The following is a 56,987-nucleotide window of genomic DNA, read 5'->3' on the forward strand; positions in this document are numbered from 1 at the left end:
CGATCACTTCGAACGTCACCAGGCGATGCTGCGGCTGAACGCGCACTTCTGAACACTTAGCTCGTGATCAGGCGCGCGCGGTCGGTCACCATAATCTGGTCCAACTCCATAACTAACAGTCGCAGGTGAAACGCGGGGGCGTTGGCCGTGCGCAGCATGCGCACATTGTGGATGTCCAGATGCCCGAAGCCGCTCCTCCGGCCGCAAGTTCCCCCTCGCTCTCGTCCTCTTCACCTGCATCATCTCTCGTCCCCGCATCGCTGTTGCTGTCGCGGGGCGTAGTCCGGCTCGAAGTGATGCTGAAGCTAACCACTGCGATCCTGGCTCTGGCCGCCGGCGTCTACACCTATCTCGGGGTGCGCGACCTGTTGAACGGCAGTGCCACCACGGTGTTCTTCGCCGCGCTGATCTATTCGGTCGCAGTGTCGGTCGGCATCTACGCCTTCTGGGTGTTCCTGATGCAGTTCATGCCGCACGTCGTCGATCGCGCCGGTCGCTGGCTGATGTTCGGCTGCATGCTGCTCGGCTCGCTGATGATCGTGGCGATGTCGTCTTGGCTGAATGCGTCGGCGCTGGCCGGCGCTGCGGCGATCCGGCAGCATCTGGCGATCACCGTGCAGGACTACACCCGCGATCTCGATGCCGCCAACACCAATGCCATCGCTGCGCAAGGGCTGCTGCCCGATATCCAGATCGCCGCATCGCGCTTCGCCAAGCTGGCGGAAGCCGAGCGCACCGGATCGCTCACCGGGACCTCCGGCTCCGGCACTGTGGTGCAGTTAATGACCCAGATGTCGAGCCAGCTCGACAGTCTCGGCAAGGAGGTTGAAGCTTCCGGCAAGCGCGTCTCGACGCTGTTCGAAGAGGGCGGCAAGCACCTCGCCAAGATGCGAGAGCTGGTGTCCGACCGCGGCCCGATTGGCGAGCGCAGCGATGGCTTCGCGACCGAGTCCCTGGCTTTGATGGGCGTGATCGCCAATCTGCAGCAGACCTCGGTGGCGCCGGCGGTGAAGCGCGCTGCGACCTCGCTGTCGTCATCGTTCATCGCCCCGGCCGCGAGCGGCCGTAGCCTCGATCTTGCCGATCGGCAGACGGCGGTGGTCGGCAAGGTGGAAGGCGCCGTGGCGGCGCAGGCCACGTCACTCGCGGCGGCAGCCGATGCGATCCTCGACCGACCCAAGATCGAGCCGGCACGATTCCAGGCGATGTCGCCGGCCGAGGCGGTGTTGCGCTATGCTGGCGACTTCATCCCGAGCTGGGCCGGCGCGATCTCGATCGACCTGATGCCGGCCGTGCTGGTGTTGATCCTCTGCGTCGTGCACAGCGCGATCCGCCGGGACGGGCTGCCCGCCTCGCACGCCTCCACCATGACAGCGGCCGAACTGATGGCAGCGCTGAGGATGGCGCGCGAAGTGGAGCAGGCGAGCCGTGCGGCTGCTGATCCGGCCACGCCGATCGTAACGGATCAGCCTGCGCCAGTCATCGAACCTGCGGCTGCGACCGACGAGAATGTCACCGCGCTGGCCTCGGCGCGTCACGTCAAGTAGCCGTATGGCCACGCTGTCACAGCGCGTTCACCTCTGGCTGTCCGGCAATCCGGAAGATGCGGTGCTGCGCCTGATCTTTCGGCTGCTGATCATCGCCACCATTGCGGCGCTCGGCTACGATCTCGCCGGCACGCAAGCCGGCCGAGACGGCGACACGAGCCAGGAGACCGCGCCGTTCAGCCTGCCGTCACTGCCTGCGGTGCTGTCGCCATGGCTGCCCGACGGCGACCGGTTGACGCCGTTGCCGCAACCTGGCGGCGTGCTTGGTCGGCCGATGACGTTCGAACTCGGCAGCGGTGGCCGCCTCCAGGCCAGCGGCACGATTACGCCTGGCAGCGCCGAGGCGTTCGGCAAAGAGCTCGCCCGCTACGGCGAGTACATCAAGACCGTGGTGCTGAATTCGCCCGGCGGCTCGGTGTCCGATGCGCTGGCGATGGGCCGTCTGATCCGCGACCGCAAGCTCGCCACCGAGGTCGAAGCCGGCAAGACGTGCGCTTCCTCCTGTCCGCTGGTGCTGTTCGGCGGCACCGAGCGCCGCGTTGGCGCCAAGGCGGCGGTCGGCGTTCATCAGGTGTTCGCGGTGAAAAGCACCGAGGTTGCTGCGCCGCGCGACCAGATGAGTGACGCACAGCGCATCTCGGCGCGCTGCCTGCGCTATCTGCGCGACATGGGCATCGACCTCGAAGTCTGGACCCGTGCGATGGAAACGCCGAAGGATCGGTTGTTCGTGTTCAAGCCGGACGAACTGGCCAAATACGGCATCGTCACGGCCGCCGCAGCGCCCACCAAGTCATAGCCTCGGACCTTAGCCACTGCGACTTTTCGTCGGGTTCCGGTCTCCGCTTCCTGGCGTACATAGATTCTGCGTGTGCTGGGGCTTCGGAGGGCAGGGTTCCCGCAACTTTTGCAAAACGCTGCGGTTATCCGCCACGTCAACGGCTCAGAGGATGTGCTCCATGACAAAGACTGCGTTGGTTCTAGGTACCGTCGCCACCCTTGCCGCCGCGACCGTCGCGGCGCCGGCTCCGGCTGAAGCGCGTGGCGGCATCGGTCCGTTCATCGGTGGTCTCGCCGCCGGCGCGCTGATCGCAGGCGTGGCGACCAATGCCTACGCTTATGGTCCGGGCTACGGCTACTATGGCGGCGGTCCGTACTACGGCGGCTATGGTTACGGCCCGCGTTATGTCGGCTACTACGGCGGTCCGGCCTATTACGGCGGCGGCTGGGGTTGGGGCGGCCCACGCTACTATTACCGGCCGCGTCCGGTGTATTACGGCTACCGCTCTTACTACCGGCCATATCGCGCCTATGGCGCCTACGGCGGGCCCGTGATCCGCGCCGGTTTCGGTCCCGGCTGGGGCGGCCATCGCCACTGGCATCACCACCGTCATTGGTGAGCGTGCATTTTGAGCTGCGCGGGGTGATTGGCTCCGCGCAGCGGCGGGTTCACACAGGTGCCGTGCCCGGGATGCCTTGCAGCGCCTGGGCCAGCGCCGCTCGCATGTCCTTTAGCGTGTAAGGCTTTTGCAGCAGGGCAAAACCTTCGCTCAGAGCCGATGCCGAACGGTCGCTGTAGCCCGACGCCAGCACGACCGGCGTCTCGGGATGATGCTCACGGATCAGCCGCGCGAGCTCGAGCCCGCTCATGCCGGGCATCACGATATCGCTGAACACCAGATCGATGTCGCGTCGGCGATTGAGCACCTCGATCGCGGCCTCGGCACAGTTCGCCGGCACCACCGTAAAGCCGCATTGCGCGGCGTAGTCCGCTGCCACCGACGCCACGTCGGGGTGATCTTCCACCAGCAATAAAGTCTTAGGCTTGCCGGATCGCGGCACGGCCAGCGTCGGCAGCGGCTCGTCGCTACCGACGGCCTCCGTCGAGAGCGGCAGGAATAGATCGAACCGCGTGCCGCGACCGAGTTCGCTGTCGACCGTGATCGCGCCGCTCGATTGCTGCACGAAGCCGTAGATCTGGCTGAGGCCGAGACCGGTGCCGCGGTCGACCGGCTTGGTGGTGAAGAATGGCTCGAAGATCCGCTCGCGAATGTCGTCCGGGATGCCGACGCCGGTGTCGGCAAACGACAGGATGGCGTAGTTGCCGCTGAGCCGGCGTGGACCGAAGTTCTTTAGCGTCTCGGTACGGATCGAGATGGTAATCCGGCCGCCGTCGGGCATCGCGTCGCGCGCGTTCAGCGCGAGATTGAGCAGCGCGATCTCGAACTCGTTGGGGTCGATCATCACCACCACCGGCTCGTGCGGAGGATCGATCACGATGCCGATGTCGCTGCGCACCGATTGCCGCAGCACATCGGCGAACTTGGTCACCGCGTCGCCGAGGTCGACCGCTTTGGCGGCGACGTTGTGGCGGCGCGAGAACGACAGCAATTGCCGGGTCAGGGCGGTGCCTTTGGCGACCGCCGAGTCGATCATGTCGAAGCTGCGGATGTCCTGCAGATCGCTATGCCGTCGCCGCAGCTTCTGTACCGAGCCGCCGACCACCATCAGCAGGTTGTTGAAGTCGTGCGCGACGCCGCCGGTGAGGCGGCCGAGCGACTCCAGCCGCTGCGACTGCTTCAGTGCATTCTCGGCGATATGGCGACGATCCGCCTCTTCGTACAGCTTCTGCGTTCGCCGCATCGCCAGGAGCACGATCGCGATCAGCGCTGCGGTGGCCGGCAGGCCGACCAGCAGATAGGCGCCCATCTGTGCCTGCCACGCCGCGCGGATCGCGCTCGTCTCCAGGCCGGCGAACACATAGACCGGCAGATTGGGCAGCTTGCGGAATGCGACGCGTCGCTCGACGCCGTCGAGCGCCGACACCGTGGTCATCCGGCCCTCGCTGTGGCCTTCGCGGATCGCCTGGCCGACGATGCCGTCCGGCTTCACGGCTGTGTCGGTGCCGTCGATTTCGGGCATCCGAGCGAGGATCGCGCCATCGTCGCGCACCAGCGACGCAAAGCTGCCTTCGTCGCGGCCGACCTTGGCGTAAAAGCCTTCGAAATAATCCGGCAGCACCGAGGTCTGAATCACGCCGGCGAAGCTGCCATCCGGCGCGTTGCGTCGGCGGCTGACGCTGAAGAACGGTGCGCCGTCGAAAGGAGGCCGCGGCTGCAGCACGCGTCCGACATAAAGGCCGATGTCTTTGTCGATATGCACCCGGAAATAATCGCGGTCGGACAGGTCCGACCTCGGCGACGGGAACTGCATGGTGTTGATCAGCGGCCGTCCGGTCTTGTCGAAGATCCACATGGATTTGATCTGCTCGGAACCGCCGATCAGACGATTCAAGCGGGCGTGCAGTGTGGCTTCGTTCGCACGGATCTCATCGTCCGACATGCCGCGCACGATCTCCGACGTCTCGGCGATCGAACGCTGCACCGACTCGAAGATCTTCAGCGCATGTTCGGTGATGATGTCGCGCGTCTTGTCGATCTGGCGATCGGCATTGGCTTCGTTGGTGCGATACGACAGCCAGGAGGCGTAGCTGAACAGCGCGATCGGCAGCACAACGGATGCGACCAGGATCGCGCGGAGCAACCGCAGCGAATCACGTTGTGCGGTCAGCATGGGCAGGGGAGGTCCGAAGCAGGGCCATGAGCGCTGGATTATGCACCTTTCGGGACCAAGGGATACTGCCGCAATGACCGGCGATGCGGGAACTTTCAGGATACCCGCCGATCGGCCATCTATCGCCCCACCGCCGCTTGAAGTAAACAGCGGAACTTTCTGATTTGCCTCGGCGGCGCCGCCGCCTGGCAGAACACAAGGGATTTCCGATGCGCGCTGTCACTTGGGGCCTGTCGTTGCTGCTGATCGCCGGCGCCGGACGCGCGCTTGCGGCCGATGCCGAAAATGGTGAGACGCTGGCCAAGCGCTGGTGCACCAGCTGCCACGTCGTCTCCGACCAGCAGCGGAAGGGCACCGACATGGCGCCGTCGTTTGCGGCGATCGCCTCGCAGGCCAACTTCAACGAAGAGAAGCTGGCGTTCTTCCTGCTCGAACCGCATCCGAAGATGTCCAACATGGCGCTGAGCCGCGACGAGACCAAGGATCTGGCGGCCTATATCGCGCAGCAAAAGCACCACCACTGATCCGCCGTTCGCCGCGCGCAGCGGTCAGCGCCTCGACGCAAGGCGGTTCCGGGCTTTCCCGGCATCCTCGCCGTCAGCATAGGCTGACCGCGGGTGCGAGGATTGACCAACTCACCATTCTACAATGCCGACCACATCGCGTTTCGCGACGTGATCCGGCGTTTCGTCCAGAATGAAATCGAACCGTTTGCGACCGAGTGGGACGAGGCCGGCGGCTTCCCTCGCGAACTGTACGAGAAGGCCGCGGCGATCGGGCTGCTCGGTCTCGGCTTTCCGGAAGAATACGGCGGCACGCCGTGCGATCAGTTCATGTGGATCGTTGCCACCCAGGAATTAGCGCGGGCGGCGGCCGGCGGCGTCAGCGCCAGCCTCAACAGCCATTCGATCGGCGCGCCGCCGATCGCGCGCGCAGGTTCTGCTGAATTGAAGGAGCGGGTGCTGCCGGAGATTCTCTCCGGCAAGAAGATCTCGGCGCTGGCGATCACCGAACCCTCCGGCGGCTCCGACGTCGCCAACCTGCGGACCCGCGCGGTGCGTGACGGCGATCATTACGTCGTCAATGGCGAGAAGACCTTCATCACCTCCGGCATGCGTGCCGACTACATCACCACCGCGGTGCGCACCGGCGGCGACGGGCCGGGCGGAGTCAGTCTGCTGCTGATCCCCGGCGATACGCCCGGGCTGACGCGGACGCCGCTGAAGAAGATGGGGTGGTGGGCGTCCGACACCGCGACGCTGCACTTCGACAATTGCCGCGTGCCGGCCGCCAATCTGCTCGGTACCGAGGGCGCCGGCTTCATGATCATCATGATGAACTTCAACAGTGAGCGGCTGACGATGGCGGCGGGCTGCATCGCCGCCTCAAAGGTCTGCCTCGACGAGGCGACGGAATACGCCAAGCAACGCGTCACCTTCGGCAAGCCGCTGGTGAAGCATCAGGTGATCCGCCACAAGCTGGTCGATATGGCCCAGAAGATCGCCGCCTCGCAGGCGATGCTCGAACTGCTCACCTGGCGCGTCGATCAGGGCGAGAGCCCGATCGCCGAAATCTGCATGCTGAAGAACCAGGCGACGCAGACGATGGCGTTCTGTGCCTCGGAAGCGGTGCAGATCTTCGGCGGCGCCGGCTACATGCGCGGCGTCAAGGTCGAACGGATCTATCGCGACGTCAAAGTCAACGCCATCGGCGGCGGCACCGAGGAAATCATGAAGGACCTCGCCAGCCGGCAGATGGGGCTTTAGCCTCACATCGTCGTTCCGGGGCGCGCGCAGCGCGAACCCGGAATCCCGAGGTGACAACGATAAACGAAAATAACGAGCGAGATTCCGGGTTCGCCCGCCTGCGGCGTGCGCCCCGGAATGACCAGGGAAGAAACCAGATGCTGTTCACTGCCGACCACGACGAACCGCGCCGCATTCTGCAGAAGTTTATTCAGAGCGATATCAATCCGCACGTCGACGAGTGGGAAAACGCCGGCATCTTCCCGGCGCACGAGTTGTTCAAGAAGCTCGGCGATCTCGGCTTCCTCGGGCTCAACAAGCCGGTGGAATATGGCGGGCAGGGGCTCGATTACTCTTACGCACTGATGATGGCGGAGGAGCTCGGCGCAATCAATTGCGGCGGCGTTCCGATGGCGATCGGCGTGCAGACCGACATGGCGACGCCGGCGCTGGCGCGGTTCGGCTCCGACGAACTGCGCAAGGAATTTCTGGCGCCGTCGATCGCCGGCGACTACGTCGCCTGCATCGGCGTGTCGGAGCCGGGCGCGGGGTCGGACGTCGCCTCGATCAAGACCACGGCGAAATCCGACGGCGACGACTACGTGATTTCCGGCGGCAAGATGTGGATTACCAACGGCACCCAGGCCGACTGGATTTGCCTCTTGTGCAACACCGGCGAGGGCCCGGTGCATCGCAACAAGTCGCTGATCTGCGTGCCGATGAAGACCAAGGGCGTCACGATCGCGCGCAAGCTTGACAAGCTCGGCATGCGCTCGTCCGACACCGCGCAGATTTACTTCGACGAGGTGCGGGTGCCAAAGCGCAACCGGATCGGCGAAGAGGGCAAGGGCTTTACCTATCAGATGGTACAGTTCCAGGAGGAGCGGCTGTGGGGCGCGGCGGCGTGCCTCAAGGCGCACGAGAAGACGATCCAGAACACCATCGAATACACTCGCGGCCGCAAGGCGTTCGGCAAGCCGCTGCTGGACAACCAGGTGATCCACTTCCGTCTCGCCGAGCTGCAGACCGAGGTCGAGCTGCTGCGCTCGCTGGTGTATCGCGCCGCCGAAGCGCTGGTCGCCGGCGAAGACGTCACCCAGCTCGCCACGATGGCCAAGCTCAAGGCCGGCCGTTTGGGCCGCGAAGTGCCCGACGCCTGCCTGCAGTTCTGGGGCGGCATGGGCTTCATGAACGAAACCCTGGTAAGCCGCTCATATCGCGACAGCCGCCTCACCGCGATCGGCGGAGGCGCCGATGAGGTGATGCTCGGCATTCTGTGCAAGATGAACGGGACGCTGCCGGGGAAGGCTTAGACTAGGTCGAGATCAGACCGTCGTCATTGCGAGCGAAGCGAAGCAATCCAGCCTCGTGCACTGAAGTGGATTGCTTCGTCGCTTTGCTCCTCGCAATGACGCTGAAAAGGGAGCGAACACCATGATCACGCTGTATCACTGCCATGGCGCGCGGTCGTTTCGGCCGTTGTGGATGCTGGAGGAGATGGGGCTCGCATACGAGCTGAAGATGCTGCCGTTTCCGCCGCGGGTGTTCGCCAAGGAATATCTGGCGATCAATCCGCTCGGCACCATCCCGTTCATGATCGACGGCGACACCAAGATGACGGAGTCCTCCGGCATCTGTCAGTATCTCGGCACGCGCCACGGCCCAACGCCACTGGTCGTCGGAGTCGATGATCCGGCCTATGGCGCGTACCTCAATTGGATGTTCTTCTCCGACGCGACGTTGACCTTCCCGCAGACGCTGGTGCTGCGCTACGGCACGCTGGAGCCGAACGAGCGGCGTCAGCCGCAGGTGGTCGAGGACTACGCCAAATGGTTCTTGGGCCGGCTGCGGGCGGTCGAGGCTGCGGCGGGGCAGGGCGATTATCTCTGCGCCGGCCGTTTTACCGCCGCCGACGTGGTCAACGGCTATGCCCTGCGTCTCGCCAGCAATCTCGGCTTGGCCAAGGATTTCGGCCCGAACGTCACCGCCTATTGGGCCCGGCTGCAGCAGCGCGATGGCTATCAGCGGGCTTTGGAGGCCGAAACCCGCGCCGGCGAGGCCCAGCAGGTGCCGAAACGGGCCTGAAATCATTCACTTAAGCTCCGGCGCAGTTTCCCGCCGGAGCTGGAACTCCGCGTCATCTCGCCCGGTGACAACGTCCCGGGTTGCTGTATTGTCTGGGTGCTCCGCGAAGAGGGCACCCGCAGAACCATGCGGCAACGGGCGACAACCCGCCCCGGGAGGAACGATGACGAACGACGCCTGTCCGGAATCCGGGCATCTGATGCTGATCAGCCCGGAACGGGTGTTTTATGCCGGCCTGCTGGGCCGCCCGCGACGCCGCACCAGCGGCGGTTACGCGATCTATGTTTCGATGCAGGGCACCTTGCGGGTGACGATCGAAGGCCGCCCCGAACAGGTCGGCGCGGTGGCGTTCGTGCCGCCTTATCTGCCGCACAATGTCGAATCGGATTCGCGCTGCATCATCAGCCTGATCATCGAGCCCGAGACGGTGCTGCCGGGGCCGATGGCGGCGCTCGGCGTGCGGATCGGCGGAGCGGGCGCGATGGCACTGGCGAGCCGGATCAGGCAGGCCTACGGAGCGCTGATTGCGGTCGGGCGCCGCGACGGCTTCACCACCACCGAATTCGACAATCTGTTCTTCGGCGAGCCGCTGCCGGCCCGCGCGATTGATCGCCGCGTTGCTCGCGCGATTGCCCGCCTCAACGACGTCGGCACCGACACGGTCACGGCTGAGGATTGCGCCAGCGCTGCCAACCTGTCGCAGTCGCGCTTCCTGCATCTGTTCAAGGACGAGACCGGGGTGTCGTTCCGCGCTTTCCGGGCCTGGAAGAGGGCGCGGCATCTGCTGCACTTCGTCAACTCCGACATCAACCTGGCGCATCTGGCGCAGGACATCGGCTATCCGGACTCGACGCACTTCAGCCATTCGATCCGGCGGTTCTATGGTTTGCAGCCGCGCGCGATCTTCTCCGGCTCGCGCGATCTGGCGATCTGGCGCAGCGATCCGCAGAGCATGCGCGTCGCCGAACTGCGGCACGGCCGCACCTGATCACCGCACTCAGCGCGTCGGCGCAAGATACGCCGACGCGCGCTCAGCATCATTCTGCCCAACATGGTTCGCGTCGCAATCGCAGGCGGCGCTACAGCAACCTGAAAGGGCTGGAAACGAATGAGCGACAAGGCGGTGATCACCTGCTCGCTGAACGGCGTGCTGACCGATCCGAAGCAGCACCATGTGCCGGTGACGCCGGAACAGATGGCCCGCGAGGCCAAGGCGGCTTACGACGCCGGCGCCGCGATCGTGCACATCCATCTGCGCGATCAGCGCCCCGACAAGGGCCATCTGCCGAGCTGGGACGTCAACGTCTCGCGCGAGATCCAACAGGCAATCCGCGAGGCCTGCCCGGGTATCATCATCAACCACACCTCCGGCACCTCGGGCCCGAACTACCAGGGCCCGCTCGCCTGTATCCGCGAGACCAAGCCGGAGATCGCCGCCTGCAACGCCGGTTCGCTGAACTATCTCAAGGTCAAGGCCGACAACAGCTGGGCCTGGCCGCCGATGATGTTCGATAACGCGGTCGAGAAGGTGCAGGACTTCCTCGATGCGATGAAGGACGCCGGCACCATCCCGGAATTCGAGTGCTTCGACGTCGGCATCGTGCGCTGCGTCGGCATGTATGTGCAGACCGGGATGTATTCCGGCCCGCTCGAATACAACTTCGTGATGGGCGTTGCCTCGGGCATGCCGGCCGATCCCGAATTGCTGCCGATCCTCTTGAAGCTCAAGCGCCCCGAAGCGCATTGGCAGGTCACCGCGATCGGCCGTGCCGAAATCTGGCCGCTGCATCAGGCCTGCGCCGATCTCGGCGGCCATTTGCGCACCGGACTCGAAGACACGTTCTATCTGGCCAACGGCGAGAAGGTGACTTCGAACGGCCAGCTGATCGAAGAGATCGCCGGCTGCGCCCGCCGCGCCGGGCGTGAGATTGCCTCGCCCGAAGAGGCGCGCAAGATTTTCGGCGTACTGCACTAACAACGCTGCCGTCATTGTGAGCGAAGCGAAGCAATCCAGAAGGTCACGCAGCAAGCCTGGATTGCTTCGTCGCTTCGCTCCTCGCAATGACGAGACGGACCTTAAGACCAAGCAGCCGGAAGAGCTGCCTCACCTCGAGGGAGTGAACCATGACCAGTCTTGAAGCGACCGGCGGCGTGCCGGGACCGGGGCGGATCGGCCGCGTGGCGATCGGCGACATCTTGCGTAAATCGGCGAAGCGGTTTCCGAACCGCATCGCACTGACCGACGGCGCCCGTCAGGTCAGCTATGGCGAACTCGAACGCGACGCCAACCGCTTCGCCAATGCTCTGGTCGCGCGCGGGCTGCAGCCGGGCGCCAAGATCTCGACGATCTGCAACAACTCGGTCGAGTTCGTCAAAGCGCTGTTCGGCATTCATCGTGCTGGCCTCGTCTGGGTGCCGATCAACACCATGCTCGGCCCCGACGACATGAGCTACATCCTCGACCACGCCGGCGTGAAGGTCGCGGTGATCGACGACAATCTGTTCGGCCAGCCGGAGCGCCGCGCCGCGCTGGAAGAGCGCGGCATCGACCTCGTCACGATCGATTTGGCCGGCAAGGCCGCCGAAACCGGACTGCCGACCTTCGATCAATTGCTAGACGGCCAGTCCGAGATAGAGCCTGAAGTGGCGTTCGACGATCGCGATCTGGCGATGATCATCTACACCTCGGGCACCACCTCGCGGCCGAAGGGGGCGATGCACGGCCACCTTGCGGTGACGATGGCGGCGATGAGCAATGCGATCGAGATGCAGCTCTCGCGCACTGACGGCATCACCGGACAATTTCCGCTGTTCCACTGCGCCGCTCACGTCGTGCTGCTGAGCTATCTGATCGTCGGCGGCAAGATGGCGCTGATGCGCGGCTTCGATCCGGTCGCCTGCATGGAGGCGATCCAGCGCGACAAGCTCACCGTCTTCATCGGCCTGCCGCTGATGTATCAGGTGATCCTCGACCATCCGCGGCGCAAGGAGTTCGATCTCTCGACCCTGCGTTGCTGCATCTACACCATGGCGCCGATGCCGCGGCCGCTGCTGGAGCGCGCGATCGCCGAGCTCTGCCCGACCTTTGTCCAGCCGTCGGGGCAGACCGAGATGTATCCGGCGACGACGATGTCGCAGCCGGACCGCCAGCTCGCTCGCTTCGGCAATTACTGGGGCGAGTCGACGCTGGTCAACGAGACCGCGATCATGGATGACGCCGGCAACCTTCTCGGCGTCGGTCAGGTGGGGGAGATCGTGCATCGGGGCCCCAACGTGATGCTCGGTTATTACAAGGATCCCGAAGCCACCGAGGCCGCGCGAAAATTCGGCTGGCACCACACCGGCGACCTGGCGCTGATCGACGAGCACGGCGAGGTGCTGTTCCTCGACCGCAAGAAGGACATGATCAAGTCCGGCGGTGAGAACGTCGCCTCGGTCAAGATCGAGGAGACGCTGCTGGCGCATCCGGCGGTGATGAATGCCGCGGTTGTCGGCCTGCCGCATCCGCAATGGGGCGAGGCGGTGTCCGGCTTCGTCAAGCTCAAGCCCGGCGCGGCTGCGACCGAGGCCGAGATCATCGAGCACTGCAAGAAGCATCTCGGCGGCTTCCAGGTGCCGAAGCTGCTGCGCATCGTCGACGACATGCCGATGACCGCCACCGGCAAGCTGCGCAAGGTCGAGCTGCGCAGCGCCTTCACCGATCACTTCATGCTCGGGCAGACGGGGTGATTCACCGTCATTCCGGGGCACGCCGCGACGCGGCGTGAACCCGGAATCCCGAGGTTCAGAACACATCGAGATTCCGGGCTCGCGACCTGCGGTCGCGCCCCGGAATGACGGAAACGACTAAGGGAAGCGTGAATGGCAATCATCGAATCCACCGTAGCGCCGGGGAGTGAGGGCTTCAGGGCCAATCGCGACGGCATGCTGGCGCTGATCGAGCGGATGCGGATGCTGGAGGCGAGGGCGCGGACGCTGTCCTCCGCCTCCGCCGAGCGCTTCCACAAGCGCGGGCAATTGCTGCCACGCGAGCGCGTCGCGCTGGTACTCGATCCCGGTACACCGTTCCTCGAACTGTCGACGCTCGCCGGCTACATGTTCGACACCGCCAACGCCGACAAGAGCGTGCCGGGCGGCGGTGTGATCGGCGGCATCGGCTATGTGGCCGGCATCCGCTGCATGATCAGCGCCAACGATTCCGGCATCGACGCCGGTGCGCTGCAGCCGTTCGGTCTCGACAAGACGCTGCGGATTCAGGAGCTGGCGCTGGAGAACAGGCTGCCGTTCGTGCAGCTGGTCGAGAGCGCGGGCGCCAATCTGCTGCGCTACCGCGTCGAGGACTTCGTCCGCGGCGGCAACATCTTCCGTAACCTGGCGCGAATGTCCGCCGCCGGACTGCCGGTGGTGACGGTGACGCACGGCTCATCCACCGCGGGCGGCGCGTATCAGACCGGCCTGTCCGACTACATCGTGATGGTGCGCGGCCGGACCCGGGCGTTTCTCGCAGGGCCGCCATTGCTCAAGGCTGCGACAGGTGAGATCGCCACCGAGGAAGAACTCGGCGGCGCCGAGATGCACACCTCGATTTCCGGTCTCGGCGATTACCTCGCCGAAGACGACCGCGACGCGCTGCGGATCGCGCGCGACATCATGGCCGGGCTGCCATGGGACCGCTCCGGTCCGGGGCCGGATCCCGCGACCTATCACCCGCCGCTGTACGATCCGGAAGAACTGCTCGGCATCATGCCGATGGATCACAAGCGTCCGGTCGACATGCGCCAGGTAATCGCGCGGATCGTCGACGACTCCGACTTCACCGAGATGTCGCCGAACTACGGCCCGGCCACGGTGGTCGGTCAGGCGCGGATCGCCGGCATGGCGATCGGCATCATCACCAATAACGGCCCGCTCGATCCGGCCGGCGCCAACAAGGCGACGCACTTCATCCAGGCCTGCTGCCAGTCGCGCACCCCGATCCTGTATCTCAACAACACCACCGGCTACATCGTCGGCCGCGCCTACGAAGAAGCCGGCATGATCAAGCACGGCTCCAAGATGATCCAGGCGGTGACCTCGGCCACCGTGCCGCAGATCACGATCTATTGCGGCGCTTCGTTCGGCGCCGGCAATTACGGCATGTGCGGCCGCGGCTTCCATCCGCGGTTCTGCTTCTCCTGGCCCAACGCCAAGACCGCCGTAATGGGCGGCGAGCAGGCCGCCGAGACCATGGCGATCGTCGCCGAAGCCGGCGCGGCGCGGAAGGGCGTGCCGGTCGACCGCGACAAGCTCGATCAGATGAAGGCCGGCATCACCGCGGTGTTCAACGGCCAGATGGACGTGTTCGCGACCTCGGCGCGGATGCTCGACGACGGCGTGATCGACCCCCGCGACACTCGCGCCATGCTCTCCGAAGTATTGGCGATCTGTCGTGAGAGCGAAGCGCGCGAGCCGCAGCGCATGCAGTTCGCGGTGTCCCGGCCATGAGTGTGACCCGTATGTTGAAGCTGACGCCGTTCTCCAAGATCCTGATCGCCAACCGCGGCGAGATCGCGCTGCGGGTGATGCGCAGTGCCCGCCGGCTCGGTTATGGTGTGGTCGCGGTGTATTCCGACGCGGATCGCGACGCCGCCCACGTTCGCGCCGCCGATGAGGCCGTGGCGATCGGCGGTGCGCAGCCGTCGCAGTCGTACCTGAACATCCCGGCGATCATCCAGGCAGCGAAGACTGCCGGCGCCGACGCGGTGCATCCCGGCTACGGATTCCTCGCCGAGAACGAAGACTTCGCCGCTGCCTGCCGCGATGCGGGGCTGGTCTTTATCGGACCGTCGCCCGAGTCGATCGCCGCGATGGGCAACAAGGCCGGCGCCAAAGAGATCATGCTGAAGGCCGGCGTGCCGTGCGTGCCGGGCTATCAGGGCGAAGATCAAAGCGACGCTGCGATGATCCGCGAAGCCGAGCGGATAGGCTTTCCGATCATGATCAAGGCGGTGGCCGGTGGTGGTGGCCGCGGCATGCGGCTGGTGCAGGACGCTGCGGCGCTGCCCGACGCGCTGCGCAGCGCCCGCTCGGAAGCGCAAAGCGCGTTCGGCGATCCGACCGTCATCCTGGAGCGCGCGATCCTCGAGCCGCGGCACATCGAGATCCAGGTGTTCGGCGATCGCTATGGCGCCGCCATCCATCTCGGCGAACGCGACTGCTCGGTGCAGCGCCGGCACCAGAAGCTGATCGAGGAGGCACCGTCGCCCGCGGTGTCGGAAGCCCTGCGTGAGCAGATGGGCACCGTGGCGGTGAATGCCGTCAGGGCGATCGGCTACGAAGGCGCCGGCACGCTGGAGTTCCTGCTCGACGCCGAAGGCAACTTCTACTTCATGGAGATGAACACCCGGCTGCAGGTCGAGCATCCGGTGACCGAAGCGATCACCGGACTCGATCTGGTCGAGCTGCAGCTTCGGATCGCCGCCGGCGAACCGCTGCCGCTGCGCCAGGACGATGTGACCTTCAAGGGCCACGCCATTGAAGTGCGGCTGTGCTCGGAGGATGCCGACCACGACTTCATGCCGCAGTCGGGCCGGATGGCGCTGTGGCGGATGCCGGGCGAACTGCGTGTCGAGCACGCGCTGCAATCGGGTGCGGAGATTCCACCGTATTACGACTCGATGATCGCCAAGGTGATCGCGGTCGGCGCCAGCCGGGATGAGGCGCGGCGCAAGCTGATCCATGGCCTCGACGGCACCATCGCCTTCGGCGTCACGACCAATCGCGGCTTCCTCGCCGCCTGTCTGCGCCACCAAGTGTTCGCGGCCGGGGAGGCGACCACGGCCTTCATCGCGCAGCATCGCGACGAGTTAGTACGGTCGCTGCCGGACGATGCGGTGCCGGCACCCGCGGTCGCGGCGCTGCTGCTCTACGTCACCGACCGCCACGCGCCGCCGCATCGGCCCGGCCGGTCGCTCGCGGCGGTGTTTCCGACCCGGCTCAAGTTCGAACTCGACGGCGCGGAGCAGGCTTGCGAGGTGGTGCGTGAGCGCGACGGCAGCTACGTCGTGAGCCAGGAGGGGCAATCGATCAGCTTTGTGATCGAGGAGCTGTCCGCTGGCGGCATCCGCTTCCAGGCCAAGGGCCTCGGCGAGTCTGCGGTGTTCCACCGCGATGGCGACCGGCTGTTCGTGCAGCGACTCGGCGTTCAGAACAGCATCGTCGACCTGACCCGCGCGGCGCCGCAAAGTGCCGCGCGTGGCGGCGGCGACGGCAAGTTGCGCGCGGCGCTCAACGGCCGCGTCGTCGCGGTGCTGGTCAAAGCCGGCGACCGTGTCGAGGCCGGCCAACCGGTGCTGACGCTGGAAGCGATGAAGATGGAGCACGTGCACACGGCGCCTGGCTCTGGCATCATCACCATCGATGTCGCTGAAGGCGAGCAGGTCACCGCCGGCCGCATCGTCGCCGAGATCGAAGCGGCGACGTAGAGTTCTGGAGCACTAACTATCCCCGTCATTGCGAGCGAAGCGAAGCAATCCAGAGCGCAGTGCACGGAGCTGGATTGTTTCGTCGCTCCGCTCCTCGCAATGACGAAGACGAAGGGCATTTGACATGAGCAACGACGCCGTGATCATCGAGAAGCGCGAAAGCGCGCTGTGGATCACCATCAACCGTCCCGACAAGCGCAACGCCATCAACGCCGGCGTGGTCGAGGGCATCACAAGCGGCTGGAAGCAGGCGCATGACGACGCCGAGGTGCGGGTGATCGTGCTCACCGGCGCCGGTGACAAGGCGTTCTGCGCCGGCGCAGATCTGCAATCGACCGGGGCGGCGTTCTCGTTCGATTTTTCCAAGCCGAATGTCGACTATGCCGATCTGTTGCGATTGGCGCAGAACGCGACCAAGCCCTCGATCGCCCGCGTCAACGGCACCTGCATGGCGGGCGGCATGGGCCTGCTGTGCATGACCGACATGGCGGTGGCGGCCGACAACGTCGTGTTCGGGCTGCCGGAGGTGAAGGTCGGCGTGTTCCCGATGCAGGTCATGAGCCTGCTGCAGGACATCGCGCCGCGGCGCCTGATTGCCGAATGGTCGCTGACCGGCGAGCCGTTCGATGCGGCGACGGCGCGAGAGGCCGGATTGCTGAACTACGTGGTGCCGGCCGCCGAACTCGACGCCAAGGTTGAGTGGCTGGCGAAGCGGCTGACCGACAAGTCGCCGACCGCGATCCGCCGCGGCAAATATGCGATGCGCGCGATCGCCTCGATGTCATTCGACGAGAGCATCGCCTACACCGAAAGCCAGATCGCGCTGCTGGCGATGACCGAAGATGCCAAGGAAGGCCTGAAGGCGTTTGCCGAGAAGCGCAAGCCGGTGTGGCCGGGGAAGTGACCGCCGCAGGCGGTCATTCCGGGGCGCGCGGAGCGCGAACCCGGAATCCCGAGGTTGTGGCGGCGAGATTCCGGGTTCGCTCACTTCGTGAGCGCCCCGGAATGACTCGTTGAGAGGACGAAGACCTAACAGCCACGCCGCAGCAAGCGGCGGGCACAGACAGGGAGGGACCACGATGCTGGCATCCGAGATGATCCGGCGCGGCGCGGTGTATCACGGGCCGAAGACGGCGGTGATGTTCGGCGATCAGCGCATGACCTTCACCGAGGTCGATCTGCTGTCGAACCGCATCGCCAACGTCTTCATCGACACCTTCAAGCTCGATGTCGGCAGCCGGGTCGGGATGCTGCTGAACAATTCGATCTACACGCTGCCGATCGATTTCGGCTTCGTCAAATCGCGGCTGTCGCGGGTGCCGCTGAATTCCCGCCTGTCGCTCGTCGAACAGCAACAGATGCTCGAAGGCGCCGGCGTCGATATCCTGATCCACGGCACCGACCTGACCGACCGCGCCCGCGAGTTGGCGCAGGCAATGCAGGGCCTCAAGCTGATCAGCATCGGCAGCGCGGATGCGGACGATCTGCTGCAGCTCGCCAAGGCGCAGTCCGATGCCCCGCTGGCGCGGCGCTGCGAGCCGGACGACATCGTCATCACCATCTTCACCTCGGGCACGACAGGCAAGCTCAAGGCGGTGGAGCACACCCAGGCGAGCTGGGCGGCGATGGCCACCAATGTGCTGATCAATATGGAGGTCGGCGAGGGCGACGTGATGCTGCACGCCGCCTCGATGATCCACGCCTCGGGCTGCTTCATCGTGCCGTATTGGCTGCGCGGCGGCGTCGCCGCGGTGCTGCCCGGCTTCACGCCCGCAAGCTATCTGGAGGCGGTCGAGCGCTGGAAGCCGACTGCGCTCAATCTGGTGCCGACCATGATCGGCATGCTGCTGGATCATCCGGGCATCGAGCAGGCCGACTTTTCGAGCGTCAAACGCATCATCTACGGCGCCTCGCCGATGCCGCGGCCGGTGATGCAGCGGGCGCTGAAGCTGTGGGGCCCGCGGTTCGCGCAGTATTACGGCCAATCCGAAGCGCCGATCTTCATCACCCATCTGACCCAGCAGGATCACGTCGGCCCGAAGGCCGAGCAGCGGCTCGCCTCCTGCGGCCGGCCGTCGATCGATTGCGAGGTCAAACTGGTCGATGAAGCCGGCGAGGAGGTCGCGCCGGGCGAGGCCGGTGAGATTGCGCTGCGCACGCCGTTTGCGATGAAGGGCTATTACAACGCGCCCGAATTGAACGCGCAGATGTTCCTGCCCGATGGTTGGCTGCGCACCCGCGACGTCGGCCGGTTCGACGAGGACGGCTATCTGTATCTGGTCGACCGCACCTCCGACATGATCGTGTCGGGCGGCTACAACGTGTATCCGCGCGAGGTCGAAGACGCGCTTGCGGCGCATCCGGCGGTGCGCGAGGTGGTGGTGGTCGGGTTGCCCGACGATAAATGGGGCGAGAGCGTCGCGGCCTTCGTGGCACTGCGCGCCGGCGCTAGCGCCGAGGAAGCCGAGCTGATCGCTTTCGCGCGCGAGCGAGTGGCGAGCTACAAAGTGCCGAAGCAGGTGCGGTTCATCGACGAGGTACCGAAGAGCCCGGTCGGCAAGCTGCTGCGCCGCGCGGTGCGCGATCCGTTCTGGCAGGGCCGCGACCGCAAGATCTGAGGGTTAACAAGATCTGAACGCCGGGGCCTGTAGCTTTACCGGATATTATCGGCGGGTGTGGTTCGATTTCCGGAACGTTGCTTCCGATCGGAAAGAGCCGCTCCTTGACCGTTCCGGCGATCCATTTGACCGAGACCGCCGGCGCGCGCAGCTTCGTGTTGCCGCTGCTGGTCGGCACCGGCGTGCTCGTCTTCCTGCTGCTGTTCGGCGACAGCCTGCTGCAGGATTCCGACAGCTACTGGCAGATCGAAACCGGCCGCTGGATTCTGGCGCACGGCACGGTGCCGACGGTCGACAGCTTCTCGTTCAGCAAGGCCGGCGAGCCCTGGCAGTCGAGCTCGTGGCTGGCGCAGGTGATATTGGCGCTGGCGATGCAGGCCGGTTGGGCCGGGCCGGTGATCGTCACCGCGGTCGCGGTCGCGGTGGCGCTGGCGATGTTCACCGCTTACCTCGAGCGCTACGCCTCCGCGCTGGTGACGTCGGCGCTGGCGCTCGCCGTGATGGTGCTGATCATGCCGCACGTGCTGGCACGGCCGCACATGTTGACGCTTCCCGTCATGGTGGCCTGGTTCATCGGCCTGATCGATGCAGCCGATCGGAAAGCTGCGCCGCCCTGGGCGCTGCTGCTGGTGATGGTGCTGTGGGCCAATCTGCACGGCGGCTTCGTGTTCGGGCTGATGCTGATCGGCCCGTTGGGAGTGGAGGCGCTGCGCCAGGCCGAGCCGCAGCGCCGAGCGGCGCTGGCGCTGCGCTGGGCCGCGTTCGGCCTCGCCGCCGTCGCCGCCTGTTGCGCCACGCCTTACGGCTGGGGCACGCTGCTGGCAGCCACCAGGATCCTCAGCCTCGGCGAAGTGTTGTCGACGCTCGGCGAATGGGCGTCGTCGGACTTTTCCAAATTCGGCACCTTCGAAGCCAGCCTGCTGGCGCTGCTCGGCATTGTCCTGGCGCGCGGGCTGACGTTGCCGTGGCCGCGGCTGCTGTTGGTGCTCGGGCTGGTGCATATGGCGCTTGCCCATGTCCGCAGCATCGAACACTACGCGCTCCTGGTCCCGATGATCGCGGCGCGGCCGTGGGCGCTGCAGCTCGGGCTTGGGCGCAAGTCGCCCGAGGCGAAGCCTGATCTCACCCCGCCGGCTTGGGCCGGCGTCGTCGCCGTGATCGCAATCATCGCGGCCACGATCGCTGCGGCGCCGCGGCTGCATTATCGCTTCGACGAGCCCCAGGTGCCGGAGCGGGCACTGGCCGCCGTGCAGGCACACGGCGCCAAGCGGATCTTCAACGCGTACATCTTCGGCGGCTATCTGATCTCGCGCCACGTGCCGGTGTTCATCGACGGCCGTGCCGAGCTGTACGGCGAGGCGCGGGTGATGGACATGATCCGCGCCACCGCAGGGCGTGATTCCGCCGCGCTCGACCGCATGCTGACCGACAACGACATCGATGCGACGATGCTGCCGCCAAGCGCGCCTGCCGTCCGGCAGATGGACGAACGGCCGGGCTGGCGCCGGCTCTACGCCGACGACATCGCCGTCGTGCATGTGCGCGATTAGCTCGGTCATTCCGAGCGAAGCAATCCAGTTTCGAGCAGAGCGGGATTGCTTCGTCGCTTCGCTTCTCTGAATGACGAGAGGACAGGCTGCGATCTAAAGATTGCTCTCGGTGATCGCGCTGTACACCAGAGTGCGCAACTCGCGGCGGACCGGGTAGGCGCTGGAGGGGATGAGCTGGGTCATGAAGATGGTGATCAGCTCTTCGGCCGGGTCGACCCAGAACGCCGTCGAGGCGGCGCCGCCCCAATAGAATTCGCCGGCCGACCCCGGCAGCAGCGTCAGCGCCGGGTTCATGTTGACGGCGAAGCCGAGGCCGAAGCCGATGCCGGCATTGGTCGCCTCGGAGAACATCGACAGCGACATCTGGGTGAGGTCGCGGTTGCCGGGCAAATGATTGCTGGTCATCAGCTTCAGCGTCTTCGGCCCGAGCAGCCGGACGCCGCCGAGTTCACCGCCGTTGAGCAGCGCGCGGCAGAAGGTGAGATAGTCGGCGGTGGTCGAGACCAGCCCGCCGCCGCCGGAGATCAGCGCGGGCGGCGCGAGGAAGCTCGAGGCTGCCGGATCGTCCGACAGCGTCATGCCGCCCTTGCCGTCGGCGGTGTAGCAGGCGGCGAGCCGCTGCGCTTTGGCAGCCGGCACGTAGAAGTCAGTGTCGGTCATGCCGAGCGGATCAAGGATGCGCTGCTTGACGAACTGCTCGAACGGCATGCCGCTGATCTTCTGCACGATGTAGCCGACGATGTCGGTCGACACCGAGTAATTCCAGGCGTCCCCAGGCGAGAACTCCAGCGGGATCTGCGCCAGATCGGCGATCCAGGAATCCAACGTGCCGGCCTTCTCGAAGGCGCCGATGCCTTTGTCGCGATAGGCGGCGTCGATATTGGTGCGATTCTGGAAGCCATAGGTCAGGCCGGAGGTGTGGCGCAGCAGGTCGACCACCTGCATCGGCCGCGCCGGCGGTTTGGTCAGGAAATACGGCGCGATGCCGGCCTGGAACACGCCGAGATTGGCCCATTGCGGAATGTACTTCACCACCGGATCGTCGAGCTGCACCCGGCCTTCCTCGAACAGCATCATCAATGCCACCGAGGTGATCGGCTTGGTCATCGAATAGATGCGGAAGATGGTGTCGTCGCGCACCGCGACTTTGCGTTCGACGTCGGCGTAGCCGAGCGAGGACTGGTACACAATCTGGCCGCGACGATACACCAGTGTCTGGGTGCCGGGCAGCTTGCCGGAATCGAGATACAGTCGCCGCAGATGATCGTCGATCCGGCGCAGCGCGGCCTCGGACATGCCGGCGCTGGCGGCCGATCCGATTGTCGGCGTCGAGGATTGGGCTACGGCGGCTTGGCTCGGCATCGCTTCACTCCTTAAAGATCGTGGATCGTCCGGTTGACGGTCCCGGATTCTGAGATGGTTCGCGCGGGCGCCCTTGATATCGGAAAACCGCGACGCGTTCTATCGGCGCCATGCGGCGCGCGATGCGCCGACGTCTGTGCTTCCATGCATGCCCGCCTTCCGTGGCGGCGCTTACCACGGCCGGAAGCATGGTGTACCGTCGCCGCCTCTCCAACGACCATTGAGCGGGACATGCCTCAATTCGACGAGACCGACCTCACCGAGGCGGTCGTCAAGAGCTTCGACGAAACCCCCGATCCGCGCATGAAGCTGCTGATGCGCGAGCTGGTGCGCTCGCTGCACGACTACGTCCGCCGCACCGGCCTGACCTTCGAGGAATGGGAGAAGGCAATCGATTTCCTCACCCGCACGGGGCAGAAATGCACGCCGAGCCGGCAGGAGTTCATCCTGCTGTCGGACGTGCTCGGGGTCTCGATGCTGGTCGATGCCGTCAATCACCGCGATCGCGCCGGCGCGACGCAGACGACGGTGCTCGGCCCGTTCTATGTCGGCGAGCACAAGCCGATGCCGCGCGGCGCCGACATTGCCGAAGGCGTTGACGGCGAACCGATGTATGTGGCGGCCCGCGTCACCGATCTCGACGGCGCGCCGATCGTCAATGCGGCGGTCGATGTCTGGCACGCCGACGATGACGGCTTTTATGACTCCCAGAAACCTGGATATGCCGAGCAGGGCGCGTCGCTGCGGGCGCGGTTCGCGACCGATGTGGACGGCCGGGTGGCCTTCCGCACCATCCTGCCGTGCAGCTATCCGATCCCGATCGACGGCCCGGTCGGTGACCTGATCCTGGCGGCTCGCCGGCACCCGATGCGGCCGGCCCATGTGCATTTTCTGGTCAGCGCCCCTGGCTTCGAGCCGCTGGTCACCCATGTTTTCATCGAAGGTGATAAATATCTGGAGTCCGACGTCGTCTTCGGGGTCAAGGACGAGCTGATTTCGAACGTTGAATTGCGCAACGATGCGGTGATGCCCGACGGTCGCGAAGCCTCGGGGCCGTGGCATTTGATGACCTACGAGTTCCGGCTGAAGCCGGGCCAAGGCGCCGCGCCGCGGCCGATGATGGCCAGCACGGCGTGATCGTGATGGGAGTGGATGGTGACTGGGGACATGCGCAGATTCGGCCGGATGGGGCCGAAGCTTGCGCCGATCGGGCAGGGCACCTGGTATATCGACCAGGGTGACCGCGCGTCGGCGCTCGCCGCGCTGCGGCGCGGCCTCGATCTCGGCCTGACGCACATCGACACTGCCGAGATGTATGGTGACGCCGAGCCTCTGGTCGCCGAGGCGATCGCCGGCCGGCGTGACGAGGTGTTCTTGGTTTCGAAAGTGTTACCGAGCAACGCCTCCCGCCGCGGCACCGTCGCGGCCTGCGAGCGCTCGCTGGCGCGGCTCCGGACTGACCGGCTCGACTGCTACCTGCTGCATTGGCGTGGGCATTATCAGCTCAGCGAGACGGTAGCCGCGTTCGAGGAGCTGGTCGCCGCCGGCAAGATCCTGTCCTGGGGCGTCAGCAATTTCGACGCCGGCGACCTGCGCGAGCTGCACAGGCTCGCCGGAGACGGCAAGATCGCCTGCAATCAGGTGCTGTATCATCTGCTAGAACGGGTGATCGAGCACACCATTATTCCGTGGTGCGAGGCTCATGGCGTCGCAGTGACGGCCTATTCGCCGTTCGGTCACGACGAATTTCCGGCGCCGCGTAGCGCGGCGGGCCGGCTGCTGCAGAGCATCGCCGACGCCCATGGCGCGACGCCGCGGCAAGTGGCGCTGGCGTTTCTGACGCGCAGGCCGTCGGTGTTTGCGATCCCGAAGGCCGGCAATCCGGCCCACGCCGCGGACAATGCGGCGGCCCTCGCGCTGCGGCTCAGCGACGAGGAGATCGATGCGATCGATCAGGCCTGTCCGCTCGGCCCGGAGCCCGCCAGCCTGCCGATGCTGTAAGCGAAAAAGCGCGGGCAGGGCGACACAAGCCCGCCACGCAAGCGCTTTTCCGGACCTGTCGCATGACCGAGTCCCGATTTCGGCACTTGTGCCGGCGCGGCGAACATCGTTTTGTCGGATTATTAGTTGATGGGGACCTCCGCCCGTGGACGGGTCCCGCCTCCTGCCATCTCCAAAGCGTTATCGAGCCTTGACTGTCACCTCGCCAAGCAACGACGCCGTGCGCCGGCTCACTCACCGCCATGCCGACCATCCGCTGCGCGGCATCGCGCTGATCGTCGGCTCGACGGTGTTTCTCGCCTGCTCGGATACGCTGGCGAAGTATCTCGGCCGCACGCTGCCGCCGATCGAGATCGGCTGGATTCGGTTTCTGGTGTTCCTGCTGATCATGATCCCGGTGGCGCTTGCCTCCAAGGAATCGCCCCTGCGCTCGGTGCGGCCGAAGCTGCAGGTGCTGCGGGCGCTGGCGCTGGTGTCATCCTCGGTGCTGTTCATCACCAGCCTGCAGTTCCTGCCGATCGCGGAAGCCTCGGCGACGTCGTTCGTGGCGCCGCTGTTCGTCACCGCGCTGTCGATCCCGCTGCTCGCCGAGCACGTCGGCATCCGGCGCTGGATCGCGACGCTGGTCGGCCTCGTCGGCGTGCTCATCGTGATCAGGCCCGGCTCGGCGGCGTTCGATCCTGCGGTGTTGCTGCCGATCCTGTCGGCATTCGGTTGGGCGCTGACGCTTACCTTGACGCGGATGATCAGCGGTGCCGATCGCGCCGTGGTCACGATGTCGTTCTCGGCGTTGGTCGGCTTCATCACGCTCAGCGCGGTGGTGCCGTTCGTCTGGGTGACGCCGACCTGGCAGGACATCGGCATCGGCCTGCTGGTCGGGCTCGCCTCGACCATGGGGCAGTGGGTGGTGGTGCTGGCCTATCGCTATGCGGATGCCTCGGTGCTGGCGCCGTTCACCTACAGCCAGCTTGTCTGGGTCGCGTTTCTCGGCTTCGGCGTGTTCGGCGAGGTGCCCGACGTCTGGACCTTTGTCGGCGCCGCGGTGATCATCGGCAGCGGCATCTACACCGCACAGCGCGAGCGGCTACGCCGCAAGCAGCAGGAACTGCCCTCGGAGCCGTATCCGAGCCCGTGAGCTAACCACGCTCGAATGACGGTGTGTACGACCTGTCGTTGTTGCTGCCTCCTATCTACACGTGAAAATATTCCAACGATGATGAGTAGCGTGCGTGGCGCGGCGTTCGGCCGCGACGGCTGCGGTCAATTCAGCGATCGCTTTAAGCTTTAGGCAAAACCACGATGCCAGAGTGCGAAGCGAAAGCAGGTTCCGATTGCAGATGGCCGAACTTCCTTCCGCACCCGATGCCCACACCTGGGGGATGATCACCCTGGCCGTCGTGCTGTGCGCGCTGGGCGCCGTCGCTGCATATGGCGGGCTGCGCAGCATCCGGGTTAGCGAGGGCAAGGGACGCCGATACTGGATCGTCGCCACCGGCTTTGCCTCGATCAGTTCAGTTATGGCTGTTGCGGCGCTGGCGCTGCTTGCGGCGTCGGATGCCCCGCTCGCGCCGACCATCGCGCTGGCGCTAATGATCGGCTCGGTGATCGCGACCACTGGTTTTGCCAGCCTGGCGGTGTGGCTGAGTTCGATCGCAGGCCGCCGCACCCAACTGACCTTGGCCGAACGCGACATGGTGCTGGACGCGATCCTCAATGATGCGGCGCGCGGCTTCTGCCTGTTCGACGCCGATGGGCGGCTGCAGCTCTGGAACGAGGCCTTTCTCGACATCTATGCGATCCCGCCGGGCCGAGAGATCGCTGGTCACTGCCTGCGCCGCACGCTGGCGGTGATGCGGAATTCCGGCAACTTCGTCAGCGACAAGCGGCAACTGATTGAACTCGGCGCCGCGCTCGCCTCGGGCGGGCCAGCCAGCCTGGTGGCCGAGCTCCGCGACGGCCGGCATATCCGGATCGATCTGAGGCGGCTGCCGAATGGCGGCTGGATCGCCAAGCACAGCGACGTCACCGATCACAAGCAGGCCGAGCAGCGCTTCGCGTATCTGGCGCTACACGACGTCGCCACCGGTCTGCCGAACCGCGCCGCGTTCAACGATCGCATCGTGCAGAGCGTCGAACAGGCGCGCCGCTTCGACGGCAGCTTCGCGGTGATCCGGCTCGGCATCGACCGCTTCAAGGAGATCAACGACGTATTCGGCCAGGCGGTCGGAGACGCGGTGCTGGCCGAAATGGCGCGCCGCCTCGCAGATACCTGCCATTGGGGCTTCCTGGCGCGGCCGGGTGGCGATGAGTTTTCGATCGTCACTCCGCCCGATGCCGCGGCCGATTCGATCCAGGATATCTGTCGGCAGCTCGCCGAGCTGTGCGACACCGAGTTCGAAGTCGATGGCCATCACATCCGCGTCGGCGCAACCGCCGGCGTCAGCGTCTATCCGCGCGACGGCGATGACGCCGATACGTTGATCGCTCACGCCGACGTCGCACTGTATCGCGCCAAGACCGAGCAGCGCGGCACGGTATGCCTGTTCGAACCGGCGATGGACCTGCAGATCCGTGAAAAGCGCGCACTGCAGCGTGAGCTTGCGGTGGCGCTGGAGCAACGGCAGTTCGAAATCCACTATCAGCCGCAGGCCAGTACTTCCGGCGAGATCGTCGGCTTCGAAGCGCTGCTGCGCTGGCGCCATCCGGTGCGCGGCATGGTGTCGCCGGCGCTGTTTGTGCCGCTTGCGGAAGAGACCGGCCAGATCGGCCCGATCGACGAATGGGTGCTGCGCAGCGTCTGCGCCGAGGCAGCGTCATGGGCCAAGCCGCTGGCGATCGCCGTCAACTTCTCGCCGCTCGACTTCCGCCGCTTCGATGTGCCGGCGCTGATCCTGCAGATTTTGCTGGAGACGGGACTCGAGGCGTCGCGCCTCGAGATTGAAATCACCGAAGGCGTGCTGATCGATGATTTCGCCGGCGCGATCGCGATCCTGCGCAAGATCAAAAATCTCGGCGTGCGCGTCGCCATGGATGATTTCGGCGCCGGCTACTCGTCGCTGTCGTATCTGCAGTCGTTTCCGTTCGACAAGATCAAGATCGATCAGGCTTTCACCCGGAAGCTCGAGACCAATCCGGAATCGGCCGCGATTGTCGAGGCGATCCTCAGCCTGGCACGGACGCTGAAACTGCCGGTGATCGCCGAGGGCGTCGAGACCGAGAAACAGCTCGCGTTCCTGGCTCAGGCCGGCTGCGACGAGGTACAGGGCTATCTGATCGGCAGGCCGCAACCGATCGCGCATTACCGCGATCTGACCACCGGCGAAGCGGTCGCCGCGACACCGTTGGCGCAAGCCGTTTGATGCTGCGCCGCAGCAGGATGCTCGTAATTTCCGTGCAGTGGTAGAAGATCTTTCTCGATCACGCCACACACGCGCAATTGTGCGAGGATGCCTTGCTCCGCTCGTGTCGGTGATTTTATATGCCGTTCCCGCATATGGCGGTGGTCGATTTTTCGGACCGTTCGTACCGAGGCGAGGGCCTCGCGCGACGGCGCCGATCCTGATCACACTCACCACCAACCACCCGCGATTAAGCAAGAGGTTCCGATGGTCAACCGCATGCAGTTCTATATCGATGGCGCCTGGGTCGATCCCGTCGTCAAGAAGTCGACGCCGGTCGTCAATCCCGCCACCGAAGAGGCGATGTATGAGGTTGCGCTCGGCTCCAAGGCCGACGTCGACAAGGCGGTCGCCGCTGCCAAGCGCGCGTTCGAAACGTTCTCGGTGACCAGCCGCGAAGAGCGCATCGCGCTGCTGGAGAAGGTGGTCGCGATCTACAAGAGCCGGATGAAGGAAATCGGCGCCGCGATCTCCGACGAGATGGGCGCGCCGTTGCCGATGGCCGAGAAGATGCAGGCCGGCGCCGGCCTCGGTCACATCATGTCGACGCTCGACGTACTGAAGAACTATCAGTTCGAAGAGCCGCTCGGCTCGGCGATGATCGTGCGTGAGCCGATCGGCGTCGTCGGCATGATCACGCCGTGGAACTGGCCGCTCAATCAGATCGCCTGCAAGGTCGCGCCGGCGATCGCGGCCGGCTGCACCATGGTGCTGAAGCCGAGCGAATTCACCCCGACCTCGGCGCTGCTGTTCGCCGAAATCCTGCACGAAGCCGGCGTGCCGAAGGGTGTGTTCAACCTCGTCAACGGCCTCGGTCCGGAGGTCGGCGCGGCGATGAGCGAACATCCCGACATCGACATGATCTCGTTCACCGGTTCGACCCGCGCCGGCATCGACGTCGCCCAGCGTGCGGCGCCGACAGTGAAGCGCGTCAGCCAGGAGCTCGGTGGCAAGTCGCCGAACGTCATCCTCGAGGATGCCGATCTGACCAAGGCGGTGACCGGCGGCGTGATGCACATGTTCAACAACTCCGGCCAGTCGTGCAACGCGCCGAGCCGGATGATCGTGCCGCTGTCGAAGATGAAGGAGGTCGCGGCGATCGCCAAGGGCGTCGCCGAGAAGACCAAGGCGGGGGATCCGCGCGGCGAAGGCACCACCATCGGTCCGGTCGTCAACCGCATCCAGTGGGACAAGATCCAGACGCTGATCAACAAGGGCATCGAGGAGGGCGCCACCCTGGTCGCCGGCGGTCCCGGCCTGCCGGAAGGCGTCAACAAGGGCTTCTATGTGCGCCCGACGGTGTTCGCCGACGTCACCAAGGACATGACCATCGCGCGCGAAGAAATCTTTGGGCCGGTGTTGGTGATCATGGGCGCCAAGGACGAGAACGAGGCGGTCGAGCTCGCCAATGACACGCCGTACGGTCTGGCCGGTTACGTCTCGGCCGGCTCGGTTGATCGCGCCCGCGCGGTCGGCCGCAAGATCCGCGCCGGCAACGTCAACCTGCAGGGTGTGCCGAACGAACGCACCGCGCCGTTCGGTGGCTACAAGCAGTCGGGCAACGGCCGCGAGTGGGGCAAGTTCGGTCTCGAAGAATATCTCGAGGTCAAGGCAATCGCCGGCTTCAACGCCGCATAACTGCGACCGCGCGATGCCGGGACCGTGTGGTTCCGGCATCGCCGCGGGGTTAATGATTAATACGCTCGCGCATTGATCCAGGTTCGAGCACCTGCCATTGCTTCTCAATGGCAGCGACGCTACGAACCGACACCATTCATTTCGGCGCGCTCGACAGTTGGCGTGGCCTGTGCGCGATCCTGGTCGCGCTGTTTCATCTCAGTGTGCTCGGCCACATCCACGACGTTCCGCTGATCAGAAACGCATTTCTGTTCGTCGACTTCTTCTTCGTGCTCAGCGGCTTTGTGATCACCCACGCGTATCTCGGGCGCCTCAACACGGGCTCTGAGTTCACCGCCTTCGCGATCAAGCGGCTTGGGCGGATCTGGCCTTTGCACGTCGTCGTGCTGGCGGCGTTTGTGCTGGCCGAAGCCGTCAATTTCGCGCTGGCAATGGCGATCGGCTTCAAGACCGGACACGCGCCGTTCGCCGCAGAAGGCTATCGGCCGCTGGTCGCGATCCCGGCGCAGTTGCTGCTGCTGCAGGCGGTGAATGTCTCGGACAAGCTCACCTGGAATTTCCCAAGCTGGAGCATCGGGGCCGAATACTGGACCTACCTCGTCTTCGGCCTGATCGCGCTCACCATGCCGCGGTGGCGGACGTTTGTGCTGGCTGCGGTCGGGTTGCTTGCGGCTGCGGTCGTGGCGTCGTTTTCAAAACACGGTATCGAAACCACCTACGACTTCGGATTGTTTCGCTGTCTGTACGGCTTCACGGTGGGCCATCTGACCTACCTGATCTACCGGACCGCGAAGGCTGCACCCAGCCGGCGTTTCGGCACAGCGATCGAGGTCGGCATCGTCGCATTGATCTGCGGTTTCGTCATTGCCGCCGGAAGAGGGCCGCTGTCGCTGGCTGCGCCTTTGCTATTCGGCTTGACCGTGCTGATCTTCGCTTACGAGCGCGGACTGGTCTCGCGGATGTTGAACTGGCCGGTGTTCGTCAAGCTTGGCGAGCTGTCGTATTCGATCTACATGGTGCATGCCTTCGTGGCTTTGATGATCATGACCGCTGCGACGATCGGGCAGAAATTGATCGGGCGCCCTTTGCTCGTGGAACAGATCCACGACGGCGAACCGGTAAAGGTGATCGCCAACCTGAACGTCTACGTGCTGGACGCGATCTTCGTAGCCTACATCGGGATCGTCATCGGCCTCTCGGCGCTGACCAGACGCCTGGTCGAAATTCCCGGCCAACGTTTGTTCGGCCGTTGGGCCCAGAAGGCGGCTTCGGCACCTCGTCCGGCCGCAGCTCCACTGGGACCGGTGTCGCAGCAACCTTAGGGACGGCCGCGCCGTCTTTGCTGCCGAGGGACCGCCGCACCGCCGAGGGCGCGGTCCGGTAGTCGTCCGAGTAGTTGGTTCATCTTACCGTCGTTAAAAGGAGCTTAAGTGCCGCGGCTCCGGGGCGATCGACTCGCCCGAACGAGGGCGAAGGATCCGATGAACCCGCTGCTTTCCGTCTCCCATCGACGCCAGTTCCTGACCATTGCCCTCAGCGGCGTCGCGATTCTGATCGCGTTGGTTGTGGCCAAGGTGATCACCTGACCCTCCGCGATTGACATCGGCGTCCGCCGTCCCTCAAGTGCAGCGAAACTGCTGCGGGACGGAACATGGCCGACGGATTGCGCAAGGGACTGACAGCTTACGGCGATTCAGGATTCTCGCTGTTCCTGCGCAAAGCCTTCATCAAGGCGATGGGCTATTCGGACGACGCGCTCGACCGGCCGATCGTCGGCATCACCAACACCCACAGCGACTACAATCCCTGCCACGGCAACGCGCCTCAGATCATCGAGGCAGTGAAGCGCGGTGTGATGCTGGCCGGCGCGATGCCGATGGTGTTTCCGACCATCTCGATCGCCGAAAGTTTTGCGCATCCGACATCGATGTACTTGCGCAACCTGATGGCGATGGACACCGAAGAGATGATCCGCGCCCAGCCGATGGACGCGGTGGTGGTGATCGGCGGCTGCGACAAGACGCTGCCGGCGCAAGTGATGGCCGCGGTGTCGGCCGATCTGCCGACGGTGGTGATCCCGGTGGGGCCGATGGTGGTCGGACATCACAAAGGCGAGGTGCTTGGCGCCTGCACCGACTGCCGGCGGCTGTGGGCGAAGTATCGCGCCGGCGAGATCGACGATGCCGAGATCGAGGCGGTCAACGGCCGGCTGGCGCCGTCGGTTGGCACCTGCATGGTGATGGGCACCGCGTCGACGATGGCCTGCATGATCGAGGCAATGGGGCTGTCGCTGCCGATGAGCGCGACGATCCCGGCGCCGCATGCCGAGCGCTTCCGCTCGGCGGAGGCCAGCGGCCGTGTCGCTGCCGCGATGGCCAAGGCCAAGGGACCGCGCCCGAGCGAGATCCTGACGCCGGCGGCGTTCCGCAACGCGCAGGTGGTGCTGCAGGCGATCGGCGGGTCGACCAACGGACTGATCCATCTCACCGCGATCGCCGGCCGTGTGCCACACCGGATCGACCTCGACGCGTTCGATGCGATCGGCCGCCAGGTGCCGGTGCTGGTCGATCTCAAGCCGTCCGGCGCGCACTACATGGAGCACTTCCACCACGCCGGCGGTGTGCCGAAGCTGATGGCGCAGCTCGGTGATTTGATCGAACTCGACGCCAGCACCGTGACCGGCGCGGCGCTGCGTGAGGTGGTGGCGCAGGCAGAGGACGTGCCGGGGCAGGACGTGATCCGCTCGCGCGACAATCCGATCCGCCGTGAAGGCGGGCTTGCGGTGCTTCACGGCAATCTGGCGCCGCGCGGCGCCCTGATCAAACATGCGGCGGCGTCGCCCGGCTTGCTGCAGCACACCGGCCGCGCGGTGGTGTTCGAAACGCTGGAGGACATGGCGCGGCGGATCGACGATCCCGATCTCGACGTTGCCGCCGATGACGTGCTGGTGCTGCGCAATGCCGGACCGAAGGGCGCGCCCGGGATGCCGGAGGCGGGCTATCTGCCGATCCCGCTGAAGCTGGCGCGGGCAGGGGTGAAGGACATGGTCCGGATCTCAGACGCACGGATGAGCGGCACTGCGTTCGGCACCATCGTGTTGCACATCACGCCGGAGAGCGCCGAGGGCGGACCGCTGGCGCTGGTGCAGACCGGCGACCGGATCGCCCTCGACGTCGCCGCGCGCCGGATCGACCTGCTGGTCGACGACGCCGAGCTGATCCGCCGCCGCGCCGCGCTGCCGGTGACTGCTGCAACCCGCCCGGGACGCGGCTACGCGCAGTTGTTCCACGACGCGGTGTTGCAGGCCGACGAGGGCTGCGACTTCGATTTCCTCACGGCGTCCGGTCGCTCGACCTAGCCGGTTCCCGACCGGCGGTTGTTTGGCAGCTGTCGGATCGGCGGGCGCTCGTTCGTCCCATGGAGACACCATGGACCGAAGGAGCCGTCATGACCCTGAAGCCTGCGATCGAACTCGCCCGTGCCAGCGGCGTGCGCTATCCGAATGAGAGCGCCGAGTATCGCCGCGCGCGCGAGGCGCTGCTCGCCGAAGAGATCGAACTGCGCCGTCACATCGAGCGCGTTGCCGCGCAGCGCCGGCAGCTGCCGCCGGGCGGCGAGGTCACAAAGCCCTACGCTTTCGAAGGCGAGGGCGGGCGGACCGACTTCGCCGGCCTGTTCGGCGGCAAGCAGAGCCTCGTGGTTTACAACTTCATGTATGGCCCGCAGCGCGCCGAGCCGTGCCCGATGTGCACCTCGCTGCTGAGCGCCTGGGACGGCGAGGTGCCGGACATCACGCAGCGGGTGGCGCTGGCAGTCGTCGCGCGGTCGCCGATCGATCGTTTGGTGGCGTTCAAGCGGCGGCGCGGTTGGCATCATCTGCCGTTGTTCACCGACCTGACTGATGCGTTCAGCAACGACTATCATGCCATCACGCCCAGCGGCGACGAGGTGCCGGCGTTCAACGTCTTCACGCGCCGCGACGGCACGATCCGGCACTTCTGGGGAGGCGAGATGACCGGTGCTACGTCCGATCCGGGCCAGGACCCGCGCGGGGCCCCGGACCTGATGCCACTGTGGACTATCTTCGACTCCACCCCGGAGGGGCGGGGCGCCGATTGGTATCCACGCTTGCGTTACACCTGAGTCGCGACCTGAGCCGTTGCGGCGGTGCTTACCGGCTCACATCAGGTTGGCCTCGAGATCTTCCAGCATCTCGAGAGTTTCGAGGTCGCCATTGTCTTCGAGCAGCTCGCGCAGCGTCGGCAGATAATTGTGGAGGATGCGCAGGTCGTCGAGACCCTGCTTGTCGCGCAGCTCGACGCGCTTCTGGGCGAAGTACGCCCAGAACGGGTTCTCCCCGGCATCGACATGGCGCTGGAGCCGCTGCATCACCCGCTCGGAGCGACCCTCCCAGTCGCAGTGTTTGAAGCTGACATAACGATCGAAGGAAGCTGACATTCTGGGCCTCAAAACGTAAGAACGCGGCTCAGATGCAACCGGTATGCCATGGCTGGCGAGTCGTGCCGTCCTGCGCCGAAGCGCCGCGGAAGCGGGGGAAGTCCGGTCGGGGTCGGCTCCGCGTAATACTACGAGGATTGGACTTCGCGGACTTAGCGGGCAGGAGCTGCGGCCTCCAGCACTGCAAGCTTTCAATCAAGTTATTGATATTAAATCAAAAATGAGTCCGGAAGGGTCGTAACCATCCGTTAACCATAACGGAGCATGGTTCCCTTTCGAGGCCGCTTAAACTGCATTTAACTAAAACCCGCCTTAATCGCGCTCCTCTGTTCTGCCACATCTGTATGCGGTATCTTGGTTCGCCGCTGACCGATGGGGAAAGTCGGGAAGTGAGCGAATGACAGTCGGCACGGGGCGGCGATCGCTGTCCAACCAACGTGGGGCCCGCTACATGGGGTTTCGGAAATCGCTCGGCGCGATCGGAATCGCGCTGCCGGTGATCGGTTGCGTCTGGACGGTTTATGCCAACACCGTCGGCGCCAGCATCTATCCGACCGTCGGTTCGTTGCGTGACGATCAGAGCACGCGCTCCTCGATCGAACGCACCTCGTTCTCGGCACGGTTCGAACCGCTCGCCGCCGCCGCCGAGGCCGCGCCGCAACTGATGGCCTCTCTGGCGCTGAAATCCGCCTTCAAGAGCCAAGAGAGCAAGGGCGTCCAGGTCGCGTCCGCCGATCCGACCGACGTTCCGGTCACCGCCAGCGTCCAGGCCTCCGAGCCCGCCAAGACCGGCCATCGCTATTACGCTCTGCTCGATCCTTCCTATTCGTTCGGCTTCCAGCCCGATCGGTTCAAACAGCCCGGACAAAATCGTCCCGCGGCGGCCGAGACCGAGGACGACGCCAAGGTCGGCGTCGCGCCGCCGCCGTCGCCGGTGAAGGAAGCGATGAACGTGCCGCTGCCGCCGCAGCGCACCAAGTCGGTCGCCGCCGTCACCCCGCGTAATCCGTCGCGCAACCCCTTCAGCCACGAAGCCCTGGTCGCCCGCGCCAAGTCGGCGATCCTGATGTCCGCGCAAAACCACAAGTCGAGCTTCTTCGAGAAGCTGTTCGGCAAGGTCGACAGCCCGGCGCTCGCTTACGCTTCGGCCGACACCAGCGACATGGACGTCGGTCAGGTTCGCGACAGTGCCTTCAATCCCTCCGACGAAGATCGCTACACCGCCGTCTACGACATCACCGCCAAGATGGTGTACATGCCGGACGGCTCGAAGCTCGAGGCGCATTCCGGCCTCGGCGCCCGGATGGACGACCCGCGCCACGTCAGCGTGAAGATGCAGGGCGCCACCCCGCCGCACATCTACGACCTGAAGATGCGCGAGAAGCTGTTCCACGGCGTTGCCGCGATCCGTCTCACGCCGGTCGGCGGTGAGGACGTGATCTACGGCCGCACCGGTCTGCTGGCTCACACCTACATGCTTGGGCCGCGCGGCGACTCCAACGGCTGCGTCTCGTTCAAGGACTACAACGCGTTCCTGCAGGCGTTCAAACGCGGCGAGGTCAAGCGCCTGGTGGTGGTCGGCAGCCTGACCTGATCAGGCTGACCCACCACGCAGCCCGGGTCGCCGCCGCGAGCGGCGCGCCCAAACTGCCGTCTCTCCACAATCCGTGAACGCTCCGGCCGGAACCAGTTGGCTGGGCTGGCACTTGGTCGATCAAAGGGAGATCGACCATGACCCTACGCCTGTCTGCCGCCGTGTTTGCGCTCACCGTCGTCGCCGGCGGCTCCGCCGTCGCGCAGGATCAAGGCACGGCCGCGCAGCGCGAAGCCTGCACGCCCGACGCTTTCCGACTCTGCGGCCAGTTCATTCCCGACGCGTCTCGAATCGAAAGCTGCCTGCGTGAGGCGGGGCCGCGGCTGAGCCCGGCCTGCTACGTGGTGTTCAATCCGCCGAAGGCCAACAACCAGCGGCCGCTTCGCACGGTGCGCCGTCAAGCTCCCCAGGACTTCCAGCAGGTCGACGACGACAGCCGCGTCGGCCGCAACTTCGATCGCTGGTGAAGAAGGCTTAGGTCAGCGTCTGAAATGCGAAGAGGGCGGATCGAGATCCGCCCTCTTGTTTTGCTGCGGAGCTTTAACGCCGTCGCCGTTTCGCCGATCAGCGGCAGACGCGGGTGGTGCGAACCACGCGATGGCCGTGCGGACCGCGGGTGACGACCTTTCGTACGGTGCAGTGCGGGCCACGGCGGATCACCCGCCGCCGCTCGACATAGCGCTGCGCCGAAACGTCGGTCATCGGAGCGGCGACCAGCGGCTGCGAGGCCCGGGCGGGCGTGGCGGCAGAGGCGGGAGCACTGAGCGCTCCAACACCCAGAAACAGCGCAGCGGCGGCAGCAAAGGCAGTTGTGTTCACACGCGTTCTCCTCTTCGGCCTCGATGTCCAAGATGGCCGGTAGGCTGCAACGACGAGCAACGCGTTTGGTTCGCGGGGAGCGGCGCCGCGTCGCAGATTGGTGCGGCAGCTGACGCAACTCGCAGCGAGAAAGCTCCGGCATGCCGCCGAAGCTTTCAGTGTATTTGCCCGCGCTTACTTGAGGCCGCCGGTGACGTGCAGCGTCTCGCCCGTCACGTAAGAAGCGCCGTCGGAAGCGAGGAAAGCCACGACCGAGGCGATCTCGGCGGCTTCGCCGACACGGCCGAGCGGGGTGATCGCTTCGACCTGCTTTCGCATCTCGCCGTCGTGGAAGCCCGCAGCTTTGACGCCCTCGGTGACGACCATGCCTGGGTTAACCGCATTGACGCGGATCTTTCGTGGCGCCAATTCCTTCGCCAGCACCGCCGTGATCAGATCGACCGACGCCTTGGTGGCGCCGTACACCGCGGTGTTCGGCATCGCGATCGTCGAGACCCCGGATGAGATGTTGACGACGCTGCCGCCGTCCTTGAACTGCCGCGCCGCCGCCTGCGTCACCAGCAGCAGGCCAAGCACGTTGACGTCGAACTGGCGGTGGAAGTGCTCCGGCGTGATCGCGTCGAGTGCGCCGAATTCATAGACGCCGGCATTGTTGACCAGCACGTCGATCGGGCCGAACGCTGCCACGGTCGCGTCAACGATCGCCTGCGCAGCCTTGGGATCGGCGACGCTGCCGCCGACCGCGATCGCCTTGCCGCCCTGCGCAGTGATCTTGTGCACGACGTCGTCTGCGCCCTGTTTGCTGGACGCGTAGTTGACAGCGACCGCCGCGCCTTCGGCTGCGAGCTTCAGCGCAATCTCCGCGCCGATGCCCTTCGATGCGCCGGTCACCAGCGCCACTTTGCCTTGCAGTGTCTTGGTCATGATCGTTCGGTTCCTGATCGGAGCTGCGGCCACCGCTGACGGGTGCCATCGGTTCAATAGTTCGGAAATATGGGACTATTGAACCAGATCAAGGGGCCGCCTATATCTTTTTTCATGGTGCAGTTCGTTCATCCCGCACGCGAGGACATCTCGCTCGCCGGCGTGCTCGCCGCGCTGGCGGATCCAATGCGGCTGCGCATCGTCAAGGCGCTGCTTCAGGAAGGCGACTGCATGTCCTGCGTTGCGGCGGCGCCGTGTCCCGACATTCCGAAGTCGACATTGTCGAACCACTTCCGCGTGCTGCGTGAAGCCGGTTTGATCCGCACCACCAAGAAGGGCGTCGAGCACCGCAACGTCGTGCGCGAAGCCGACATCAACGCGCGCTTTCCCGGGCTGCTCAAGGCGATCCTGAAACACGCGGAGGAGTAAAGGCAAGCGGACGGAGGTCTTCCCGATCTCAATCAATTAGCCCGAGGTAGCGCAGCCGAAATCCGGATCGTCATCTAAAGAGTTTGAGTTGCTCTCTGCTGCATCAGCGGTTGGCTGGCTTATTCCATCAGCCGAAACCAATCACGAACCGTTAGCTGAAGTCGCAGAACTTCATCTTCGGCAAGTGATGTGCAGTGAGCTATCGGAGCCCTGAGCATGTTTAGATTCGCCATGACCTTTTCGACTGCTTTCCTGCTGTCGAACAAGCCGCCAAATACATCCCAATTAGATGTAATAATGACGGACAGCTCACCGAAGGTTGTGTAATCAAGATGATCAAGCGATCGTCTTGTAATTCCGGCGTCCATTTCTTTCTGAATTCGATTGGCAACTTCTGTCTTGATGCCCTGAGATACACGCGTTGATTGCCACCAATCTTCGCTCTTCTCGGCCGCTTCTAGTGTGTCAGCTACTAAAGCCCGTATCGTCTTTTCTAAGCAGTAGAAGGTTTCATAATGGCCACTCATTGAGGCGGCTTCGTTGCGAACGGCCGCGCTAAATTGAGGATAGTAAATTGCTTCCACACTTTCCTTTGCTTTCGCCACATGACCAATATCAATTGAATAACGTGCGCCGATCGATTGAATTTCTTCGGTTACGATCTGGTTGGTCATTCCGAAGGCTTTGATTGTGTCCAAAATTTCCTTCTTATTCATCGCTAAGCAAGTGCTCCTTCAAGCTTTTGAAAATGGCGTTGAACACTGCTTGATCCGTTGTCGCGGGTAGATTTAGATTAATCGTGTACGATAAATTCAAACCCAATCTTTGACCGGACTCTTTGCCGTCGAAGTCGATGTTTGACGACGGCTTATACGAAACAGGGGCTGTCTTTTCTGGGCCTTCATCTTCCGAAGCGCCACTGAAGTCTGCAAATCCTTTTAATGTCTTTAGCGTGGAGAATACGAGTTTGGCGACTGAGTTGTCGTGATGGAGGCCTGTTACTTGTAAAATCAGGTTCAATAGGTCTTGCTCTGGGAGGTCATAAAAGTATTCATTCACCTGCTGAAGTGGCGAGTAGCCGATCTTTATTGCATCAGCGACCGCCGTTCCCCCGGTAGAGGGATTTCTGAAGCGTCGGTATATGTCTGTCGGAGATCCGTCGGCTGCAACGAATCCGATTTTTTTAAGAAGGGAATTATCGCTGCGCCCGTCCCTCCCTTGATTTGAAGTTTGGTCGTTATGAAATCGCCCGTGACCCTCTCAGGGGTAGCGGCGGCTCGAATCTTCTCAAGTGCGGTTTTAGCCGAGCCTGGCGATGCAAGATAAGGAAGTGGTACTGCCACAGCGCTCTCCACAATCAATGATGGTGGAAAGTTTAAATATTGCAGAATGGTTGTGTAAAGAGGGGAGAGGGCCGCCAGTCGAATGCACACAAAAATAGCTTGGCCGTTTCACTGATGTCTTGGAAATCGCCGCTTTGCCGTTTCGACTTATAATAAGAACCCGGCGTTCCGCCGGGGTTATGCCTTCGTAGCTCGCGTGCAAGGGAGAGAGTGACTGGACCTTAGTTCATGCCGCCCGTAACCGCTTGCCCCAGAGCATCGCGTCCGGGACGGTTCTCGGCAGTCGGACGACCATTACTTCAACGGGACAGGCAATGTGGTGACCGCCGCTCAGGTCATCCCGCAGCAGCGTTTGTACTTCTTGCCCGAGCCGCAGGGGCAGGGGTCGTTGCGGCCGACTTTGCGTGCCGCTGAGGGCGGTCCCCATTCGATCTCGCGCGGCGCCGGGTCATGGGCGATGCGCCAGCGGTTCAGCGTCAGGATCCAGCCGGCGATCTGGTCGGAGTTCGGCGCGGTGATTGCGGGGCGATCGCTGGGCGGATTATCCGCTTCGGCGTTCGCCTCCGCGTCGGCAATCTCGATCAGATCGAGCAGCCCGTCGAACGCGGCCGTCGTCGCTTCGTCGGCATCGTCCAGGCGGCTCCACGCCTCGGGCCGCAGGTCGGTCGCTGCCGCGAATCCGTCGATCCAGACCTGCCACACCAATTCGCCGCTGTCTGGATCGACCGGCAGCAGCGGCTGGTAGCGCTCGGGGTGGTCCGACAGGGTTTTGGCGACGGAGTTGTAGTACTGCACGATCAGCGCGAACACCCGGTTGGCATGCGCCAGATTGGTGAACGGCGACGCCTCGTCATCGCCGGCATCGTAGACGACCGGCAGCCAGTCGCCGGGCTTGATCGGCTCGGGACACAGCAGCAGGCCGGCAACGAAGCCGTCGAGTTCCTCGACCAGCATGGCGTCGGGGCCGAGCGCCTCGAGCGCGTCGTCGAGCCTGTCGAGATAATTTGCTGATTTGGCCATGGATGGGTTCGCTCGGGCGGTGGTGAGAGTGAGCGCCCTCTGTAGCGCGGATTTCGCGATGGTGCGCGCTCTTGGAAGTAAATGCGCCAATCTTCGGGATCGTCATTCCCGGACGCGAGCGAAAGCTCGCAGGCCCGAAATCCATAACCAACGGAGTTCAAGCTGGATCAAGAACGCATCGACGGCTGTGCTTGACCGCTAGCATAGCGAGTATGGATTCCGGGCTCGCGCTTCGCGCGCCCCGGAATGACGAACGAGAGATTGGAATTTGATAGCCGAACAAAAAAGCCCGGCGTTTCCGCCGGGCTTCATTGTCTTTGCGAAGGTCGCTGGACTTAGAAGTCCATGCCGCCCATGCCGCCGCCCGGGGGCATCGCGGGGCCGCCGGCGTTCTTCTTCGGCAGTTCGGCGATCATCGCTTCGGTGGTGATCAGCAGCGCGGCCACCGAGGCGGCGTTCTGGATCGCGGTGCGGACCACCTTGGTCGGATCGATGATGCCCTTCTTGACCAAGTCGCCGTATTCGCCCGACTGCGAGTCGAAGCCGAACGCGTACTGCTCCTTCTCGAGCACCTTGCCGACGATCACCGAGCCGTCTTCGCCGGCATTGATGGCGATCTGACGGGCCGGGGCGGAGAGGGCGCGACGCACGATCTCGACGCCGGTCTTCTGGTCGTCGTTCTTGGTCTTGAGACCCTTGAGCTGCTCGGAGGCGCGGAGCAGAGCGACGCCGCCGCCCGGAACGATGCCTTCCTCGACCGCAGCGCGGGTGGCGTGCATCGCGTCATCAACACGATCCTTGCGCTCCTTCACCTCGACCTCGGTCGCGCCGCCGACGCGGATCACCGCGACGCCGCCGGCGAGCTTGGCCAGACGCTCCTGCAGCTTCTCGCGGTCGTAGTCCGAGGTGGTCTCCTCGATCTGCGCCTTGATCTGCGCGACGCGGGCTTCGATGTCGGCCTTCTTGCCGGCGCCGTTGACGATCGTGGTGTTCTCCTTGTCGATCATCACCTTCTTGGCGCGACCCAGCATCTGCAGGGTGACGTTCTCCATCTTGATGCCGAGGTCTTCCGAGATCGCCTGGCCGCCGGTCAGGATCGCGATGTCCTGCAGCATGGCCTTGCGGCGGTCACCGAAGCCCGGCGCCTTGACGGCCGCGACCTTGAGGCCGCCGCGCAGACGGTTGACGACGAGGGTGGCGAGGGCTTCGCCTTCGACGTCTTCCGCGACGATCACCAGCGGCTTGCCGGTCTGCACCACCGCTTCCAGCAGCGGCAACAGCTCGTTGAGGTTGGAGAGCTTCTTCTCGTTGATCAGGATGTAGGCGTCGTCGAATTCAACGCGCATCTTGTCGGCGTTGGTGACGAAGTAGGGCGAGATGTAGCCGCGGTCGAACTGCATGCCCTCGACGACGTCGAGTTCGGTCTCGAGCGACTTGGCTTCCTCGACGGTGATGACGCCCTCGTTGCCGACCTTCTTCATCGCGTCGGCGAGGAACTTGCCGATCTCCGAGTCGCCGTTGGCCGAGATGGTGCCGACCTGAGCGATCTCGTCGTTCGAGGTGACCTTCTTGGAGTTCTTGACGAGGTCGGCGACGACGGCTTCGACCGCGAGGTCGATACCGCGCTTCAGATCCATCGGGTTCATGCCGGCGGCAACCGCCTTGGCGCCTTCGCGGACGATCGCCTGGGCCAGCACGGTCGCGGTGGTGGTGCCGTCACCGGCGGCGTCGGCCGACTTCGAGGCGACTTCGCGCACCATCTGGGCGCCCATGTTCTCGAACTTGTCGTCGAGCTCGATGTCCTTGGCGACGGTGACGCCGTCCTTGGTGATGCGCGGCGCGCCGAACGATTTGTCGAGGACGACGTTGCGGCCCTTCGGACCCAGCGTGACCTTCACGGCGTTGGCGAGAATGTCCACGCCGCGCAGCATGCGGTCGCGGGCGTCGACGCCGAATTTGACTTCTTTAGCGGACATAAGAGGTTTCCCTTGGGTTGGATCGTTGTCTCCTCATCCTGAGGAGCGGACCGCAGGTCCGCATCTCGAAGGATGAGCGGTCTCAGCGTGTGGAGCTCACCCTTCGAGACGCGCCTTGCAGGCGCTCCTCAGGGTGAGGGACCTCCAGAGGCTCAGGCTGCCTTCTTCTTGGCGCCGGCGTCGGTGATGACGCCCATGATGTCGCTTTCCTTCATGATCAGCAGCTCTTTGCCGTCGATCTTGACCTCGGTGCCGCTCCACTTGCCGAACAGCACGCGGTCACCGACCTTGAGGTCGATCGGGATCAACTTGCCGGCTTCGTCGCGGCCACCCGGGCCGACGGCGACGACTTCGCCCTGCGAGGGCTTTTCCTTGGCCGTGTCAGGAATGATGATACCGCCGGCGGTCTTCTCTTCGGCGTCGATGCGCTTGACCACGACGCGGTCGTGAAGCGGACGGAAGTTCATGCAAGTCCTCCTAAGTTTCTGAACTTGTTTCAGAAATCGAAATATTGGCAGTCGCGGACATTGAGTGCCAGCGCGACACGGACGAGATAGTCGAGGGTTTTTCGGGAGACAAGGGCTGCGCGCGAAATTTTTAGCACTCGCGCGGAACATCTGCCAAACACCGTGAACGACGATGCGGCGACAATCAAGCCCCGACTATCCCGTGGCCCTTGATGTCCCTGTTAGCACTTGTATTAAGTCGCTGCTAAGGCTGCATTTTTCCGCATCTGCCGTCGATTTTTGACTTGAGATGCCCAGTCCAGATGCGTCACATTTTCAGGTGCGCGGGATGGGCAAGTGAAGACCGGAGCCCAGCACCGCGGGGACAGCAGACGGAAGGACGGCATTCCCAGGCAATCCCGGTCGCGAACTGTTGCGGAATGCTGGTTCGGGAAGGAGGATTTATGGTCGAACGAGGTGCAGTTTCTGAAGACTTCAGGAAGCAGGTGCTCGGCTACGGTCTGACGACGGCCGAGATTCTCTATCGCCGCCCCGACCGGCAGTGGCTGCTGCAGAGCTACACGTGGCAGGACTACGACCTGGCGCCCGATTTCCCCGCCCTGAACGACTTTCTCAGTTTCTGGAAGGCGAAGCTCGAGGGGCCGCTGTTCGCCGTCACCGTCGCGCATTCCAAGCTGATCAAGCCGGCCGAGCTGCGCGCCATCGACGGTGTCTTCAGATTGCACTGACTTCGTTATTGCCGGTCGGCGATCCCTTCGTCGGCCGGCAGCGGATAGGGCGACCATTGCCGCGCGCCGCGGTCGTAGCGGCAGAGCGGCACGTTGAGGTTTGTCGTGGTGATCCAGAGCTGCACGGCGTCGTTGTAGCCGATCGTCGGGTCATTGAGCCGCCAACCTGGAGGGGCCCAGCCAGAGTCGCCGTTCAGCGTCGGCAGCCGTAGCTTGGCGGAGATCCACATCGCATCCAATTGCTTGCCGTCGAACGCCGTGCCGCCATCGACCAGGAATGCGCCGCACTGCGACGGGGCGGCCGGTACAGCGGCGAGTTGGGCCAGCTCATCGCGACGTGCCAGCCCGGCAGGCTGAAGATTGATCTGTTCGATCAGGCACAGTGCCACGATGATGGCGGCGATCAGCTTGCGCTGGATTCCGCGGTCCGGTGACGCAGCGTCCAGCCAATACTGCAGCAGCACCATCAGGCCGGCCACCACCCAGAGATTGACCACTAACTGGATGCGATCGCCGGCACGGATCGCGACCGCTCCCGGCAACAGGTGATAGGGCAGCCAGAAGGCGCTGAACGTGCCGATCCGCAGCGTTGTAATCCAGGACAATCCCCACACCGCGACGCAACTGGTCGCGAACAGGAGTTGCCAAGGCAGCGGGCCGGCAGATGCCGTGCGGCGCAACCGCAACAACAGAAGGATGAGGGCCGCAGTCATCAGCGGCGTGACCGCCAATGCGCGTTCGTGCTGGGCATCGCCGATCAGTCGCTCGACGACGGGCCCCCAGACCATATTGCGAATGCCGACATTGATCAGGTCGGTCGGAAACGGCGCGAAGCTGACATAGTCGCGGAACGATCGGCCAGCCTGCTGTTGCAGGGCCGGCAAATAGATCGTCAGCACCGGTATCGCCCCGATCGCGAAGCCGGTGAGTGCTGCGCCGACGAGCATTACGCAGGAGCGAGGATGTTGTCGCAGCAGCGCGAGAGTCTCCGGACCGCGGAAGACCGCAACCGTGCCGAGCCCGAACAGCACCGTGAGCGCGAACAGCCATGCGACATAAAACGAGGTTGCGAACAGCAGCCCGTAGGCAGCGCCGAACCCAGCGGCGCGTAGCAACGACCATCCGGTCGGACGCGGAAACTCCTCGATCGTCCACAGCGCCAGCAGCACCAGGCAGGGGACGTAGTAGAGTGCGAAGAAGTTCGGATGCGCCTCAGCCGTCTTGAACATCAGATTGCTGGGAAAGGTGACGAGCACCGCCGCACAGATCGCCAGCGCTGGGCTGAGTCGCAGATAACGGCGACCGATTACCAGGGTCGAAGCCAAGCAGCACAGCGATAAGATGATGGCGAGCATCTGCGAGGCGAGAAACGGATCGAGCCCGAGTCCGCGTAGCGCCGAATAGGGCAGCGCATCGAGCAGAAACGCATCAGTGTAGCCGAGGACGTTCTTCTGCGGAAAGTAGAAGGCCGGTGACAGCAGCTCGGCTCGGCCCTGCAGCGATGCAAACAGATGTTCGTGCAAATATGCGATCAGCCGGCCGTCACCGCCGTTGCCGAACACCATGGCGAATGATGTCAGAAGACTGGAGCGGAAGGCGATGGCGGCGGCGACGAGCCATGCCACCAAGGCAGCGATCAGGGTCGGCAGAGTCAGCGGAGCCGCACGATCGCGCAGGGATGGGGACGACAAAACGATCTCCGGCTCGAATTATGTGATTTCGCTGGTCGGCGATCTTGGTCGAACAGTGTTCGTCGGAGTGTTTCCGGAAGACGGCACCGCAAGATTGATCACGGTCATTTCCGCACTCAACTAGCAGATGCGGATGACCGATTGCAATTCGAAGGGGCAGATATGGTGTTTCCGAGTATTACCGATTGTCTCCCGCGGGGCCGGGAGCACGGTCATGTTCGCAGATTACGTCAATAGCCCCACCACTGCACCCATCAGGCAAGTGGTCAGTGTGCCGGACACGATCGAGCGCAGGCCGAGGGCTGCGATCTCTTCGCGGCGCTCGGGGGCCATTGCGGTGAGGCCGCCCAGCATGATGCCAAGGCTGCCGAAATTGGCGAAGCCGCACATCGCGTACAGCATGATCAGCTTCGAGCGCGGGTCGAGCGCATCGGGCGGCAGCTTTGCCAGCTCGACATAAGCGATCAGCTCGTTGAGGACGGTCTTGATCCCCATCAGCGAACCGGCGGTGACAGCTTGATCCCATGGCAGGCCGAGCAGCCAGCACACCGGCGCCATCAGATAGCCGAGCAGCCGCTGCAGCGTGATCGCTTCACCGCCGACATGCGGCAGCTGGCCGAGCACGGCGTTGCCGAGATACACCAGCGCCACCAGCACGATCAGCATCGCGACGATGTTGAGCAGCAGCTCGAGGCCGGCCGCGGTCCCCTTGACGATTGCGTCCATGCTGCTGACCGCGATCTGGCCGGGGTCGGCGAGTTCGCCACCGGTGGCGCGCGCTTCGGTCTCCGGCACCATGATCAGGCTGACCAGAATCGCGGCCGGCGCGCCGAGCACCGAGGCGATGACAAAGTGTGCGGCGGCATCGGGCAGCACCGGCGCCAGCAGCGTGGCGTATAGCACCAGCACGGTGCCGGCGATGCCGGCCATGCCGCCGGTCATCACCAGAAACAGTTCGCTGCGGGTGAGCTGCGCCAGATAGGGGCGGATGAACAGCGGCGCTTCGACCATGCCGAGAAACACATTGGCGGCAGTCGATAGCCCGACCGCGCCGCCGACGCCGAGCGTGCGCTTGAGCAGCCAGGCCATGCCCCGCACCACCGGCGGGAGGATCCGCCAGTAGAACAACAGCGTGGTCAGCACGCTCATCACCAGCACCACCGGCAGCGCCTGAAACGCGAGGATGAAATCGGCTCCCGGCGCCTTGATGTCGAATGGTGCCGGCGCGCCGCCGAGATAGCCGAACGCGAACGAGGTGCCGGCCCGGCTCGCCGCGGAGATGACGCCGACTGCATCGTTGATCGCCCCGAACGCCCGAGCGGCGCCGGGCAGCTTGAGCATCGCCGCCGCGGTCAAAAGCGTGATGCCGAGCCCGATGGCGACTTGCCGCACCGACACGCGGTCGCGATTCTCGCCAAATGCCCACGCGAGCATCAGCAGCGCGAATACGCCGAATCCGGATTGCAGTTGAAGCATGTCGTCCCCCGAGCCGAAGCCGATGGGTAGGCCACGGCAGGGCGCGCTGGCAAGTCGACTAAAGCGCGGGCCGCTGGGCCGCGGCCGTCATCGCGGCTTCGTCGAGGGCGGCGACAGTGCGGCCGAACGGGTTGTGCTAGACAAGGCCGACACCTCGGACTTCCCGATATCGGATTGAACATGAGCGAGCGGATTATCGTCACCTATCAGGTCGCCTCGGCGCCGGGGGAGATCGCTGCCCGGGCCGAAGCGCTGGCGATCGAGCAGAGCGTCGAGTGTCCGCTGGCGGCGGTGACCGAGCAGCAGATCCGCGACGAGATCGTCGGCCGGGTCGAGGCGATCAGGCCGATCGGCGAGGCTCGCTTTTCGGTGCAGGTCCGCCTGGCGAGCGCGACCGCGCCGGCCGAGCCCGGACAGCTCATCAACATGCTGTTCGGCAACAGTTCGATCCAGCCCGACGTGACGCTGGCCGATGTCGAATTGCCGCCGGCCTATCCGGCTGCCTTCGGCGGGCCGAAGCTCGGCATCGCCGGTCTTCGCGCCAAGCTCGGCGCTCCGCGGCGGGCGCTGACCGCGTCGGCGCTGAAGCCGCAGGGACTCGCGCCGGAGGCGCTGGCGGGGCTGGCACACCGGCTGGCGCTCGGCGGTGTCGATCTGATCAAGGACGACCACGGCATCGCCGATCAGGCGTTCAGTCCGTTCTCGGCACGGGTGCCGGCGGTGGCTCGCGCGGTGCGCGAGGCCTGCAATTCTCGTGGCGCCGCGACGCTGTACGCGCCGCATGTCTCCGGTTCGCTCGACGACATGCGGCGGCAACTCGACATCGTCCGCCGCGAAGGCCTGTCCGCGGTGATGCTGATGCCGATGATCGTTGGGCTGGCCAACTTCCACCTGATCGCCAAAGAGGCGGATGGGCTGACCGTGCTGGCGCATCCGTCGCTGGCCGGTGCGCAGCGGATCGCGCCCGATCTGCTGCTCGGCAAACTGTTCAGGCTTCTGGGGGCGGATGCGACGATCTTCCCGCATCACGGCGGCCGGTTCGCCTACACGCCAGAGACCTGTAGCGCCCTGGCGGACGCGGCGCGACGCGACTGGTACGATCTGAAGCCGTGCCTGCCGGTGCCGGCCGGCGGTATCGCGATTGATCGCATCCACGAACTGCTGGCATTCTACGGCTCCGACGTGATGCTGCTGATCGGCGGCAGCCTGCTGGCGGCGGGCGAGCAACTGACCGAGCAGGCGGCGCGGTTCACCGCGGAGGTGGCAAGCCATGGCCAATGACGATTCAGCAGCACCGCATCCGACCGCGGGCGAGTCCCCCGGTGTCCGCGCGCAGACAGCCCCGGGCCGCTGGGATGGTGTCGCGGTGATGCCGTACAAGCAGACCGCCGAGGCGCCGTTCCAGGACGTCTCGCGGCAGCTTCTATTCTCGGATCCGAATCTCGCCTGCGAGTGGCGCTACTTCGAGGTCGACGAGGGCGGTTATTCGACGCTGGAGCGTCACGCCCATGTGCATGCGGTGATGATCCATCGCGGGCGCGGGCAGTGCCTGGTCGGCGACAAGATCAGCGATGTCGGGCAGGGAGATCTGGTATTCATCCCGCCGATGACCTGGCATCAGTTCCGCGCCAACCGCGGCGACTGCCTTGGCTTTCTCTGCGTCGTCAACGTCGCGCGTGACCGGCCGCAATTGCCGACGGCGGACGATGTTGCGGAGCTGCGTAAGAACGAGCGTATCGCCGACTTCATTCGCACCGGCGGCGAGTAGCTGCGGTCAGCGTGGCGCGATCTCGACCGTGACGGTGTGGCGCTGCGCCGGAGCCTGGTTCTCCCAGTCGCGCAAGTAATCGAACACCGCGGTGGCGGTGCCATCGTTGCGGGCGATGATGCGGAACGACCGGGTGCCGGGGACGCCGACCATCGGCTGGTGCACGACATCGCCGCCACCCTGGCGGTAACCGGCATCGGAAATCTCGATCAGGTCGAGATTGCGGCTCGCTTTGGTGTCGAGATGCCAGCGATAGCCGGTCGACGGATTCTCTTTCAGGCTGAAGGTGGCTTCGCCGCCGACCGCGAGACGCAGTGTCTCGGCGGTGTCGTCGGCCCGCGGCGGCGCGACGCCTGCAACCAGCCCAATGCCGGCCAGCATGCCGAGCAGTCCCAGTCGTCGGAAGGTCGTGAACGATGTCCGCATGTTAGCCCTCGGAAGGACGCGGATCAGCCGCGTCCGACGAATGGCATCTTGGTCGCCATCACCGTCATGAACAGGACGTTGGCGTCGAGCGGCAGGCCTGCCATGTAAGCCACCGCATCGCCGACCGCCTTCGCATCCATCCGCGGCTCGGCGATGGTGCGGCCGTCGGGCTGCAGCACGCCTTGCACCATGCGATCCGTCATCGGCGTGGCGGCATTGCCGATGTCGATCTGGCCGACCGCGATGTCGTAGGCGCGGCCGTCGAGATTGCTGGCCTTGGTCAGACCGCTGATCGCGTGCTTGGTGGCGGTGTAGGCGGCCGAGAACGGCCGCGGCGCGTGCGCCGAGATCGAGCCGTTGTTGATGATCCGGCCGCCGCGAGGGGTCTGATCCTTCATGATCCGGAACGCGTGCTGGGTGCACAGGAACGGCGCGGTGAGGTTGGTCGTCACCACCGCCTGCCACTGCTCCAGCGGCAGATCCTCGAACGGCACCGGCGGGGCGCCGATGCCGGCGTTGTTGAACAGCACGTCGAGACGGCCGTAGCGCTGCACGATGGTGTCGAACAGCGCGGCGATCGATGCCGGATCGGCCATGTCGGCGATAACCGGCAGGCTGTCACCGAATTCGGCGCCGAGCTTTTGGGTCTCCTGCAGCAGTTGCAGCCGGCGCCCGGCCAGCACCACGGTGAATCCGGCCTGCATCAGCGCCAGCGCCGCGGCACGGCCGACGCCGGTGCCTGCGCCGGTGACGAGGGCGATCTTGGTGGTGGGCATTGGCGTCTTCCCGATGTTGTTTCTTGTTGATGTCGCCGCGATCGTAGACGTTGTCTGCTCGGGCAACAAGCAAATCGGATTATCGATCGGCAGCAGCTTGGCTCGCCGGCCTTTTATCCAAGAATCGTTTGGCCCTCGACAGCCCGCTCTGCATCCGCCGTCGATAGGTCTGCAGCGCGTGCCAAGCGCGGTCCGATCGCAGCGCTGCCTCGCCGAGAAGAGTTCGTCCGGCGACAAACGACGCCAAGGTCACCTGCTGATTGGCAAAGCGATATTTGTAATCCTCGTCGCCACAGAGAAAGTCGATCGTCGTGGCGCCGTGGTCGATCGACCAACGGATGTAGTCGAACAGCAGGATATAGCCGGGGGAGCTGCGATCGAAGGCGGCGTCGTACGTCGTGACGTAAGCCATCATCGTATCGTGCTGCATCAGATTGATCGTCATGGCGACGATCACGCCGTCTCGCTCCAGCACGAACACCCGAAGCAGTCCTTTGTCGGCGAGCACTTGCGCAAGCGTCTCCAGCATCGGCGAGCCCTCATCGAACAGCGGCGCCACCAGACCGTTCCGCTCGCACCAGGCACGCTTCAGGTCGGCACAGCGCCGCACCGCAGGGCCAATCGGCTCCTCGGGCGACAGCAGGCGGAATTCGACTTTTGCACCTTCCGACAGGCTTTTCAGCGAGCGGCGATAGTTTCGACGCGCATTTCCGGACTGCGCATCGAACCACGCCTGGCTGCTGGCCCATGGGCCGACGACGCGGAGACTGGTGGCTTGCCGATAGTGCGGGCGCAGCGCGCGGCGATATCCAGATTTAGCGTTGGCGAGTGTCCTCACCGTTGCTGTTGGCAGGAGATGGCCGAGGTACGCAGCATCGAAACCGCCGTGCGCGTGGCTGTAGTCCCACATCCGTTCGAGCAGCGACGGATCGGCGGTCGGTTGCAGCAGCGCATCGCAGTAGTCGGAATAGTCCTTGGCGGCCCATTCGAGGACGCGGACGCCATGCTGGCGACAGATCGCAAGCGGCAGGACGGCCTCTAGAGTGTCGCCGCGCCACGCAAGGACGATAAACAGGTTCCGCCGTTCCCGATCGGGAAGCGCACCCCACCAGGCTGCGATCCAAGCGTGGCTCTGAAACACGACGGCGCCGGTGTGGTCCCACAGCGCCTCCCAGGCGGGGCCGATTTCCTGCAGACGTTCGCTTGTCTGCACGATTTCCAGCCGTTCGCCGTTGGTCATTCTCACGTCTCTCAAGGTATTGTCGCAACCCAGTATGCTTGTGATGTCGGCCGACAACCTATCATTGAGGGAAGTCGAATTGAAAATGATCGCCAATACGAATGAAAAGGAGAGTTAATCAGGCTGGAATGCCTTTTCTGACTGTTCCAAAGATGCATTCGCGAGCTGTACGGAACGACCGCTGTGCTCGGTCCCGATCGACCTGCATCCCCCTTCGACCGCGGTTGCTCCTTAGTATCAAGAAGATCGCGATTCATCCGAGTTTGGCTGGACGACCCATGTAGCGTGCGTCGGCGCCGTAGCTTGCGAGCTTTTGGGAGAGCTCTTTGCTGTCGATTGGTTCGAAGCCCAGTCGCTGCCAAAACCGAGCGGTACCGCCAACGGCGACCAGCGAGATGTTGTCCGCAGTCTCGACGGCATGCTGTTCCAGCGTTGAGAGAATGGTCGCGGCCGCGCCGCCGCCACGCGCTTCGGGGAGCAGCGCGATATCGTGCAGATAATAGGTCGAGGCCGGCTCGGGAATGCGGCCGAGTAACGCGTTGAGCGCCGGCGGCTGTTTGAAATGCCACGGGTGGCTGATCAGATAGCCGCCGGGGCCATCAGCCGTTTCGATCACGAAGCAGCCGCCCGGATGCAGCGCCAGCCGCTCGGCGAACACCGCGGCGTCTTCAGGATAGGCCGCATGCACCACCGCGGCGATCGCGTTGACGGCGGGCAGATCGGCGGGCGTCATGCGGCGCCAGGTCGCAGTCTTGACGGTCATCATTTCGCGGCCGATGCCTCACGCTTGGTCCTTGTAGGGCGGGCGCGGGATGTTTTTGTGGGCGGCGCGAAGGGCGGCGGACCAGCGCGAGCGGAGGTCGTGGAAGTAGGGCTCGCCGGCCTCGATGCGGTGGTTGAGATCGGCATCGCAGACATCTGTGCGCACCACCAGCACGTCGATCGGCAGCCCGACGCCGAGATTGGAGCGCATCGTCGAATCCATCGAGATCAGGCTGGTCTTCAGCGCCTCGTACAGCTCGACGTCGTAGGTGATGGCGCGGTCGAGCACCGGCTTGCCGTATTTGTGCTCGCCGATTTGCAAATACGGCGTGTCGATGGTGCATTCGATGAAATTGCCGGCCGGATAGATCATGAACAGGCGCATCCGCTCGCCCTTGATCTGGCCGCCGAACAGGAACGACACTTCGTAGTTGATGTCTTCCGCCTTCAGTGCCTGGGCCTCGGTGGCGTTGACGTGGCGGATCGCGCGCCCGATCAGCTGCGCCGCCTGAAACATGCTGGAGGCGCTGATCAGCGTCTCGCGCTCGCCGGTCTCGGTGTTCTCCAGGCCCTCGGTGAGGGTCGACAGCACCGACTGGCTGATCGACAGATTGCCGGCGCTCGCCACCGCCAGGATGCGGTCGCCCGGTTTGCTGAAGACGTGCAGCTTGCGGAAGGTCGAGATGTTGTCGAGTCCGGCATTGGTGCGGGTGTCGGCGACCATCACCAGGCCTTCACGCACCAGAACTCCACAGCAATAGGTCATCTCGTCCTCGAACACCGGTCTGAAGGAAAGCGCGGCAGCGCAGAAGGCGGCCGGCTGCGGGACACTAGCCCATCCGCGCCGACGGTCCAGCCCCCGATGGGCGTAAGCTACTGCGACTGAAACTGCCGGCCGGCCTGATCGACCTTCACCGACACCGTCAGCGTCTCGAGGCCGCCGCCATAGCGGGTGCCGCGCACCGGGGCGGCGCCGAGATAGTCGAGGCCGATCGCGACGCGGGCATGGGCGTCGGTGGTGCAAATGCCGTTGGCCGGATCGAATCCGACCCAGCCGAGACCCGGCACATAGGCTTCGGCCCAGGCGTGGCCGGCGGGCTGGTGCACCACGCCGTCAGCGCGCAGGAAATGTCCGGAGACGAACCGGGCCGGCACGCCGCCGGCGCGTGCGCAGGCGATGAACACATGCGCGTAGTCCTGGCAGACGCCGCGGCGCAGCGTGAAGGCTTCGGACGCCGTGGTGCCGGAATGGGTCGGGTCGTCGTCGAAGGTGATGTGCTTGTTGATCGCCGTCATCAGCGCATGCAGGAAGCCGATCGTATCGCCGCTGCCGTCGCCGCGCAGCTCGCGCGCCAGCGCCTGCATCGGCGGTGCCAGATCGGTCAGCTCGGTCGGGCGCAGAAACAGCTGCGGCGGAAACCGCTCGTCGGCGCCCTTCAGCACGCCGCCGGTGTCGGAGGTCTCGATCAGCCCCTCGGCTGTGATGGTGAGGTCTTCAGTGGCGCCGACCGTCAGCACATGGGTGATGTTGCCGAACGCGTCGTAATGCATGTCCAGCCGGGTGTCGGACGAGATGTCGATCTGCCATTCGGCGACGTACTGCCCGTCGTGGCTGCTCGGCGTGATCCGCAGCACCTGGATCACGCCGGTGGCGGGCGGCTCATAGCGATAGTTGGTGGTGTGCGTGATGCGCAGGCGCATGGCGTCCAGAGTCCGGTTGCGGCGGCGGGCAGGGCGCGCCCTGTGCTCGATCAGATAAGATACTGCTTGGCGACGATTTCGCCGAGCCGGCTGTTGTCGGCGATGAATTCCTGGATGAATTCGTGGACGCCGCGCTGGAAGATGTCGTCCATGTTGGAGTGTTCCAGCCGGTTGCGGATGGCGCGGGCATGGCGCTGGGAGGGGCCCTGGCGGCCATAGGCGACGCCGATCTGGTCGAGGTTGCGCACCAGATTGCCGTAGCACGAGGCGAGTGACCGCGGCAGGCTGTCGTTGAGGATCAAGAGGTCGGCGATCAGCCACGGTTTCAACGTCTCGCGATACACCCAGTGATACGCCGTCAGTGCCGACACCGAGCGCAGGATCGACGACCACTGATAATAGTCGAGCGGGCCGCCGACGTGCTCCTCTTCGGGCAGCAGCAGGTGATATTTGACGTCGAGAATCCGCGCGGTGTTGTCGGCGCGCTCGAGATGCACGCCGAGCCGTGAGAACCAATAGGCATCGTTGCGCAGCATGGTGCGATAGGCCGAGCCGTCGAACCGCAGCGAGGTCTCCTGCACGAAGCGCAGGAACTGGGTCAGCTGCTCGCGGGTCTTGGCACCCTTGCTCCAGTTCTCCTGCAGCTCGATCCAGGCCGAGTTGATGGTGTCCCACATCGCGCCCGTCAGCGCGGTGCGCACCGAGCGCGCGTTCAGCCGCGCCGCCTCGATGCAATTGCGGATCGAGGACGGGTTCGAGGTCGACATCGACAGGAATTCGACGACGTTGGGCTCGTTGGCCTCGTCGTACTGCGCATAGAAGCTGGCGCTGACGCCGGCGGTCAGCAGCGCCGAATCCCATTCGTTGCCCTGGCCCGAATAGGTGTTCGGCAGCGCGGTGACGCGCAGCGTCGCCTCGATGGTCCGCGCCAGGTATTCGGCGCGCTCGACGTAACGGGACAGCCAGAACAGGTTTTCAGCGGTACGGGACAGCATGACTCATTCCGTCATTGCGAGGAGCGGAGCGACGAAGCAATCCAGCTTGCCGAGCGTGGCGCCATGGATTGCTTCGCTTCGCTCGCAATGACGCCTCCGATGTTGCGAACCTACTCATCCAGCACCCAGGTGTCCTTGGTGCCGCCGCCCTGGCTGGAATTCACCACCAGCGAGCCTTCCTTCAGCGCGACGCGGGTCAGGCCGCCGGGCACCACGGTGATGCGGTCGCGGCCGGTGAGCACGAACGGGCGCAGGTCGACGTGGCGCGGGGCGAGGCCGGCTTCGGTGCAGGTGGGGCAGGTGGAGAGCGCGAGCGTCGGTTGGGCGATGAAGCCCTCCGGCTCACGCTTCAGCTTCTCGCGGAACGCCTCGATCGTCGCCTTGGTGGCAGTGGGGCCGATCAGCATGCCGTAACCGCCGGAGCCGTGGACTTCCTTGACCACCAGCTCGGACAGATGGTCGAGCACGTAGGCCAGGTCGCTCGGCTCGCGGCAGCGCCAGGTCGGGACGTTCTTCAGGATCGGTTCTTCGTCCAGATAGAATTTCACGATGTCCGGCATATAGCTGTACACCGCCTTGTCGTCGGCGATGCCGGTGCCGACCGCGTTGGCGAGCGTGACGTTGCCGGCCCGGTAGGCCGACATCAGCCCGGGTACGCCGAGCACCGAATCCGGGCGGAACGTCAAAGGATCGATGAAGTCGTCGTCGACCCGGCGATAGATCACGTCGACCCGTTTCAGCCCTTCGGTGGTGCGCATGAACACCTCGTCGTTTTTGACGACGAGGTCGCGGCCTTCGACCAGTTCGATGCCGAGCTTGTCGGCGAGGAACGAGTGCTCGTAATAGGCGGAATTGAACACGCCCGGCGTCATCAGCGCCACGGTCGGTTCCGACGACGAATGTGCGGGAGCAACCGAGCGCAGCGCGGTCAGGAGTTCGTCCGGATAGCGCTCGACCGGCGCAATGCGGTGCCGCGCGAACAGATCCGGAAACAGCCGCATCATGATCTCGCGGTTTTCCAGCATGTAGGAGACGCCCGACGGCGTCCGCGCATTGTCCTCCAGCACGTAGAAATGTTCGTCGTCGACTCGGACGATGTCGATGCCGGCGATGTGGACGTAGACGTCGTGCGGCACCGCCTGGCCGTTCATCTCTGGGCGGAACACCGGGTTCTGGAAGATCAGGTCGTCGGGGATGACGCCGGCGCGCAGGATGTCGCGGCCGTGATAGATGTCGCGCAGGAACATGTTGAGCGCGCGGACGCGCTGCTTCAGCCCGAGCTCCATCCGCGCCCATTCCTGCGCCGACAGAATCCGCGGGATGACGTCGAACGGGATCAGCCGCTCTTGTGCTTCCGCGTCGCCATACACCGCGAAGGTGATGCCGATGCGGCGAAACAGCAGCTCGGCTTCCTGGCGTCGATGGGTGAGGGCTTCGGGCGGCGTTTCGCCGAGCCAGCGGGACAATTCCTGATAGGCCGCGCGAACATCGCCGCCGGGGCCGTTCATTTCATCAAACGCAACTGCCATGAAACCAGTCTGATTCCCCACAATGCTGCGTAGAGTGCAGCATGGAACACAGCAGTAGCAAGGGCCGGGCCAGCACGATATGGAAGGAGTGGACGGTTTTTGACCGCGGGTTCACAATGTTGCCCGCAATTCAGGCGGCGTGTTGCTCAATTCATTGGCAGGCGTCTTCGGAACGGGCAGAGCTTGTCGCCGGCAGGTAGCAGCGGGGAAACGGAAGCATTCATGAGCGAGATCGTTACGGCGGGTATCCTGGTGATCGGCGACGAGATTCTGTCGGGCCGGACCAAGGACAAGAATATCGGCTTCATCGCCGAGTACCTGACCAACATCGCGATCGATTTGCGCGAGGTGCGCGTGGTGGCCGACGACGAGGCCGCGATCATCGAGGCGCTGGACGCGTTACGCAGCCGCTACACCTACGTGTTCACCACCGGCGGCATCGGACCGACCCATGACGACATCACCGCCGACTGCGTCGCCAAGGCGTTCGGCGTCGAGATCGGCTATCACCCCGAGGTGGTGGCGCGGTTCCGCGAACGGTTCTCCGAAGCCGAGCTCAACGAGGCCCGGCTGCGGATGGCGCGGATCCCGGATGGCGCCGAGCTGATCCAGAGCGCGACCATCATCGCCCCCGGTTTCAAGATCGGCAACGTCATCGTCATGGCCGGCGTGCCGTCGATCATGCAGGCCATGATGGACATCGTGGCGCCGCGGCTGAAGTCCGGCGTACGGATGCTGTCGGAGACCGTGAAGGCCAACGCGCGCGAGGGCGACATCGGCGGCCCGCTGCGCGAGATCGCCGCCGCGCATCCGGATACGATGATCGGCAGCTATCCGTTCCTCGACGAGGAACGCAAGCCGAACACCAATCTGGTGGTGCGCTCGCGCGATCCGGAAAAGCTGCAGCAGGCGATGGCCGCCGTGAAGCAGATGCTGGCGGACCTGCAGGCCGCAAAGTGAACCAGGACAAATAGGTCCCGTCATCGCGAGGAGCGGCACGACAAAGCCATCCAGAACCGCGTGCACCGTGGCTCTGGATTGTTTCGCGGAGCCGGTGCTCAGGACGGCGCATGCGCCGATCCGGCTGGCCTGCAATGACGGAATAGTCGGAGTGAATGGATGACGCAAAGCGAACCGAGTGAACAGAAGCGGGCAGGGCGTCCGTTTCCGGTGTCATGGGATCAGTTTCATCGTGATTGCCGGGCGCTGAGCTGGCGGCTCAACGAACTCGGGCCGTTCCATGCGGTGATCGCCATCACCCGCGGCGGTCTGGTACCCGCCGCGATCGTCGCGCGTGAGCTCGGCCTGCGGGTGATCGACACGGTGTGCATCGCCAGCTACGAGCACGACAAGCAGGGCGAGCTGCAGGTGCTCAAGGGCGTCTCCGATCAGACCGCCGCGCTCGGCGGCGGCACCGGCAAGGGTCTGCTGATCATCGACGACCTTGTCGACACCGGCAAGACCGGTCGGATGGTGCGATCGATGCTGCCCGACGCGCATTTCGCCGCGGTCTATGCCAAGCCGAAGGGCCGTCCCTTGGTCGATACCTTCATCACCGAGGTGTCGCAGGACACCTGGATCTTCTTCCCCTGGGACACCGGGCTCAGCTTCCAGCCGCCGCTCAAGGACGGGGCGGGCTGAAGCAAACACACCGTCATTGCGAGCGAAGCGAAGCAATCCAGTTCCGAGCACGAACCGTCTGGATTGCTTCGTTGCTTCGCTCCTCGCAATGACGCGCGGAGGGACAATGCCGCTGCAGAACCGCGTGACGCCGTTCGGCGAGATCGTCGCGGTAGCCAGCCGCGGGATGTTCACCGGCAATCGCGGCATCATCCATGATCCGGCGACTAAGACGCTGCTCAAGCGGCGATGGCCGAGTCACGCTTGG

54 protein-coding genes (2 of these 54 cut by a window edge) are annotated in these 56,987 nt (G+C 64.7%); 33 read left to right on the forward strand and 21 right to left on the reverse strand.

Annotated elements, in window-relative coordinates:
- The 4 genes from VRZ08_RS06215 to VRZ08_RS06230 all read left to right on the forward strand — a co-directional run.
- A protein-coding gene (locus VRZ08_RS06215) for a transporter (protein WP_414531984.1) crosses the window boundary here: on the forward strand, positions 1–52 show its final stretch. 968 nt of this gene lie to the left of the window's left edge; the window shows 52 of its 1,020 coding nt (coding positions 969–1,020); its start codon lies beyond the left edge, outside the window; it ends in the stop codon at positions 50–52.
- A gap of 127 nt (positions 53–179) precedes the next feature.
- Positions 180–1,547 (forward strand): hypothetical protein, encoded by a 1,368-nt coding sequence (locus VRZ08_RS06220; protein WP_414531985.1) that lies wholly within the window; start codon positions 180–182, stop codon positions 1,545–1,547.
- 4 nt (positions 1,548–1,551) lie between these two features.
- Positions 1,552–2,343, forward strand: a complete 792-nt coding sequence (locus VRZ08_RS06225; protein WP_414531986.1) for a hypothetical protein — start codon at positions 1,552–1,554, stop codon at positions 2,341–2,343.
- A 160-nt stretch (positions 2,344–2,503) separates the two neighbouring features.
- Entirely contained in the window at positions 2,504–2,944 is a 441-nt protein-coding gene (locus VRZ08_RS06230) for a hypothetical protein (RefSeq protein ID WP_107344101.1), read from the forward strand.
- 49 nt (positions 2,945–2,993) lie between these two features.
- On the opposite strand, the gene VRZ08_RS06235 is transcribed toward VRZ08_RS06230, so the two are convergent.
- Entirely contained in the window at positions 2,994–5,117 is a 2,124-nt protein-coding gene (locus VRZ08_RS06235; RefSeq protein ID WP_414531987.1) for an ATP-binding protein, read from the reverse strand.
- Between the two features lie 209 nt (positions 5,118–5,326).
- On the opposite strand from VRZ08_RS06235, the gene VRZ08_RS06240 reads away from it, so the two are divergent.
- From VRZ08_RS06240 to VRZ08_RS06295, 12 genes are all read left to right on the forward strand, one after another.
- Complete coding sequence (locus tag VRZ08_RS06240; protein WP_414531988.1) at positions 5,327–5,641, forward strand: c-type cytochrome; 315 nt, start codon at positions 5,327–5,329, stop codon at positions 5,639–5,641.
- Between the two features lie 102 nt (positions 5,642–5,743).
- The gene (locus VRZ08_RS06245; RefSeq protein ID WP_414531989.1) at positions 5,744–6,883 is read left to right on the forward strand and encodes an acyl-CoA dehydrogenase family protein; all 1,140 of its coding nucleotides are present in this window, start codon (positions 5,744–5,746) and stop codon (positions 6,881–6,883) included.
- 137 nt (positions 6,884–7,020) lie between these two features.
- Entirely contained in the window at positions 7,021–8,175 is a 1,155-nt protein-coding gene (locus tag VRZ08_RS06250) for an acyl-CoA dehydrogenase family protein (RefSeq protein ID WP_414531990.1), read from the forward strand.
- Between the two features lie 121 nt (positions 8,176–8,296).
- The gene (locus VRZ08_RS06255) at positions 8,297–8,947 is read left to right on the forward strand and encodes a glutathione S-transferase family protein (RefSeq protein ID WP_107355302.1); all 651 of its coding nucleotides are present in this window, start codon (positions 8,297–8,299) and stop codon (positions 8,945–8,947) included.
- A 163-nt stretch (positions 8,948–9,110) separates the two neighbouring features.
- Entirely contained in the window at positions 9,111–9,935 is an 825-nt protein-coding gene (locus tag VRZ08_RS06260; RefSeq protein ID WP_414531991.1) for a helix-turn-helix domain-containing protein, read from the forward strand.
- 120 nt (positions 9,936–10,055) lie between these two features.
- Complete coding sequence (locus VRZ08_RS06265; RefSeq protein ID WP_107344108.1) at positions 10,056–10,922, forward strand: 3-keto-5-aminohexanoate cleavage protein; 867 nt, start codon at positions 10,056–10,058, stop codon at positions 10,920–10,922.
- Positions 10,923–11,071: 149 nt separating this feature from the next.
- On the forward strand, positions 11,072–12,676 hold the full coding sequence (locus VRZ08_RS06270; protein ID WP_414531992.1) for an AMP-binding protein: 1,605 nt from the start codon (positions 11,072–11,074) through the stop codon (positions 12,674–12,676).
- A gap of 132 nt (positions 12,677–12,808) precedes the next feature.
- Entirely contained in the window at positions 12,809–14,431 is a 1,623-nt protein-coding gene (locus tag VRZ08_RS06275; protein WP_414531993.1) for an acyl-CoA carboxylase subunit beta, read from the forward strand.
- Positions 14,428–16,410, forward strand: a complete 1,983-nt coding sequence (locus tag VRZ08_RS06280; protein WP_414531994.1) for an acetyl-CoA carboxylase biotin carboxylase subunit — start codon at positions 14,428–14,430, stop codon at positions 16,408–16,410. Before VRZ08_RS06275 ends, VRZ08_RS06280 begins: the two co-directional genes overlap by 4 nt.
- 124 nt (positions 16,411–16,534) lie before the next feature.
- On the forward strand, positions 16,535–17,314 hold the full coding sequence (locus VRZ08_RS06285; protein ID WP_414531995.1) for an enoyl-CoA hydratase/isomerase family protein: 780 nt from the start codon (positions 16,535–16,537) through the stop codon (positions 17,312–17,314).
- 175 nt (positions 17,315–17,489) lie between these two features.
- Positions 17,490–19,028 carry an AMP-binding protein gene (locus VRZ08_RS06290; RefSeq protein ID WP_414531996.1) on the forward strand — a complete coding sequence of 513 codons (1,539 nt, stop codon included), beginning with the start codon at positions 17,490–17,492 and terminating at the stop codon, positions 19,026–19,028.
- 104 nt (positions 19,029–19,132) lie between these two features.
- Positions 19,133–20,578 carry a hypothetical protein gene (locus tag VRZ08_RS06295; protein WP_414531997.1) on the forward strand — a complete coding sequence of 482 codons (1,446 nt, stop codon included), beginning with the start codon at positions 19,133–19,135 and terminating at the stop codon, positions 20,576–20,578.
- Positions 20,579–20,671: 93 nt separating this feature from the next.
- Here the strand turns inward: VRZ08_RS06295 and VRZ08_RS06300 are convergent, their stop codons facing one another.
- Positions 20,672–21,940, reverse strand: a complete 1,269-nt coding sequence (locus VRZ08_RS06300) for a serine hydrolase domain-containing protein (RefSeq protein WP_414531998.1) — start codon at positions 21,938–21,940, stop codon at positions 20,672–20,674.
- 231 nt (positions 21,941–22,171) lie between these two features.
- Here VRZ08_RS06300 and VRZ08_RS06305 point away from each other — a divergent pair, with 231 nt between their 5' ends.
- The 8 genes from VRZ08_RS06305 (at position 22,172) to VRZ08_RS06340 (ending at position 33,120) form a co-directional block, all read left to right on the forward strand.
- Positions 22,172–23,077: an intradiol ring-cleavage dioxygenase gene (locus VRZ08_RS06305; protein WP_414531999.1), complete on the forward strand. Its 906-nt coding sequence runs from the start codon at positions 22,172–22,174 to the stop codon at positions 23,075–23,077.
- Positions 23,078–23,107: 30 nt separating this feature from the next.
- Positions 23,108–23,941 (forward strand): aldo/keto reductase, encoded by an 834-nt coding sequence (locus VRZ08_RS06310; RefSeq protein ID WP_414532000.1) that lies wholly within the window; start codon positions 23,108–23,110, stop codon positions 23,939–23,941.
- 190 nt (positions 23,942–24,131) lie between these two features.
- Positions 24,132–25,076: a DMT family transporter gene (locus VRZ08_RS06315; protein ID WP_107344117.1), complete on the forward strand. Its 945-nt coding sequence runs from the start codon at positions 24,132–24,134 to the stop codon at positions 25,074–25,076.
- A gap of 202 nt (positions 25,077–25,278) precedes the next feature.
- Positions 25,279–27,300 carry a putative bifunctional diguanylate cyclase/phosphodiesterase gene (locus tag VRZ08_RS06320; protein WP_414532001.1) on the forward strand — a complete coding sequence of 674 codons (2,022 nt, stop codon included), beginning with the start codon at positions 25,279–25,281 and terminating at the stop codon, positions 27,298–27,300.
- Positions 27,301–27,546: 246 nt separating this feature from the next.
- On the forward strand, positions 27,547–28,977 hold the full coding sequence (locus VRZ08_RS06325) for an aldehyde dehydrogenase family protein (protein ID WP_011157708.1): 1,431 nt from the start codon (positions 27,547–27,549) through the stop codon (positions 28,975–28,977).
- Positions 28,978–29,084: 107 nt separating this feature from the next.
- Complete coding sequence (locus VRZ08_RS06330) at positions 29,085–30,299, forward strand: acyltransferase family protein (RefSeq protein WP_414532002.1); 1,215 nt, start codon at positions 29,085–29,087, stop codon at positions 30,297–30,299.
- A gap of 329 nt (positions 30,300–30,628) precedes the next feature.
- Positions 30,629–32,335: an IlvD/Edd family dehydratase gene (locus tag VRZ08_RS06335; protein ID WP_414532003.1), complete on the forward strand. Its 1,707-nt coding sequence runs from the start codon at positions 30,629–30,631 to the stop codon at positions 32,333–32,335.
- A gap of 89 nt (positions 32,336–32,424) precedes the next feature.
- Positions 32,425–33,120 (forward strand): DUF899 family protein, encoded by a 696-nt coding sequence (locus VRZ08_RS06340; protein ID WP_264055264.1) that lies wholly within the window; start codon positions 32,425–32,427, stop codon positions 33,118–33,120.
- 36 nt (positions 33,121–33,156) lie between these two features.
- Here the strand turns inward: VRZ08_RS06340 and cowN are convergent, their stop codons facing one another.
- Positions 33,157–33,435 carry a N(2)-fixation sustaining protein CowN gene (gene cowN, locus VRZ08_RS06345; RefSeq protein ID WP_107344121.1) on the reverse strand — a complete coding sequence of 93 codons (279 nt, stop codon included), beginning with the start codon at positions 33,433–33,435 and terminating at the stop codon, positions 33,157–33,159.
- A gap of 397 nt (positions 33,436–33,832) precedes the next feature.
- Between cowN and VRZ08_RS06350 the strand changes: the two genes are divergently transcribed.
- Positions 33,833–35,029 carry a DUF2778 domain-containing protein gene (locus VRZ08_RS06350; RefSeq protein WP_107344122.1) on the forward strand — a complete coding sequence of 399 codons (1,197 nt, stop codon included), beginning with the start codon at positions 33,833–33,835 and terminating at the stop codon, positions 35,027–35,029.
- 137 nt (positions 35,030–35,166) lie between these two features.
- Positions 35,167–35,496, forward strand: coding sequence for a hypothetical protein (locus VRZ08_RS06355; protein WP_414532004.1), 330 nt, complete (start codon positions 35,167–35,169; stop codon positions 35,494–35,496).
- A 97-nt stretch (positions 35,497–35,593) separates the two neighbouring features.
- On the opposite strand, the gene VRZ08_RS06360 is transcribed toward VRZ08_RS06355, so the two are convergent.
- Together VRZ08_RS06360 and VRZ08_RS06365 are read right to left on the reverse strand one after the other, a co-directional pair.
- Entirely contained in the window at positions 35,594–35,848 is a 255-nt protein-coding gene (locus tag VRZ08_RS06360; RefSeq protein WP_414532005.1) for a hypothetical protein, read from the reverse strand.
- A 174-nt stretch (positions 35,849–36,022) separates the two neighbouring features.
- The gene (locus tag VRZ08_RS06365; RefSeq protein ID WP_107344126.1) at positions 36,023–36,772 is read right to left on the reverse strand and encodes an SDR family NAD(P)-dependent oxidoreductase; all 750 of its coding nucleotides are present in this window, start codon (positions 36,770–36,772) and stop codon (positions 36,023–36,025) included.
- Between the two features lie 114 nt (positions 36,773–36,886).
- Here VRZ08_RS06365 and VRZ08_RS06370 point away from each other — a divergent pair, with 114 nt between their 5' ends.
- Positions 36,887–37,201, forward strand: coding sequence for an ArsR/SmtB family transcription factor (locus VRZ08_RS06370; protein ID WP_107355316.1), 315 nt, complete (start codon positions 36,887–36,889; stop codon positions 37,199–37,201).
- A gap of 119 nt (positions 37,202–37,320) precedes the next feature.
- On the opposite strand, the gene VRZ08_RS06375 is transcribed toward VRZ08_RS06370, so the two are convergent.
- The 6 genes from VRZ08_RS06375 to groES all read right to left on the reverse strand — a co-directional run bounded on the left by VRZ08_RS06375 (position 37,321) and on the right by groES (position 42,007).
- Positions 37,321–37,917, reverse strand: a complete 597-nt coding sequence (locus VRZ08_RS06375; RefSeq protein WP_414532006.1) for a Swt1 family HEPN domain-containing protein — start codon at positions 37,915–37,917, stop codon at positions 37,321–37,323.
- Positions 37,910–38,380 (reverse strand): DUF5343 domain-containing protein, encoded by a 471-nt coding sequence (locus VRZ08_RS06380; RefSeq protein ID WP_414532181.1) that lies wholly within the window; start codon positions 38,378–38,380, stop codon positions 37,910–37,912. Before VRZ08_RS06380 ends, VRZ08_RS06375 begins: the two co-directional genes overlap by 8 nt.
- Entirely contained in the window at positions 38,287–38,634 is a 348-nt protein-coding gene (locus VRZ08_RS06385; protein ID WP_414532007.1) for a DUF5343 domain-containing protein, read from the reverse strand. The genes VRZ08_RS06380 and VRZ08_RS06385 overlap by 94 nt, the downstream gene beginning before the upstream one ends.
- Positions 38,635–38,874: 240 nt before the next feature.
- A complete protein-coding gene (locus VRZ08_RS06390) occupies positions 38,875–39,564 on the reverse strand; it encodes a UPF0149 family protein (RefSeq protein WP_414532008.1) in 690 nt (229 codons plus the stop codon).
- Between the two features lie 335 nt (positions 39,565–39,899).
- The gene (gene groL, locus VRZ08_RS06395) at positions 39,900–41,540 is read right to left on the reverse strand and encodes a chaperonin GroEL (RefSeq protein ID WP_107344129.1); all 1,641 of its coding nucleotides are present in this window, start codon (positions 41,538–41,540) and stop codon (positions 39,900–39,902) included.
- A gap of 152 nt (positions 41,541–41,692) precedes the next feature.
- Positions 41,693–42,007: a co-chaperone GroES gene (gene groES, locus VRZ08_RS06400; protein WP_013503045.1), complete on the reverse strand. Its 315-nt coding sequence runs from the start codon at positions 42,005–42,007 to the stop codon at positions 41,693–41,695.
- Between the two features lie 443 nt (positions 42,008–42,450).
- On the opposite strand from groES, the gene VRZ08_RS06405 reads away from it, so the two are divergent.
- Positions 42,451–42,735 carry an usg protein gene (locus tag VRZ08_RS06405; RefSeq protein WP_264055468.1) on the forward strand — a complete coding sequence of 95 codons (285 nt, stop codon included), beginning with the start codon at positions 42,451–42,453 and terminating at the stop codon, positions 42,733–42,735.
- A 5-nt stretch (positions 42,736–42,740) separates the two neighbouring features.
- Here VRZ08_RS06405 and VRZ08_RS06410 read toward each other — a convergent pair whose 3' ends face one another.
- Together VRZ08_RS06410 and VRZ08_RS06415 are read right to left on the reverse strand one after the other, a co-directional pair.
- A complete protein-coding gene (locus VRZ08_RS06410) occupies positions 42,741–44,426 on the reverse strand; it encodes a hypothetical protein (RefSeq protein ID WP_414532009.1) in 1,686 nt (561 codons plus the stop codon).
- A 225-nt stretch (positions 44,427–44,651) separates the two neighbouring features.
- Positions 44,652–45,902: a NupC/NupG family nucleoside CNT transporter gene (locus tag VRZ08_RS06415; RefSeq protein WP_414532010.1), complete on the reverse strand. Its 1,251-nt coding sequence runs from the start codon at positions 45,900–45,902 to the stop codon at positions 44,652–44,654.
- A 180-nt stretch (positions 45,903–46,082) separates the two neighbouring features.
- Between VRZ08_RS06415 and VRZ08_RS06420 the strand changes: the two genes are divergently transcribed.
- Together VRZ08_RS06420 and VRZ08_RS06425 are read left to right on the forward strand one after the other, a co-directional pair.
- Positions 46,083–47,183 (forward strand): RuBisCO large subunit C-terminal-like domain-containing protein, encoded by a 1,101-nt coding sequence (locus tag VRZ08_RS06420; RefSeq protein ID WP_414532011.1) that lies wholly within the window; start codon positions 46,083–46,085, stop codon positions 47,181–47,183.
- Entirely contained in the window at positions 47,173–47,670 is a 498-nt protein-coding gene (locus VRZ08_RS06425) for a cupin domain-containing protein (protein WP_414532012.1), read from the forward strand. The genes VRZ08_RS06420 and VRZ08_RS06425 overlap by 11 nt, the downstream gene beginning before the upstream one ends.
- Before the next feature lie 6 nt (positions 47,671–47,676).
- Here the strand turns inward: VRZ08_RS06425 and VRZ08_RS06430 are convergent, their stop codons facing one another.
- The 8 genes from VRZ08_RS06430 to VRZ08_RS06465 form a co-directional block, all read right to left on the reverse strand.
- Positions 47,677–48,096 (reverse strand): protease inhibitor I42 family protein, encoded by a 420-nt coding sequence (locus VRZ08_RS06430; RefSeq protein ID WP_414532013.1) that lies wholly within the window; start codon positions 48,094–48,096, stop codon positions 47,677–47,679.
- A 23-nt stretch (positions 48,097–48,119) separates the two neighbouring features.
- Positions 48,120–48,872, reverse strand: coding sequence for an SDR family oxidoreductase (locus VRZ08_RS06435; protein ID WP_414532014.1), 753 nt, complete (start codon positions 48,870–48,872; stop codon positions 48,120–48,122).
- Between the two features lie 79 nt (positions 48,873–48,951).
- Positions 48,952–50,112 carry a GNAT family N-acetyltransferase gene (locus VRZ08_RS06440; protein ID WP_414532015.1) on the reverse strand — a complete coding sequence of 387 codons (1,161 nt, stop codon included), beginning with the start codon at positions 50,110–50,112 and terminating at the stop codon, positions 48,952–48,954.
- 253 nt (positions 50,113–50,365) lie between these two features.
- Positions 50,366–50,875 carry a GNAT family N-acetyltransferase gene (locus VRZ08_RS06445; protein ID WP_414532016.1) on the reverse strand — a complete coding sequence of 170 codons (510 nt, stop codon included), beginning with the start codon at positions 50,873–50,875 and terminating at the stop codon, positions 50,366–50,368.
- Positions 50,876–50,893: 18 nt separating this feature from the next.
- Complete coding sequence (locus VRZ08_RS06450) at positions 50,894–51,640, reverse strand: peptidase (protein WP_107357482.1); 747 nt, start codon at positions 51,638–51,640, stop codon at positions 50,894–50,896.
- 107 nt (positions 51,641–51,747) lie between these two features.
- Entirely contained in the window at positions 51,748–52,575 is an 828-nt protein-coding gene (locus VRZ08_RS06455; RefSeq protein ID WP_263991520.1) for a transglutaminase family protein, read from the reverse strand.
- 50 nt (positions 52,576–52,625) lie between these two features.
- On the reverse strand, positions 52,626–53,570 hold the full coding sequence (locus VRZ08_RS06460) for an alpha-E domain-containing protein (protein WP_263991521.1): 945 nt from the start codon (positions 53,568–53,570) through the stop codon (positions 52,626–52,628).
- 110 nt (positions 53,571–53,680) lie between these two features.
- Positions 53,681–55,099 carry a circularly permuted type 2 ATP-grasp protein gene (locus tag VRZ08_RS06465; protein WP_414532017.1) on the reverse strand — a complete coding sequence of 473 codons (1,419 nt, stop codon included), beginning with the start codon at positions 55,097–55,099 and terminating at the stop codon, positions 53,681–53,683.
- 222 nt (positions 55,100–55,321) lie between these two features.
- Here VRZ08_RS06465 and VRZ08_RS06470 point away from each other — a divergent pair, with 222 nt between their 5' ends.
- From VRZ08_RS06470 to VRZ08_RS06480, 3 genes are all read left to right on the forward strand, one after another.
- Entirely contained in the window at positions 55,322–56,059 is a 738-nt protein-coding gene (locus tag VRZ08_RS06470; RefSeq protein WP_107344141.1) for a competence/damage-inducible protein A, read from the forward strand.
- A gap of 159 nt (positions 56,060–56,218) precedes the next feature.
- Positions 56,219–56,740 carry a xanthine phosphoribosyltransferase gene (gene gpt, locus VRZ08_RS06475; RefSeq protein WP_264076436.1) on the forward strand — a complete coding sequence of 174 codons (522 nt, stop codon included), beginning with the start codon at positions 56,219–56,221 and terminating at the stop codon, positions 56,738–56,740.
- Positions 56,741–56,846: 106 nt separating this feature from the next.
- On the forward strand, positions 56,847–56,987 hold the 5' end (the start) of the coding sequence (locus VRZ08_RS06480) for a hypothetical protein (protein WP_414532018.1). The gene runs 534 nt beyond the window's last position; only the first 141 of its 675 coding nucleotides appear in the window; the start codon lies at positions 56,847–56,849; its stop codon lies off the right edge, out of view.

The organism is Rhodopseudomonas sp. G2_2311 (assembly GCF_047501505.1).
GTDB lineage: Bacteria > Pseudomonadota > Alphaproteobacteria > Rhizobiales > Xanthobacteraceae > Rhodopseudomonas > Rhodopseudomonas palustris_H.

Coding starts and splice junctions, on each gene's coding strand:
- VRZ08_RS06220 (WP_414531985.1), top strand. CDS start 180: ATGCCCGAAGCCGCTCCTCCGGCCGCAAGTTCCCCCTCGCTCTCGTCC.
- VRZ08_RS06225 (WP_414531986.1), top strand. CDS start 1,552: ATGGCCACGCTGTCACAGCGCGTTCACCTCTGGCTGTCCGGCAATCCG.
- VRZ08_RS06230 (WP_107344101.1), top strand. CDS start 2,504: ATGACAAAGACTGCGTTGGTTCTAGGTACCGTCGCCACCCTTGCCGCC.
- VRZ08_RS06235 (WP_414531987.1), bottom strand. CDS start 5,117: ATGCTGACCGCACAACGTGATTCGCTGCGGTTGCTCCGCGCGATCCTG.
- VRZ08_RS06240 (WP_414531988.1), top strand. CDS start 5,327: ATGCGCGCTGTCACTTGGGGCCTGTCGTTGCTGCTGATCGCCGGCGCC.
- VRZ08_RS06250 (WP_414531990.1), top strand. CDS start 7,021: ATGCTGTTCACTGCCGACCACGACGAACCGCGCCGCATTCTGCAGAAG.
- VRZ08_RS06255 (WP_107355302.1), top strand. CDS start 8,297: ATGATCACGCTGTATCACTGCCATGGCGCGCGGTCGTTTCGGCCGTTG.
- VRZ08_RS06260 (WP_414531991.1), top strand. CDS start 9,111: ATGACGAACGACGCCTGTCCGGAATCCGGGCATCTGATGCTGATCAGC.
- VRZ08_RS06265 (WP_107344108.1), top strand. CDS start 10,056: ATGAGCGACAAGGCGGTGATCACCTGCTCGCTGAACGGCGTGCTGACC.
- VRZ08_RS06270 (WP_414531992.1), top strand. CDS start 11,072: ATGACCAGTCTTGAAGCGACCGGCGGCGTGCCGGGACCGGGGCGGATC.
- VRZ08_RS06275 (WP_414531993.1), top strand. CDS start 12,809: ATGGCAATCATCGAATCCACCGTAGCGCCGGGGAGTGAGGGCTTCAGG.
- VRZ08_RS06280 (WP_414531994.1), top strand. CDS start 14,428: ATGAGTGTGACCCGTATGTTGAAGCTGACGCCGTTCTCCAAGATCCTG.
- VRZ08_RS06285 (WP_414531995.1), top strand. CDS start 16,535: ATGAGCAACGACGCCGTGATCATCGAGAAGCGCGAAAGCGCGCTGTGG.
- VRZ08_RS06290 (WP_414531996.1), top strand. CDS start 17,490: ATGCTGGCATCCGAGATGATCCGGCGCGGCGCGGTGTATCACGGGCCG.
- VRZ08_RS06300 (WP_414531998.1), bottom strand. CDS start 21,940: ATGCCGAGCCAAGCCGCCGTAGCCCAATCCTCGACGCCGACAATCGGA.
- VRZ08_RS06305 (WP_414531999.1), top strand. CDS start 22,172: ATGCCTCAATTCGACGAGACCGACCTCACCGAGGCGGTCGTCAAGAGC.
- VRZ08_RS06310 (WP_414532000.1), top strand. CDS start 23,108: ATGCGCAGATTCGGCCGGATGGGGCCGAAGCTTGCGCCGATCGGGCAG.
- VRZ08_RS06320 (WP_414532001.1), top strand. CDS start 25,279: ATGGCCGAACTTCCTTCCGCACCCGATGCCCACACCTGGGGGATGATC.
- VRZ08_RS06325 (WP_011157708.1), top strand. CDS start 27,547: ATGGTCAACCGCATGCAGTTCTATATCGATGGCGCCTGGGTCGATCCC.
- VRZ08_RS06330 (WP_414532002.1), top strand. CDS start 29,085: ATGGCAGCGACGCTACGAACCGACACCATTCATTTCGGCGCGCTCGAC.
- VRZ08_RS06335 (WP_414532003.1), top strand. CDS start 30,629: ATGGCCGACGGATTGCGCAAGGGACTGACAGCTTACGGCGATTCAGGA.
- VRZ08_RS06340 (WP_264055264.1), top strand. CDS start 32,425: ATGACCCTGAAGCCTGCGATCGAACTCGCCCGTGCCAGCGGCGTGCGC.
- cowN (WP_107344121.1), bottom strand. CDS start 33,435: ATGTCAGCTTCCTTCGATCGTTATGTCAGCTTCAAACACTGCGACTGG.
- VRZ08_RS06350 (WP_107344122.1), top strand. CDS start 33,833: ATGACAGTCGGCACGGGGCGGCGATCGCTGTCCAACCAACGTGGGGCC.
- VRZ08_RS06355 (WP_414532004.1), top strand. CDS start 35,167: ATGACCCTACGCCTGTCTGCCGCCGTGTTTGCGCTCACCGTCGTCGCC.
- VRZ08_RS06365 (WP_107344126.1), bottom strand. CDS start 36,772: ATGACCAAGACACTGCAAGGCAAAGTGGCGCTGGTGACCGGCGCATCG.
- VRZ08_RS06370 (WP_107355316.1), top strand. CDS start 36,887: ATGGTGCAGTTCGTTCATCCCGCACGCGAGGACATCTCGCTCGCCGGC.
- VRZ08_RS06375 (WP_414532006.1), bottom strand. CDS start 37,917: ATGAATAAGAAGGAAATTTTGGACACAATCAAAGCCTTCGGAATGACC.
- VRZ08_RS06390 (WP_414532008.1), bottom strand. CDS start 39,564: ATGGCCAAATCAGCAAATTATCTCGACAGGCTCGACGACGCGCTCGAG.
- groL (WP_107344129.1), bottom strand. CDS start 41,540: ATGTCCGCTAAAGAAGTCAAATTCGGCGTCGACGCCCGCGACCGCATG.
- groES (WP_013503045.1), bottom strand. CDS start 42,007: ATGAACTTCCGTCCGCTTCACGACCGCGTCGTGGTCAAGCGCATCGAC.
- VRZ08_RS06405 (WP_264055468.1), top strand. CDS start 42,451: ATGGTCGAACGAGGTGCAGTTTCTGAAGACTTCAGGAAGCAGGTGCTC.
- VRZ08_RS06415 (WP_414532010.1), bottom strand. CDS start 45,902: ATGCTTCAACTGCAATCCGGATTCGGCGTATTCGCGCTGCTGATGCTC.
- VRZ08_RS06420 (WP_414532011.1), top strand. CDS start 46,083: ATGAGCGAGCGGATTATCGTCACCTATCAGGTCGCCTCGGCGCCGGGG.
- VRZ08_RS06425 (WP_414532012.1), top strand. CDS start 47,173: ATGGCCAATGACGATTCAGCAGCACCGCATCCGACCGCGGGCGAGTCC.
- VRZ08_RS06430 (WP_414532013.1), bottom strand. CDS start 48,096: ATGCGGACATCGTTCACGACCTTCCGACGACTGGGACTGCTCGGCATG.
- VRZ08_RS06435 (WP_414532014.1), bottom strand. CDS start 48,872: ATGCCCACCACCAAGATCGCCCTCGTCACCGGCGCAGGCACCGGCGTC.
- VRZ08_RS06440 (WP_414532015.1), bottom strand. CDS start 50,112: ATGACCAACGGCGAACGGCTGGAAATCGTGCAGACAAGCGAACGTCTG.
- VRZ08_RS06445 (WP_414532016.1), bottom strand. CDS start 50,875: ATGACCGTCAAGACTGCGACCTGGCGCCGCATGACGCCCGCCGATCTG.
- VRZ08_RS06450 (WP_107357482.1), bottom strand. CDS start 51,640: ATGACCTATTGCTGTGGAGTTCTGGTGCGTGAAGGCCTGGTGATGGTC.
- VRZ08_RS06455 (WP_263991520.1), bottom strand. CDS start 52,575: ATGCGCCTGCGCATCACGCACACCACCAACTATCGCTATGAGCCGCCC.
- VRZ08_RS06460 (WP_263991521.1), bottom strand. CDS start 53,570: ATGCTGTCCCGTACCGCTGAAAACCTGTTCTGGCTGTCCCGTTACGTC.
- VRZ08_RS06465 (WP_414532017.1), bottom strand. CDS start 55,099: ATGGCAGTTGCGTTTGATGAAATGAACGGCCCCGGCGGCGATGTTCGC.
- VRZ08_RS06470 (WP_107344141.1), top strand. CDS start 55,322: ATGAGCGAGATCGTTACGGCGGGTATCCTGGTGATCGGCGACGAGATT.
- gpt (WP_264076436.1), top strand. CDS start 56,219: ATGACGCAAAGCGAACCGAGTGAACAGAAGCGGGCAGGGCGTCCGTTT.